This window comes from Salinarimonas ramus, from assembly GCF_014645695.1.
Lineage (GTDB): Bacteria > Pseudomonadota > Alphaproteobacteria > Rhizobiales > Beijerinckiaceae > Salinarimonas > Salinarimonas ramus.
This window is the reverse complement of sequence record NZ_BMMF01000011.1, coordinates 1-55,039: the sequence shown is the minus strand read 5'-3', so window position 1 is coordinate 55,039 and position 55,039 is coordinate 1. Positions and strand designations below refer to the sequence as shown.

Here is a 55,039-nt window from a genome sequence, read left to right as displayed (position 1 = left end):
GAGCGCGTCCGTGGCCGGCAGATTGTAGACGAGCATCATCGTGCGCGCCCCGTCGCCGCCGACATCGAAGCCGAGCGACGGACCCTGCCAGAAGACCGAGCGCTGGCCGGCATTGCGGGTGTAGAGCACGCCTTCGCCGTAGCGCAGCCCGCCGAAGAAGGCGCCGGACGCCTCCTGTCCGAGGATGTAGCCGTTCGGCTGGCCCCAGCGCGCCGCCGCCTGCTCGATGGCGAGCGCGATGCCCCGCGAGGTCGAGCCGAAGAAGCGGTGACCGGCCTCGATCGTCTCCTGGGTCGTGTAGGTCTGCGTCTCCTGCATGATCTGCGGGTTCGTCGCCCATTGCCCGCTCTGCTGCGCGGCCGCGATGCCTGGAACGACGAGCACGAGGGCCGCGACGAGCGCCAGGATGGCGGGCAGGGCGGGCGCGGCGGGGGCCAGACGGGCGAAAATCGCGAGGCTCGAGAGAGCCTGTCGGAGGGCGCGCATGTCTTCGTCTCCCGCAATGGCGCGGATCGCTCGAATTGTCGCGATCCGCTCGACGTGATCTTCAGCCCTGATGCCCATTCTTTGCGGCCGACACGGGGCACGGGCCGGCTGCGGCTCGGGGTGACGAAGATTTCGACGAAGATGCACAACAGACCGTTAACGCTGGCGGCGATCGCGCTCGCAGCCGTGCTCGGCCTCGCCGCGGGCGCCTCGAACGAGGCCCGCGCCGCGGGCGCGAGCCGCGCCGTCGACACGGCGGCGGCGCTTGCGGCGCTGCCCGATCCGATCGGCGTCACCGAGCAGATGGTCGTGCACGGGCTCTCCGGGTTCGCGCTCGACGGGCTCGATCCGGTGAGCTTCTTCCTGCCGGAGGGTCCGCGGGCGGGGCGCGGCGCCTACGAGCTCGTCTGGAAGGGTGCCGCCTGGCGCTTCCGCACGGCCTCGAACCGGGCCGCCTTCGCCGCGGGCCCCGAGCGCTTCGCGCCGCGGCTCGGCGGCTACGACCCGATCGCGCTGGCCGAAGGGCGCCTCGCGCAAGGCCGCGCCGACCTCTTCGCCGTGGTGGACGGACGGCTCTACCTGTTCCACGACCCCCGCAACCTCGCACGCTTCTCGGGCTCGCGCGCCGTGATCGAGAACGCCGAGGCCGTCTGGCCGCGCCTCGCGGCGGGCCTCGTCGCGCCCGCCGAGGGGAGCTGAGCCGCCGCGACCTTTGCAACGGGGCGCCCAGCGGTTACGAAGGGTGACGGCGCGCTCGCGCCCGAATCGCATTCGCGCGTCGGCGCGCCCGCCCCGCGGGTGTCGCCACGCGACGCTCAAGGCCCCGCGGAGGTCTCCATGGCCACGGTTTCCCTCGACTCCCTCGACCTCGCCGCGCTGCTCTGCTCGCGCGTGTGCCACGACGTGATCAGCCCTGTGGGCGCCATCGTCAACGGCCTCGAGGTGATGGAGGAGGAAGGCGGCGACGAGGAGATGAAGACCTTCGCGCTCGACCTCATCCGCAAGAGCGCGCGACAGGCCTCCGCCCGTCTCCAGTTCGCCCGCATCGCCTTCGGTGCGGCCGGCTCCGCCGGCGCCGCCATCGATCTCGGCGACGCGGAGGCGGTGGCGAAGGGCTTCTTCACGGACGACCGCACGCAGCTCACCTGGACGGCACGGCGCATGCTGCTGCCGAAGAACCGCGTCAAGCTGCTCCTCAACCTCGTCGTCATCGCCGCCCAGGGCATTCCCCGCGGCGGCACGATCGACGTCGCCGTGGGCGGCGACGAGGCGGCCTCGACCTTCGTGATCAAGGCCCAGGGGCGCAACGCCCGCATCCCCACGCACGCGCCCGCGCTCGTGCGCGGCGAGGCGGAGGACGGCACGGTCGACGCGCACGCGATCCAGACCTACTATACCGGCCTCGTCGCCCGCGCCGCACAGATGAGCATCGACTTCGCCATCGACGGCGAGACGCTGACGATCACCTCGGCCCCCGCGTGATCCCGCGGGGGCGGAGGTGATCGCGCCGCCGCGAGGAGAGAGATGATCGGCGCCGCCGTCAGCCTCGTCGTCCTGCAGGTCCTGGTGCCGCTCGCTCTCGTCGTGTGGATCGGCCTCGCGCCGCCGGGGGACGCCGCCTCGCTCGTCGCGACGATCGGCTTCGGGGGCGCCTATCTCCTCGTCGTGTCGAGCGTGGGAAACTGGGCGCTCGTGCCCCGCCCGGTGCTCGTCGTCCTCGTCGTCGCCTTCTGGATCGCGGCGCTCCTCGCGGTGATCGACGCCTGGCCCGCGGGGCGCATCTGGCCGGACGGCCTCGCGGAGCGGGCGGCGACCGCGTTCGTCGCGCTCCTCGCCGTCGCGCTCGGGTGGCTCGTCCTCTCCCTCGCCGATGCGCGCCGCGCGCCGGAGGGGCCGGTCGCGCAGATCGCCTTTCCGCTGGCCGGCGGGCGCTTCATCGTCGGCTCGGGCGGCCATCACGACCTCCTCAACCCGCACCGGAAGGTGCTCGAGCCGGAACGCGCGCATCTGCGCGGGCAGGCCCACGCCATCGATTTCCTGGGGCTCGACGGCCTGGGGCTGCGCGCGCGCGGGCTCCACCCCGCCGATCCCACCGCCTACGCGATCTTCGGGAAGCCCGTCCTCGCGCCCTGCGCCGGGCGCGTCGTCGAGGCGCGCGACGGCCTGCCGGACCTCCCGCCGCCGCATCGCGATGCCGAAAACCTCGCCGGCAATCACGTGCTGATCGCGTGCGAAGGCTTCGACGTTCTGCTCGCGCATCTCCAGCACGGCAGCCTGCGCGTGCAGGTCGGGGACGCGGTATCGACCGGAGATGTGATCGGGCGCGTCGGAAACAGCGGAAACACGACAGAGCCTCATCTCCACGTTCACGCGCAACGCGGCTCGCGGCGGCGCCATCTCCTCGATGCGGACCCGATCCCCATGACGATCCATGGGCGTCATCTGGTCCGCAACGACGTCATCGAAACGGATTAGTTCCATTTCGGCGAGCATTCGCCGTCGTCGCCCCCCTGTCGAGGAAACGGAACTTAAACGACTTCGCGGGCACTCTCGCTCAGACCCGGCCCAGCCCTCTGGTGGATCGAGAGATATCCATGGATGAACTGCTTCGCGAATTTTTGACCGAGACGAGCGAGCACCTCGACACGGTCGACGTCGAGCTCGTTCGCTTCGAGCAGGACCCCAACAACGAGAAGATCCTCTCGAACATCTTCCGGTTGGTCCACACGATCAAGGGGACCTGCGGCTTCCTCGGCCTGCCGCGTCTCGAGAGCCTCGCCCATGCCGCCGAGACCCTGATGGGTCGGTTCCGCGACGGGCTGCCGGTGACCTCGAACGCGGTGACGCTCATTCTCGCCACCCTCGATCGGATCAAGGAGATCCTGGCCGAGCTGGAGCGGACCGCCGCCGAGCCCGAGGGCGAGGACGTCGACCTGATCGGCGAGCTGGAGCGCATGGCGAGCGCCGACGAGACGACGCTCTTGGCCGAGGCCGCCGCCGCGCCCGCCCCGGAGCCGGAGCCCGTCGAGGCCGAGGAGCCCCCGCTCGACGTCCCGCCGCTCGCGCGCGAGCTCAAGCCCGGCGAGGTGACCCTCGACGATCTGGAGCGCGCCTTCCTGGAAGCGCCGGGCCCGGACGAGGACTTCACCGCCCCCGCCCCGATGCCGGCCGCGATCGTGGCCGAGCCCGCGCCCGTCGCTGAGGCTCCCAAGGCGCAAGCGCCCAAGGTCGACCCCGCGAAGCCCGAGCCCGCGAAGGCCGAAGCTCCCAAGGCGGAAGCTCCGAAGGCCGAGGCGGCCAAGCCCGCTGCGCGCGCGCAGGCCAAGGACAACCCGAGCCAGGAGAACGCGGCCGCCGGCGGCGAGAACGTCTCCAAGGTGCAGACGATCCGCGTCAACGTGGACACGCTCGAGCACCTGATGACGATGGTCTCGGAGCTGGTGCTCACCCGCAACCAGCTCCTCGAGATCGCGCGTCGCCACGAAGACAACGGCTTCAAGGTGCCGCTCCAGCGGCTCTCCCACGTCACGGCCGAGCTGCAGGAAGGCGTCATGAAGACGCGCATGCAGCCCATCGGCACGGCCTGGCAGAAGCTGCCGCGCATCATCCGCGACCTGTCGTCCGAGCTCGACAAGAAGATCGAGCTCGTGATGCAGGGCGCCGACACCGAGCTCGACCGCCAGGTGCTCGAGGTCATCAAGGACCCGCTCACCCACATGATCCGCAACTCCGCGGATCACGGCATCGAGGCGCCCGCCGAGCGGCGCGCCGCCGGCAAGCCCGAGCGCGGCAACATCCGCCTCAACGCCTATCACGAAGGCGGCACGATCACGATCGAGATCTCGGACGACGGCAAGGGCCTCAACTTCGACGCCATCCGCAAGAAGGCGGTGGATCGCGGGCTCGGCACCGAGGCCGAGATCGAGCGCATGAGCGAGGCGCAGATCGCCAAGTTCATCTTCCATCCGGGCTTCTCGACGGCCAAGGCGGTCACGGCGGTCTCCGGCCGCGGCGTGGGCATGGACGTCGTCAAGACCAACATCGAGCTCATCGGCGGCACGGTCGAGATCAAGTCCGAGCAGGGCAAGGGCTCGACCTTCACGATCAAGATCCCGCTCACGCTCGCCATCGTCGCCGCCCTCATCGTCGCCGCGCGCGACCAGCGCTACGCCATCCCGCAGGTGGCGGTGCTCGAGCTCGTGCGCGTCAAGAAGGGCTCCGACCACCAGGTCGAGCGCATCAACGGCACGCCGGTGCTGCGCCTGCGCGACCGGCTCCTGCCGATCGTGCCCGCGGCCAAGGTGCTGGGCCTCGACGGCGCGGACGCGGATGCGGGCGACGAGGGCTTCGTCGTCGTCTCGCAGGTGGGCCGCCAGCGCTTCGGCATTCTCGTCGACGGCGTCTTCCACACGGAAGAGATCGTCGTGAAGCCGATGTCGACGAAGCTGCGCCACATCCCGCTCTTCTCCGGCAACACCATCCTCGGCGACGGCGCCGTCGTGCTCATCATCGACCCCAACGGCGTCGCGAAGATGGTCGACAGCGGCAAGGCCGAGCAGAGCTACGGCTTCGAGGAGCCTGCCGAGACCGAGGCGACGGAGGAGGTCGAGACCGTGACGCTGCTCGTCTTCCGCGGCGGCGGCGAGAGCCTCAAGGCCGTGCCGCTCTCCCTCGTCACGCGTCTCGAAGAGATCGACGCCACGAAGATCGAGTGGGTCGGCGGGCGTCCGCTCGTGCAGTATCGCGGCAAGCTCATGCCGCTCGTCCCGGCCGATCCGACGATCCACATCAAGAGCGAGGGCACCCAGGCGCTCGTCGTCTTCTCCGACGGCGACCGCACCATGGGCCTCGCCGTGGACGAGATCGTCGACATCGTCGACGACGTGCTCGACATCGAGCTCGCCACCGACCGCTCCGACCTCGTCGGCTCGGCCGTGGTGCGCGGGCGCGCCACCGAGATCGTCAACGTCGCGCACTACCTGCCGCTGGCGCACGAGGACTGGACCCGCGGCGGCCCGCCGCGCATCGCCAACCTCTCGCGCACGCTGCTGCTCGTCGACGACAGCCCGTTCTTCCGCGACATGCTCACTCCGGTGCTCAAGGCCGCGGGCTTCAAGGTGATCGCCACGGGCTCGACGGAGGAGGCGCTGCAGGTGCTCGCCGCCGACAAGCGCATCGACGTCATCGTCACCGACATCGAGATGCCCGGCCGCGACGGCTTCGCCCTCGTCGAGGCGGTGCGCGCCCAGGCGCGGCTGCACGACGTGCCGGTGATCGCGCTCTCCTCCGGCGTGACCCCCGAGGCGATCGAGCGCGCGCGCCGCCTGCGCATCTCCGAGTTCGTCGCCAAGTTCGACCGTTCCGGCCTCGTCGCGGCGCTCGCCGAGACGCAGCCCGATGTCCGCACCTCCCTCGGAGAAGCCGCATGATCGCCGCCAACCAGAACGACACCGCCCGCGACGGGCGCCTGTCGGGCGACCTCGAGGAATTCGTGACCGTGATGGTCGCCGACCAGATGTTCGGCCTGCCCATCGACCGGGTGCACGACGTCTTCATCGCCTCCTCGCTCACCACCGTGCCGCTCTCGCCGCCCGAGATCGCGGGGCTCCTGAACCTGCGCGGGCGCGTCGTCACCGCGGTGGACCTGCGCCGGCGCCTCGGCCTGACCGATCGTCCGACAGCGGGCGACGTCATGGCGGTGGGCCTCGAGCACAAGGGCGAGAGCTACGGTCTGCTCGTCGATTCCGTCGGCGAGGTGATGAAGCTCTCCGGCGAGACCCACGAGCCGAGCCCGGTCCACATGGATCCGCGTTGGGTGAAGCTGTCCCACGGCGTGCATCGCCTGGAGGGCCGCCTGCTCATCATCCTCGACGTCGACGCGGTCCTCGCCTTCGACGCGGAAGCCCGCGCGGCCTGACCGCGAACGTCTCTAGGAGGCCGCCATGAAGCACTGCCTCGTCGTCGACGACTCGGCCGTCATCCGCAAGGTCGCACGCCGCATCCTCGAGGGGCTGTCCTTCCGGATCAGCGAAGCCGAGGACGGCGAGCAGGCGCTCGTCGCCTGCCGCGCGCAGATGCCGGACGCCGTGCTGCTCGACTGGAACATGCCCGTGATGGACGGCTACGACTTCCTGCGGGCGCTGCGCTCGCTGCCGGGCGGCCTTCACCCGAAGGTCGTCTTCTGCACCACGGAGAACGACGTCGCCAACATCGCCCGCGCCCTGCGGGCCGGCGCCGACGAGTACATCATGAAGCCTTTCGACAAGGAGATCATGACCGCCAAGATGCAGGAGGTGGGGCTCGTCTGAGCCGCCTCCCGGTTCGTCAGCCCCCGCGAAGCGGCCGCACGCCGGCCGCCCCGCGCTACCACGAGCACGCGTCATGTCGTCCGCCCTCGCCTCCACCTCGCACAATGCGCCGCCGCAGGCCGCGCGCGTGATGATCGTCGACGATTCCGTCGTCGTGCGCGGCCTCACCTCGCGCTGGCTGGAGGAGGCGGGCTTCGTCGTCGCCGCCACCTGCTCCAACGGCAAGGTCGCCGTCGACCAGGTGGAGCGCGCGCGCCCCGACATCATCGTGCTCGACATCGAGATGCCGGAGATGGACGGGCTCGAGGCGCTGCCGCTGCTGCTCGCCAAGGCGCCCAAGGCGACGATCATCGTCATCTCGACGCTCACCCAGCGCAATGCGCAGGTCTCGCTCAAGTGCCTCTCCATGGGCGCGACGGACTACCTCCCCAAGCCCGAGAGCCATCGTGGCGTCACCACCTCGACGACGTTCCGCGCCGAGCTCATCGCCAAGGTCCAGGGCCTCGCCGCCCGCCACCGCCGCGGACCCGCCGCGCCGGCGCCCGGCCCGACGCTGCGCTCGGCGCCCGCCGCCGCGCCGTCGGCGCCGACCTATGCGCGCGCACCCGTCGTCGGCCAGATCCGCCCCGCGCCCGAGGCTGCGCAGGCGCGCATGCAGACGACCCGCGTCGTCGTGCGCCCGCGCATGGGCCTCGTCCATCCCAAGGCGCTCTTGGTGGGCGCCTCCACCGGCGGCCCGCGCGCCGTGGGCGAGATGCTCGCGGCGCTCGCGCCCTCGCTGAAGTCCGTGCCGGTCCTCATCGTGCAGCACATGCCGCCGATCTTCACCGCGGTCTTCGCCGAGCATCTGGGCGCACAGACCAAGATGCCGGCCGCCGAAGGCCGCGACGGCGAGAAGCTCGAGCCCGGCCGCATCTACGTGGCGCCGGGCGGCAAGCACATGGGGCTGCGCAAGGACGCCACCGGCGCCGTCCACGTGCGCATCGACGACGGCCCGCCGGAGAATTTCTGCAAGCCGGCGGTGGACGTCCTCTTCCGCGACGCCGCCGCCGTCTACGGCTCCTCCGCCCTCTCGGTCGTGCTCACGGGCATGGGCTCGGACGGCACGATCGGCGCCAAGGCGCTCGTCGGCGCCGGCGGGCTCGTCTACGCCCAGGACGAGGCGACCAGCACCGTGTGGGGCATGCCCGGCTCCATCGCCAAGGCCGGGCTCGCCCACGAGATCCTGCCGCTCCCGGCGCTCGCGCCGGCCCTCAAGTCGATCATCACCGGAGGCGCGGCATGACGGACGCCGACTTCGAATACCTGCGCGCGCTCCTCAAGTCCCGCTCGGGCCTCGCGCTCGCGCCCGAGAAGCGCTACCTCGTCGAGAGCCGGCTCGGGCCGGTGTGCCGCAAGCACCAGATCCCGGGCCTTCCTCAGCTCGTCCAGGTGCTGCGCGGCGGGCGCAACTCGTCGATCGAGATCGAGGTCGTCGAGGCGATGACGACCAACGAGACCTTCTTCTTCCGCGACAAGACGCCCTTCGACATCTTCCGCGACGGCCTGCTCCCCAAGCTCGCCGCCGCGCGGGCGACGCAGAAGCGCGTGCGCATCTGGTGCGCCGCCGCCTCGACCGGTCAGGAGCCCTACTCGCTCGCCATGATCATCGACGAGCTGCGCCCGCGGCTGGGCGGCGTGCAGGTCGAGATCCTCGCCACCGACCTCGCCGACGAGGTGCTGGCCAAGGCCAAGGCGGGCGTCTACTCGCAGTTCGAGGTGCAGCGCGGCCTGCCGATCCAGATGCTGCTCAAGCACTTCAAGCAGCAGGGCGAGCAGTGGCACATCTCGCCCGCGATCAAGGGCATGGTCCAGTTCCGGCCGCTCAACCTGATCCGCGACTTCTCGGCGCTCGGCCAGTTCGACCTCGTCTTCTGCCGCAACGTGCTGATCTACTTCGACCAGCCCACCAAGGCCGACGTCCTGCGCCGGATCTCCAACAGCCTCGCCCCCGACGGCGCCCTCTTCCTGGGCGCGGCCGAGACCGTCATCGGCCTCACCGACGCCTTCCTCCCCCACCCCGAGCACCGCGGCGTCTACGTCCCCAACCGCGGCCAGCAGGCGACCGCGACACCACGGTTGGCCGCGAGCGCGTGAGGGGGAGAGGTGGCCGACAGGCTTTTTCTTGTTGACCGGTGACATCGGCACTAGACAAACAGAACGGGAACAGTTGAAGTGGTGACATGAAAACCGCTTCGCTCTTCACGGGTATCGGAGGCCTCGAGCTCGGGCTGGCTAGGGCCGGGCACGGTGCGCTCCTGACGTGTGAAGTCTGGGAGCCCGCGCGCGCCGTACTCCGCACGCGCTTCGCCGATGTGCCGAGCCACGACGACGTGACGACGCTCGAGCACCTGCCGGACGACACCGAGCTGCTGACGGCCGGTTTCCCGTGCCAGGACCTGTCGCAGGCGGGGAGAACCCTCGGCATCGGTGGGTCCCGCTCGGGGCTGGTCGGGCACGTCTTCCGCCTGCTCGATCGAAGACCGGTACCGGTCGTCGTGCTCGAAAACGTCTCCTTCATGCTGTCGCTGGATCAGGGCGCGGCGATGAACCACCTCGCCCGCGCCTTCGAGGAGCGCGGCTACAGGTGGGCCTACCGCACGCTCAATTCTCAGGCGTTCTTGCATCAGCGACGTGAGCGGGTCTTCTTCGTCGCGACGAGGAACGACCTCGACCCTGCCGACGTCCTGTTCGACGGCGACACGCCGATGCCGGAGCTGAAGACGAACCTGCGTTCGCACGCACACGGATTCTACTGGACGGAGGGTACCCGCGGTCTCGGCTGGGCACCCGACGCGGTGCCCACGCTGAAGAACGGCTCGACCGTGGGCATCCCCTCCCCACCCGCCATCCTGAAGACCGACGGTACGATCGTGAAGCCGGACCTTCGCGATGCCGAACGCTTGCAGGGCTTTCCGGCGGACTGGACGAAACCGGCCGAGGAGGTCGGGCGGTCGTCTCTGCGCTGGTCGCTCGTCGGCAACGCCGTCTCGGTTCCGGTCGCGGGGTGGCTCGGTGAGCGTCTCGCGACGCCGCACCCGCACGACCCCGCTCGTGATCTCGCGTGGCCGAGCGGCAGGAAGTCGTGGCCTCGCGCAGCCCGTTTCGACGGGACCGAGCGATACGCCGTCGACATCGGCGCTCTGCCCGTGTTCCTGGAGCGCGAGCCTCTCGAGCAGTTCCTGCGGTACCCCGGGACCCCTCTCTCGGTCCGCGGGACGGCGGGATTCCTGTCGCGTGCCGAAGCCTCGTCTCTGCGTTTCGCACCGGGCTTCCTCGATGCGGTCCGACGGCATCTCTCACTCCAGCGGGGCGACGCGGGTCCGGCGCTGGCGGCGTAGATGGAGACGGACGAGCAGCGACGCGCGCTCATGCAGCGCGTGCGGCAGCGAAAGACCGCGCCCGAGGAAGCCGTGGCCGCGCTTCTCCGATCATTGGGAATTACCTATCGCCGTAACGTTCGTTCGCTGCCCGGATCACCGGACTTCGCCAACAAGTCGCGCGGATGGGCGATCTTCGTCAACGGCTGCTTCTGGCATCATCACACGGCCTGCGGTCGGGCGACCCTTCCGAAGAACAACGCCGACTTCTGGCGCGCGAAATTCGCCGCCAACCGCAGTCGTGACGCACGCAAGATCTCCGAGCTGAGGCGCACGGGAATGCGTGTCGTGGTCGTCTGGGAATGCGAGCTCGAGGATAGTGAACGCCTGAAGCGTCGCCTCTCAGACTTGCGAGAAGCGAACCGCATATAGGCCGGAAACTCGATCGATCATCGAAGCGTAGTGGTAGTCGTCTCCACGGGCGGGTGCCGGCGGCTTCTCGACCAGGTGGACCCGAGAGCCGTCGTTCGGGCAATCGACGACGACGATGGCGAAGCCGTCGTATCCTTCCTCCGCGGTGCTCGAGCGACGGGGTAGCTCGCGCGCCTTGGCGACGACGAGCTCGGTCGCCCGCGGCTGCCCATGCGGGGTCACGACGGCATCGTCTCCGCTGCGGCCGACATTCCGGCCGGGAGAGACGAACGTATCGGCCGCGTTGATCATCAGGAAGCCACACGCGAGAGCGCCGGCATGCGCACCGTGGACGGTGAGATGGCTCGAGTTGAGCTCGTCGTAGAGCCGTGGCAACGCCTTCTGATGCTCCGTCATGCAGGCCTTCGCTTCCAGCGCCAGGAGGACACCGCCGACCGGCGCCTCCTTGAGAGGAGGCAATGCGTCGAGCGCCGCCTTCTCCTCGGGCTCGAGCACGACGCCTTCGCGCTCGAAGAGCGACGCGAGTGAACGCCCGGTGTCTTTCGATCCCGAAGACGGCGTATGGACGACCAAGTCGAGCTTCTTCGATCGCCGATTGCGAAAGTCGCTCATGCTGTGATTGACGCCGAACGCGATCCTGCCGCTCTCCGCATGGCGCTGCATCAGACCGCACGTCCGCATGAGGTCGAGCACGATACCGAGGCAAGCGACCTTGGAGTGATGATCGCTCCGGGAGTGATAGTTGCGCAGGAAACCGGTTCGATCGGCGCGGGGACGCGACATCGTCCTGGCTAGCAACGTTGGGCCGTACACGTCCTGATCCCCCGGCTGGCCGCATTCGAATCGGTCAGCCGAGCATTGCACGACGGACGCGCGGTCGACCAGTCTCGGCGCCCGTTACGCCGACGAAACCGCCTCACTCCTCCCCCACCCGCAGCCGCGTCGCCTCCAGCTCACCCTCCACCGCGACGAGGCCGATCTCCAGCGTGATCGGGCCCGTGCTCGCCGGGAGGCGGGCGAGGTCGAGGGGGAAGCGGCGGGTGACGCCTTCGCGGGGCGGCGGGAAGAAGGAGAGGGAGGCGATCTCGCGGCGGGTGCCGTCGGCCGCCTCGGCGACGACGGAGACGAGAAAGGCCTCGCCCGCGGCGACCTCGGTGGGCGTCAGCGCGAGGCTGAACGTGCCCGCCCCCTCCGCGGCCGCGCGCGGGGCGGCGTCGAGGACGATGCGGGCCGGCTCGTTCGGGGAGGCGACGGCGCGCTCGGCCATGGAATCCTCCTCGGCGGCGAGCGCTCCCGCTCCGAGCGCGAAAAGCGCGCCAGCGAGGCCGGCGCGCAGGAGACGAGCCGAGAGACGGGCCGAGAGACTTGCCAAAAGTCTTCCAACGTGTGTCGCGGGCTTCACGTAACGCATCATGGCGGGGATGATCGCGACGGCGCGCGGCGAAACGATGGCGCCCCGCCGCGTGCCGCATGGGCTCCGATCTCCGGCTCCGGGCGTCAGGTGCGGAAGATCTCCACGCCCTCGAAGGAGAACCCGGAATCCGCCGTCTGGCCGCTCGTGGGGATCGGCACGACCTGGAGTGTCAGCGCATCGTCGGTGAGCCGGCCGAGCCGCGCCAGCGAGAGGACCGCGTCCGTGATGTCCACGGGGTAGGTGCTGCCGCCGGCCATGCCGCCGCCCGTTCCGCCGTGGCCGGAATGGTCCATGACTCCGGCCATGAAGAAGCCGAAGGAGCCGGCGAAATGCGGGTCGGTGACGGGCGTCTCCGGGCCCGCCTCCGGCAGGTTCACGAAGACGTTGACGACGAGCCCGCGGGCCTCGGCCGGCACGGTGACGCCGGTGAGGCGCGCCAGGATGCGACCCGGCTCCGTGCCGATCCGCGGCTCGCCGGAGGCGCCGAGCAGGCGGAACGAGCGCGGCGAGAACAGCGCCTGGCCGAGGCCGCGCGTATCCACCGAGACGGCCGTCGTCTGGTTCGCGGCGGCGCGGAAGCCGCCCGCCGCGGCGCCGAGCGGCTGCGAGCCCGTCGCCGGGGCCGCGAACAGCGACATCGCCACCGCGCTCGACGCCGGCCCGGTGATGATGCCGGTGGGCGTCTCGTAGGCGTAGCCGAGGGCGGAGATGTCCAGCGCGGTCGCCGAGGACGCCGGCGCCGGCTGGCCCTCGCCGTTCACGAACTGACCGGAGAAGTCGTAATCGAGCGGCGGCATCGTGTTGCCCGCCGCCTGCCATTGCGCGGCCAGGCGATCGACGTTGCAATGATGCAGCCAGAAGATCGGGTCGAGCGGGGACATGCCGTCGCCCATGTGCCCCTGCGAGCCGCCGACGATGACGTGGGCGTTGTTGTGCGGCGAGGTCTCGAGCAGATGGGTGAAGTTGGTGAAATCCGTCTGCGCCAGGATGGAGTTGATGTTCTGGTCCGTGAAGGCGCCGCCGCGCGGCCCCTGCTGCACGCCCGAGCCCTCGGCGAGGGCGCGCACGCCCGTCGTCACCACCTCCTCGGGTCCCCAATTGTCCGACTGCGCGTCGGAGGGGTCGTTCCAGAAGACCACGTTCAGACGGTCGACGTCGTAGAACGGGTTCGGCACCTGGCCGATTTCGGCCTGCCAGTTCCAGTAGGGCAGCGCGAAATCGCTCTTGCCGATGAGGACGCCGCAGATCTCCTCGTAATAGCGGATGTACCACCGGTGCCAGTGGACGAAGTCCATGGCGACGTCCGGATAGGGCGGCGCGCCCGAATGCGGGCAATGGTTCAGGTGGATCAGCGCCTGGGCGCGCCAGTTGCGCCCGTCGCTCGGGCTCGACGTCTGCAGCTCGTGCATGGCCGCGACGGCGTCCGCGTAATCCGAGAAGAACGGGTCGTCCGCGGACATGGCCATCACGTCCCTGCGGATCAGCGGCGTCTGCCCCAGCGCCGCACGACGCATGACGAACGGCGCGGCCACCAGCGTCCCTGCGCCGACCACGAATTGCCTACGATCGATCATGAGCATTCCCCCTCGCAGCCGCGAATCGTTGCGTGCGGCGAGGTGACGCTATCATGGATGAAAGCTATGACAAGTAAGGATTGTTATGCTGGCTTAATGGTTCCTCAAGCCCACAATTCCGCCCGCGTCCAAGGCTCCGGCGCGACGAGCGTCCCCCGCGGCTCCGCGCCATCCGCGAGCGAAAGCCCCTGCCATGCCGGGCGCCAAGCGTCGGGGATCTCGTGCGGGGGCGCGATGCCGGTCTCCTCCCGGAAGCCGAAGCGGCCGTAATAGCCGGGATCGCCGAGGACGAGGGCGTGGGCGGCGCCGCGCGCCCTCATGCGGGCGAGGCCCTCGCGCACGAGGGCGCTGCCGATGCGGCTGCGCTGCCGCGCGGGGTCGACGGCGAGCGGCGCGAGGAGCGCCACAGTCGCGGCCTCGCTCCCCGGACCGTCGACGCCGCACAGCGTGAAGGCGACATGGCCCAGGATCTCGCCGGGAATGTCGCCCTCCCCCGTCGCGACGAGCCCGAGCACGTCCGCGCGGGGGCCGGTGAGCGCCCGCACCACGGGCACGAGATCCTCCTGCGGGAAGGCGTCGCGGTAGAGCCGCTCGAGCGCGGGAAGGTCGTCGGGACGGCTCTTACGGATCGTGACGGGATCGGGTGTCGGGACGGGCATCGGAGCGGCTTCCCTCGAGTGGCGCGGCTCGGGCGTGGTCGGGGCGACCGAGGACGACGTCGAGCGGCACCCGCCTCTTGTGAGACGACGCCCGTTCTTTTCAGGCACGCCCGATGCCCGTACCATATCGGCGTTGTCGTACGATGGGGAACTCCCATGCATGCTCCATCCGTGTTCGATGCGTTCCGTGCGACCAAGCCCGGCTGCAAGGTACTCCCGGACGGGGCATTCAATTGCGAGCCCGAGCTCGCACGGCTCGACGCGCCGCTGACGCCCCTCGACGCGTTCTTCGTGCGCAACAACGGCGACGTGCCCGTCGACGCCGATCCGAAGGACTGGACGCTGGACGTCGACGGCGTCGTGGACGAGCCGGCACGGTTCACCCTCGACGACCTGCGGACCCGCTTCGAAGCGGTGAGCGTCACGGCGGTGCTCGAATGCGCAGGCAACAACCGCCGTGCCTTCGACCCGCCGACGGACGGGCTGCCCTGGGGTCGCGGCGCGGTGGGCTGCGCGCGCTGGACGGGCGTTCGGCTCGCGGACGTGCTGCGGTGCTGCGGGCTTCGCCGCGAGGCGCTCTACATCGGCCACCATCCGCCCGATCGCGCCGTCGACGGGCGAGGTCCCGCGCTGTCGCGCGGCCTGCCGCTCGCCAAGGCGCTCGCACCCGACACGCTCGTCGCTTTCTCGATGAACGACGCGCCTCTCGGCCGGTTGCACGGCGCCCCGCTGCGCATCGTGGCGCCGGGCTTTCCCGGCTCCGCCTGGCAGAAATGGCTCTCGCGCATCGAGGTCCGCGACCGGCTCCACGACGGAGTCAAGATGAACGGGACGGACTATCGTCTGCCCCGGCGCGGTTACGAACCGGGCGAGCCGCTCGATCCGGCCGACTTCGACGTCATCGAGAGCATGCCGGTCAACGCGATGATCACCACGCCGGTCGACGCCGTCCACGTCCGCGCCGGAGACCGGGTCGTCGTGGCGGGCTACGCCTGGAGCGGCCGCGCGCCGGTGACGGGCGTCGAGATCCTGCTCGATGGGTCGACGCCGCTCGTCGCCGAGATGGAAAGCGCAGCGGAACGCTGGGGATGGAGGCGGTTCAGAGCGGAGATCGTGGTTCCGGACGGCGATCGCGTCGCCGTGACCGCGCGCGCGAGCGACGCGACCGGGGAGCGGCAACCTCTCGGGACCGCGCCGTGGAACCCGCGCGGCTATTGCAACAACACGGCCCACGAGATCACGCTCTCGATCGCACGATAGCCGACGAAGCAGGCGATCCCGTCGTCCAGCGATACCTCGCGCCGCGCTCGTCGTTCGAGCCGCGGCGACGGCTCTACACTCGGCCTTAACCGGGTGCGCGCACGGTCCTCGACGAGCAGCCGCGCCGCACCGTGCGGACCCGCTGCTGCGCCAAGGTGGCACTCCATGCGGCTCCTCGTCGGCATCATCGTCGTGTTCGCCTGCGTCATGGGCGGCTATGCGGCGATGGGTGGCAAGCTCTACGTCCTCTGGCAGCCGTTCGAGTTCGTCATCATCCTGGGGGCGGCGATCGGCGCGTTCATCATCGGCAATACCGGGCCGGTGCTCAAGGCGGTGCCCTCCGTCTTCGCCACGCTGCTCCGGGGGCCGAAATACAAGCAGGCCGCCTACGTCGAGCTGCTGGCGATGCAGTTCGCCCTCTACCGGCTGGTGCAGCAGAAGGGCGTCCTCGCCATCGAGCAGCACATCGAGGACCCGGCGAGCTCGAAGCTGTTCAACGCCTTCCCGACCTTCGCGTCGAACCACCACGCCGTCGAGTTCGTGTGCGACTACATGCGCATGGTGTCGCTGGGCGTCGACAACGTCCACGAGATCGACAACCTCATGGACGAGGAGCTGGAGACGCATCACCAGGAGCAGGAGCGCGTCGTCTCGGCCGTGCAGTCGATCGCCGACGCGACGCCGGCGCTGGGCATCGTCGCCGCGGTGCTCGGCGTGATCAAGACGATGGGGGCGATCAGCGAGCCACCGGAGGTGCTGGGACACCTGATCGGCGGCGCGCTGGTCGGCACCTTCTTCGGCGTCTTCGTGGCGTACGGCTTCTTCGGGCCCATGGCCCAGTCGCTCAGGCTCATCTTCGAGGCGGAATCGAAGTATTACCAATCGCTCAAGGCGGGCCTGCTCGCGCACATCGCCGGCCAGCCTCCCGTGATGGCGGTGGAGTTCGCCCGCAAGGCGCTGATGAGCGAGGTGCGCCCCACCTTCAACGAGGTCGACGCGGCGACCTCGAACCTCCCCGCCATGACCTGACCCGATCCGCGCGGCGACTCCGATGGCCAAGCCGAACCAGCCGATCATCGTCAAGAAGGTGAAGAAGGCCGCGCATGCACACCATGGCGGGGCCTGGAAGATCGCCTATGCGGACTTCGTCACCGCGATGATGGCCTTCTTCCTGCTCATGTGGCTGATCAACATGACGACGCAGGAGCAGAAGGTCGGGCTCGCCGACTATTTCGCGCCGGAGGCTATCAGCCCCAGCACCAGCGGCGCCGGCGGCGTGCTCGGCGGCACCGCCATGGACGATGCCGGCAGCAAGTCGTCGGGTGCCGAGGCCGAGCCGATCCGGCGCGCCCTCTCCTCGCCCGGCGACGCGGCGATGGGGACGACGGGGCAGGAGGACGGAAGCCAGGACCACGCCGGCGAGGCGCGGCTCGACCGCCGGGCCGCCGACGTTCAGGCCCAGCACAGCGCCGCCGCCAGCATCCGCCAGGCGCTGCAGGACATGCCGGAGATCGCCGAGCTGTCGCGCAACCTCGTCATCGAGCCGACGCCCGAGGGGCTCGACATCTCGCTGGTGGACGAGGACGGGCGCGCCATGTTCCCGGAGGATTCGATCTACCCCTACGAGCGCACCCGCCTCGTGCTCGAGGCGATCGCGCCGACGATCCGGCAGATGCCGAACCGCATCGCGGTGCGCGGCCACACCTCCGCGGCGCGCCCGGGCGAGCCGGTCGCCGTCGATCCCTGGAGCCTCACCGCGGGTCGGGCGCTCGCCGTGCGTGAGGTTCTCGCCTCGGCGGGGCTCTCCGAGGATCGCTTCGTGTCGGTGATCGGCCGCGCCGACACCGAGCCGGCCTTCCCCGACAATCCCTACATCGCCCCCAATCGACGCGTGACGATAACCCTGCTCGACGAGGAGCCGCCGCTGCCGCCGAGCTTCTCGCCCTGACGGGGACGGGACGCAGACGCCCTTCTACCCGGCATCTCGAATCGGAAGGGTCGCGATCCGGAGAGCCTAAAAGAAGCGGGCCCCGCCTCGCGGCAGGGCCCGTCTTCGTTCGGATGGCCGTCCTGGACCGCCGGCCCGGGGCTCGGCGCGACGGCCGCGGGACGAGCCCGCGGTCTCGTCCTCACCCCGCCATGCGGTCCTCGGCGGTCTCGGGCTCGCGCAGCACGTAGCCGCGCCCCCACACCGTCTCGATGTAGTTCTTACCCTGGCTCGCGTTGGCGAGCTTCTTGCGCAGCTTGCAGATGAAGACGTCGATGATCTTCAGCTCGGGCTCGTCCATGCCGCCGTAGAGATGGTTGAGGAACATCTCCTTGGTCAGCGTGGTGCCCTTGCGCAGGGAGAGGAGCTCCAGCATCTGGTACTCCTTGCCCGTGAGGTGCACCCGGGCGCTCGCCACCTCGACGGTCTTGGTGTCGAGGTTCACCACGAGATCGCCCGTGGTGATGACGGACTGCGCATGCCCCTTCGAGCGGCGCACGATCGCGTGAATGCGCGCGACGAGCTCGTCCTTGTGGAAGGGCTTCGTCAGGTAGTCGTCCGCCCCGAAGCCGAGGCCCCGGACCTTGTCCTCGATGCCGGCGAGGCCGGACAGGATGAGGATCGGGGTCTTCACCTTGGCCACGCGGAGCGTCCGCAGGACCTCGTAGCCGGACATGTCCGGCAGGTTCAGGTCGAGGAGGATGATGTCGTAATCGTACAACTTGCCGAGATCGACGCCCTCCTCCCCGAGATCCGTCGTATAGACGTTGAAGTTCTCGGACTTGAGCATCAGCTCGATGCTCTGCGCCGTCGCGCTGTCGTCCTCGATGAGAAGTACGCGCATCCTTCCATCCCCAGCCTGGTCGTGGAGCCCGACGGGGGTTCCCGTCTCCCCCGGATGCCCGGGGGTGCTCCCACCATTTGCGACTCGCGACGCTACGCCCCAATGGTTAACGAACTGATTCTCCGGCGCAAGGGCCTGGACGCACTATCTTCACGAATCGGTCCAAATCCTTGCAACTACGGTCGATTCAGCTCTCCATCCAGCTCACGTCACATGTGAAGAAACTCGGTTAAGCGACTCTCGCGACTCGCACTGGCGCGACATCGCCCGGTAGGCTTAATCTCGCCGAACCCCAGTCTTAACGAAGCGGGTAAACAGAAGGTTGACGTTCGTGAGAGAACCGTCGGATCGCCCCTCACGCCTCGATTCGGCCTTGAAGGCGCTCGAATCCGTGGAGCCGCTGCAGCTCTACGGACGGGTCGCGGCGGTGCGCGGGCTGCTCATCGAGATCGCCGGCCCCGTCGCCGCTATGACTCTGGGCGGGCGCCTGGAGATCGAGATCGCGGAAGGCAGCCGCGTTCCGTGCGAGGTCATCGGCTTCGCCGGCGAGCGGGCGCTCGCCATGCCCTTCGGCGTGCTGGAAGGCGTGCGCCGGGGCTGCCCGGCCTACGTGATGGCGAGCGCGGGGGGCGTGCGGCCCTCCTCCGCCTGGCTCGGACGCGTGGTCGACGCGCTGGGCCGGCCCATCGACGGTCGAGGCCCGCTGCCGGAGGGCGACCTCTTTCGCCCCTTCCGCGCCGATCCGCCGCCGGCCCATGCGCGCCGGCGGGTGGGCACGCCGCTCGATCTCGGGGTGCGTGCGCTCAACACCTTCCTCACCTGCTGCGAAGGCCAGCGCATGGGCATCTTCGCGGGCTCGGGCGTGGGCAAGTCCGTCCTCCTCTCCATGCTCGCGCGCAATGCCGGCTCGGACGTGGCGGTGATCGGCCTCGTCGGCGAGCGCGGGCGCGAGGTGCAGGAATTCCTCCAGGACGACCTCGGCGAGGAGGGCCTCGCGCGCTCCGTCGTCGTGGTCGCGACCTCCGACGAGCCCGCGCTCATGCGCCGCAACGCGGCCTACCTGACGCTCGCGCTCGCCGAGCACTTCCGCGACGCGGGCCAGTCGGTCCTGTGCATGATCGATTCGATCACGCGCTTCGCCATGGCCCAGCGCGACATAGGCCTCGCCGCCGGCGAGCCGCCCACCGCCAAGGGCTATACGCCCACCGTCTTCTCCGAGCTGCCGCGCCTGCTCGAGCGCGCGGGCCCGGGAACCGGCGAGGGCACGATCACGGGGCTGTTCACGGTGCTGGTGGAGGGCGACGACCACAACGAGCCCGTCGCCGACGCCGTGCGGGGCATCCTCGACGGGCACATCGTCATGGAGCGCGCCATCGCCGAGCGCGGGCGCTATCCGGCGATCAACGTCTTGAAGAGCGTGTCGCGCACGATGCCGCGCTCCTGCGATCCCGCCTTCTACCCCCACGTGCAGCGCGCCCGGCAGGTGATGGCCACCTACGCCGACATGGAGGAGCTGATCCGGCTCGGCGCCTATCGCCCCGGCTCCTCGCCGGAGGTGGACGAGGCGATCGCATTCAACCCCGATCTGGAGGGGTTTCTGCGTCAAGGTAAGGAAGAGTCAACCTCCATCGGCGATGGTTACCGCCGTCTCGCGCAGCTTCTCGACGCTCCGCGAGGGTAGTCGTCCCCTGGAGATGAAACTGCGATGAAGTCGCGTGAGACGCTCATCCGCCTGAAGCGCTTTCAGCTCGACGAGAAGCGCCGCAAGGTCGCGCAGATCGAGGCCATGATGGCCGACTTCGAGCGGATGGCCGCCGATCTCGAGCGCGAGATCGCAACGGAGGAGCAGAAGGCCGGCATCTCCGATCCCGCGCACTTCGCCTATCCGACCTACGCCAAGGCCGCGGCCCAGCGCCGCGACAACCTGCGCTCTTCCGCCGACGACCTGAAGGTGCAGCTCGACGATGCGCAGGCGCAACTGGCGGAGGCGTTCGAGGAGCTCAAGAAGGTCGAGATACTCGACGACCGCGAGCGCGGCACCGAGCGCGCCGCCGCCAATTCCCGCGAGCAGGCGACGATGGACGCCATCGCGCTCCAGCGAGGCGCTCGGGCGTTCTGAGCGAGCGCCCGCCTCACTCCCGCCCGGCGCCCGCGACCCTCATCATCACCATCGTCACCGCGAGCGACGCCACGAGCGCCGCCGCGAAAGCCCATCCCGCGCCGATCGGCTCGGCGAGGAGCGCCAGCGTCGTCGCGAAGGCGGCGAGGCTCGTCGTGCCGAGCGTCACGGCCGACAGCGTCGCGATGACGAGCGCGGCGCCGCCGCGCCGATGGATCGTCGCGGCGATGACCGTCGTGCCCACGGGATAGGCCATCAAGAGCCCCGCCAGGGCCGGCCCGAGCCGGGCGGACGCCGCCGTCACCGCGCCGACGAGGAGCCCCGCCAGCGCCCCGCGCAGCAGGAGCAGCGCGCGGCCTTCGCGCGCACGCACGGCGCTCACCGGCAGGACGAGGCGGCCATGCGCGGCGCGCGAGAGCAGCGTCGCCGACCCGAAGGCGAGGAGCGCGGGCGCGACGCCGACCGTCTCGACCCGGCCGAAGACGACCGCGCAGGCCGCCCATGCGACGATCGCCGCCGCGACCGCGCTCGCGACGCCGGCGCCGAGCCGCGCCGCCGCGGAATAGGCGAGCATGAAGGCCTGCGTCGCCGTGAGCGACAGGAGCGCGTAGCCGGCCGCGTCGGTGACGTAGGGCGCCGGCTCCACGAGGGCGAGGACCGCGAAGCCCGGCCCCAGCACGATGGGCAGGCCGGCCAGCATCCCGCCCCGGCGCGCGCCCAGGCGCTCGACGGCCAGCGTGATGCCGATCACGATCCCCGCCGTCGCGAGCGCCCGGACGAGGAAGGCGCCGACCTCGAGCGCGCTCACCCCTCAGGCCACGACGGGCAGGACCCGCGTCGCGTATTCGTGCGCGAGGCGCGCCTCGCCGTCGCCGATCTCGAGGCGCATGGCGCGGGCGGGGCGCACGCCCCCGGCGAGGACGGGGAGCGTCCCGCAGAGCATCGCGGTATTCGGCGGCAGGCGCCCGTCGATCGCCACGGGCGATCCGGCGATCAGCTCCGCCAGCGGGCGGATCGTGGCGAGCGTGCCCGCCTGGTAGGCGACGAAGGGGCCGCCCTCCTCCTCCTGCACCGAGGAGGCGAGGGTGAGCGCGTCGAGCCGCTCCATCAGCGACGCCAGCGGCCATGCGGCGCGCGCGAGCGGCTTCGCGCAGATCTGCTTCGACAGCGCCACCGACGTCGCCTCGAGTGCGCGGTCGGTATGGTCGGAGCCCACGGTGAGCCAGGGTCGGCCCTGGGAATCGGAGATCACCACCGGCTCGGCCTCGCCGGAGGTCCCCTCCCCCACCACCTCGATCGTCTCGTCCTGGGTGAGGAGCGACGCCGCGACCCGATAGTAGAGCGGCACCGTGGAGGGTGCCGGCACGCCGATGGCGGCGAGCTCCTCGATGTGGTGATCGACGGCGGCGCGGTCGCGCGCGGTCCAGCCCGCGACGATGGCGGTCTCGACGCGCACGTGCAGCATGCCGCCGTCGGGCGTGGCGAAGGCGAGCGTAGCGCTCATGGCAATGGCCTCACAGGTTGGGAAGGAAGAGGGCGATCGCGGGGAAGAGGATCAGCACGCCCACCATCGCCAGCATGGCGAGGACGTAGGGGACGGCGCCGATCATCACGTCCGAGAAGCGCCCGCCCGGATTGGCGCCGTGGACGACGTAGAGGTTGAGCCCCACCGGCGGCGTGATCAGCGCCATCTCGACGAGCACGATGAGCAGGATGCCGAACCAGATCTTGGCGTCGTCCGGCGCCATGCCGAAATCGAGCCCGGCGACGATGGGCACGACGATGGGGATCGTCGCGATCATCAGCGCCATCGTCTCGATGAAGAAGCCGAGCACGATGTAGAGGGCCACGATGACGAGCAGCGTGCCGTAGGGCCCGAGCCCGAGATTCTCCAGCATCGCGGTGAGCTCGCGCCCCAGCCCCGCGGCGCCGAGCGTGTAGTTGAGGAAGTAGGCGCCCACGATGACGAACATCACCATGGCGGTGATCTTCACCGTGCCGAGCAGCGCCGCCACGAGGACGGGGATGGTCAGCGTGCGGTTGCCCGCGGCGATGGCGAGCGCCATGGCGACGCCGATGGCGGCGCTCTCGGTGGGCGTCGCCCAGCCGGCGTAGATCGAGCCGATGACGACCGCGAACAACGCGAGCAGCGGCACGAGGTGGCGAAGCCCGCGGACGCGCTCGCCCCAGGTCGCCGAGCGGCTCGGCCCGCCGAGCTCCGGGCGCAGCCGGCACAGGAGCGCGGTGATGGCCATGAAGGCCACCGCCATGGCGAGGCCCGGCAGGAGGCCCGCGAGGAAGAGCTTGGGGATCGAGCTCTCCGTGAGGAAGCCGTAGACGATCAGGTTGATCGAGGGCGGGATCATGATGCCGAGCGTGCCGCCCGCCGCGATGGCGCCGGCGAAGAGGCGCTGGTCGTAGCCGAGCGCGCGCGCCTGCGGCATCGCCACCGTCGCCACCGTCGCGGCGGTCGCCACCGACGAGCCGGAGGTCGACGAGAACATGGTCGCCGTGCCGATGTTGGCGTGGATCAGCCCGCCGGGCAGCCAGGAAAACCAGGCATCGAGCGCCTTGTAGGTCCGCTCGGCGATGCCGGCGCGCACCAGGATCTCGCCGAGCAGGACGAAGAAGGGGATCGCGATGAGCAGGAAGGAATCGGAGGCGGAATAGACCACCTGCCCGAGCCCGCGCATCAGCGGGAAGGCGGAGAAGAACCAGTCCACCCCGAAACCGAGGAGGAAGAGCACGACGCCCACGGGGAGCGAAAGCGCGAGAAGGCCGAGGAGGGCGGAGGCGACGGAGACGATCACGGCGTCTCTCCCCCGGCTTCGGCGGCGATGCCGGCGGTCTCCTGCGCCTCGCGCCAGCGCCCGGCGGCGACGAGCGCGGCGGTGGCGAGGGTGAGGAGCGCGGCGACCAGGGTCAGCCAGGCCCAGCCCGAGAGCCAGATGGATTGGGGGATCCACAAGGGCGTCTCCAGCGGCGTGTTGGCACGCGAGCCCCGCGCGAGCGTCGTCTCCAGCACGCGCCAGCCATAGGCGGTGACGGTGCCCGCCACGGCCGTCAGCGCGGCGAGCGCCAAAAGGTCGAAGATCGCCCGGCCCGGCGCGGGCAGGCGCCCCGTGAGCACGTCGATGCGCACGTGGGCGCGCTCGACGAGCGCGTAGGAGAAGCCCCAGGCGGCGATGCCCGCCATGACGTAACCGGAGATCTCGTCCGCCCCGCCGATGCCGTGCCCGGCGGTCTGCCGCAACAGGATCTCGGCGAGGATGAGCAGCATCGCCCCGAGCAGCACCACGCCGCAGACGATGGCGATGGCCCGGTTCAGCCGCGCGAGGAGCGCGACGAGGCGCAAGGGCCAGAATGTCGATGCCGGCATGGTCGCGAGGTCTCCATTGGCGGAACGCCGATACTACTCCTTCCCGGTAGGGGAAGGTGGCTCGGCGAAGCCGAGACGGATGGGGCGCGCGGCACGCGCGTTCGGCGAAGCCGAAATCGTCGCGCAAGGTGGGACACCGAGGTTTCCGCTGCGCGGAACACGCCTGTCGGCGTGCCCCATCCGTCACGCCGCTGCGCGGCACGCCACCTTCCCCTACAGGGAAGGAGGGAAACCTCGGCGCCCCCCGTCCCCGCCTCAGTTCAGCGGGATCTCGACGTCGGTGGCTGCGCCGACGCTCTCGTTCCAGCGCTGGGCCCAGTCGGTGCCGGCACGCTCGGCCCAGTCGGGGAGCACCGTCTCCTGGAGCGCGGCCATGGCGGTGGCGCGGTCCTCGTCGGAGGCCTCGACCAGCGTCATCGACGCCTCGGTGTCGGTGGCGCATTCGCCGCCCGTGAGGCAGGCGACGTCGCGCTCCAGCGCACCCTGCGCGTCGGCCCAGGCCGGCGCCTCGAAATGTTCGGTGATCTGCGCCTGCAGGAAGTCCTGCGTCGCCGGCGAGAGGCTCTCCCAGCGGTCGAGGTTCATCGCGGTGACCACCGGGTCCCAGCCGCCGAGCGGCAGCGTGAGGAGGTAGTTCGCGCTCTCCCACCAGCCGGCGTTCAGGCCCGAGCCCGCGCCCGTGATGGCGCAATCGACGATACCGCGCTCGAGCGCGCCGGGCACCTCGGAGAAGGCCAGGTTGATGCCCTCGGCGCCGAGCGCCTGGAGGAATTGCGTCGTCATGCGGCCCGAGCCGCGCACCTTGCGCCCCTCGAGATCGGACAAGGAGGCGATCTCGTCGCGGCAGAACACGACCTGCGGCGGATAGGGCGCGATGGCGAGGAGCTTCGAGTTGAAGCGATCGCGCATGATGTCCTCGACCATCGGGCGCGCGGCGTCCACCGCCTCGCGGGCGGTCGAGGCGTCGGTGGCGATGAGCGGCACGTCGAGGCCCTCGAGCTCCGGCGCGTCGGCGACCGTGTAGTCCGCCACCGTCATGCCCACGTCGAAGACGCCGTCGGCGAGGAGGCGGTAGACGTCCGAGCCCGAGGAGCCGAGCTGGTTGAAGGTCGTCATCTCGACGGTGATGCGCCCGTCGGAGGCCTGCGGCAGGTGCTCGGTCCAGAACGGCTCCTCGAACTGCTGGTAGAGCGGCAGGCTCGACCAGGAGCCGACGACGGAGAGCGTCACCTCGTCGATCTCCTGCGCCCCGGCGGCGCCGGCGGCGACGAGGAGGCTCGCTCCGGCGAGCAGGCTCGTCTTCAGGATCTTCGTCATGGCTGTTCCTTTCCCTCTGGTTGGCGCCCGTCCGGGCGCATGAAGCGACGCCGGCTGGCGCCCGTCACGGGCCGATGCTCGCTCCTTCCGCGGGCTTGTCCGTGACGAGCATGTGCCCGGGCTCGTGGGTGACGGCGAGGTCCGGCCGCGCCTCGCGGATGGCGACCTGGGGCGTCACCCCGCAGGCCCAGAAGACCGGGACGTCGCCGGGCTCCAGGACCGGCGCATCGCCGAAATCGGGGTTCGCCAGGTCGGGTATGCCGATCTGCGCGGGATCGCCGATATGGACCGGCGCGCCGTGGGCGAGCGGCTGGCGCTCGGAGAGCACGATGGCGCGGATCGCGTCCGCCGGCGAGAAGGCCCGCATGGAGACCACCATCGGCCCGCCGAAGGGGCCGGCGCGGCGGGTCTCCAGGTTCGTCACGTACATGGGCACGTTTCGCCCCGCCGCGATGTGGCGCACGGGGATGCGGGCGCGCTGGAGGCTCTCCTCGAAGGAGAACGAGCAGCCGATGACGAAGCCGACGAGATCGTCGCGCCACACGCCCGCGAGATCGGCCACGCGCTCGTAGGTCGGCCCGCCGCGGAAGACGCGGTAGGCGCCGACATCCGTGCGCAGGTCGAGATCGGCGCCCAGCGACGGCACGCGCGGATCGCCGGGCTCGGACACGCCGATCAAGGGGCAGGGCTTGGGGTTCGCGACGCAGAAGGCGAGAAAGTCCTGCGCGTGAGTGCGGGGCAGGATCGCGAGATTGCCCTGCAGGTAGCCGGGCGCCCGCCCCGTCGTCGGGCCGCGGACGCTGCCGGCGCGGATGGCGCGGCGCAGGTCCGCCGGGCTCTCGTCCACGACACGCGCGATGGGCTGCATGCGCTCCCCTCTCGGCTGCGAAATACCGTAAGGGAAGTGTTCCACCCCGATCAAATCGGGTCAATCGATCAAATATTGATCATCATGATCTCTCAGAACGATCATGCACGAAGTCGGCGATGGCCGCTCGCGCCGCGGCGAGGAGCGCCTGCATGACGCTCTCGCTGCGGCGCGGCATGTGGGCGAAGGCGAAGGCGAGGTCCGACATCCGCGCCTCGCCCGTGGTCTCGACCCGCCGCAGCGTGCCCCGCGCGAGATCGGCGGCGGCCATGGGTGCCGGCAGGAGGCCGATGCCGAAGCCGTCGCGGGCGAGGTGGAGCGTCGTCGACAGGGAGGCGCAGGCGTGGAGCAGCGGCGGCGCGAGGCCATCGCCCGGCAGGCGCCGCTCGAGCTCGGCATAGGGGATCGTGCCGCGCGCGAAGGTGACGATGGGCTGCGCGGCGAGAGCCGACGTGTCGAGGGGCTCCGCCGGCAGCGCGAGCGCGGGGGCGGCGAACCAGTCGAGCCGGCAGGTGTAGAGCGGCGTCGCGACGGCGCCCTCGGGAGCGAGGGGCTCCATCAGGACGGCGACGTCGATCGCGTCCTCGCCGAGCTGGCGCGCCAGGATCGGCGAGGTCTCGACCGAGAGCTCGATGCGGATGCGCGGCAGCGCATCCCGGACGCGGGTGAGCATGCCCGCGAGCCAGGTGTGGACGATCGTCTCCGCGACGCCGATGCGCAGCGTGCCGACGAAGCCGGCGTCGGGGGCGAAGCTCTCGGCGATGGCGTCGCGGAGGGTGACGAGCCGCCCCGCCTGCTCCAGGAAGGCCCTCCCCTGCGGCGTCAGCCGCGCGCCGCGGCGCTTGCGGTCGAAGATCGTGATGGAGAGCCGCTCCTCCAGCGCGGAGACCCGCGCGGAGATCGCCGATTGCGTCAGGTTGAGCCGCGTCGCCGCCGCGCGAAAGCCCCCGCAGCGCACCACCTCTCGCACCACCTCGGCGTCGCGGATGTCGAACATGGGATCAGGGCTCGATCACCGGCCAGACGTCCGCCCCCGCCTCTCGGGGCAGGACGCCCGACAGGCGCGGGTCGTCGTGGATCTCGACGGCGCGCTTGTAGGGCCGGAAGCCGGAGCGCACGTAGAAGCCCACCGCACCCGGGTGGTCGAAGGTGCAGGTATGGACGACGAGGCGGCGGATCGGGCGCGCGAAGGCCTGGGCGAGGATCGCCTCCATCAGCCAGCGCCCCGCCCCGCCGCCGATCGCCTCCGGCACGAGCCCGAAATAGCACAGCTCGGCCTCCTCGGGGCTCGCGAACAGGATTTCCGCGAGCCCGATCGCCTCGCCCTCGCGGATCAGCGTGCGCGAGACGAGCCGCTCGTCGGCGAGCGTGCGCGCGAGCGTGGCGTCCGAGAGGACGAGCCGGCCCATCCACAGCCAGCGCTCGCCGATGCGCCGGTAGAGCGCGCGATAGGCGTCGAGATCCGTGTCGGTGGGGACGAGCGCGAGGTCCGGCCGCGCCGCCGCACCGGGCGGCGGGGGGCGGGTCATCTCCAGGTAGGTGACGAGGTTCGCGAGCTTGCCGGGCGGCAGGTCCGTGTAACCGTCGATACGGCAGATGAGATGACCGGGCGCGTCGGGCGCGTGCATGGGAAAGCTCCGCGGGGGATGACGACAGCCGTCCTAGCAGAGCGCACCGCGCGGCGCATCTCAGCCCGACAATTCCCCCGCGCGCCGCTTGGCGGCGGCGACCGTCTCGCGGACGAGGTCCGGGAGACCGTTCTCGGCGCGCTGGAGCACGGCGAGGCCCGCCGCCGTGGTGCCGCCGGGCGAGGTGACGTTGGCCCGCAGCGTCGCGGCGGGTAGATCGCTCTGGGCGAGGAGCGCGCCGGCGCCGACAACCGTCTGGCGCGCGAGGCGCATGGCGAGATCCTCGGCCAGCCCCGCGGCGACGCCCGCCTGCGCCAGCGCCTCGACCAGCGCGAAGACGTAGGCCGGGCCCGAGCCCGAGACGCCGGTGACGGCGTCGATCAGCGCCTCGTCCTCGACCCATTCGACGAGGCCCGACGCGCGAAGAAGCGTGTCGGCGATCTCGCGCTGCTCTGCGCTCGTGCCCGCATTGGCGTAGGCGCCCGTCGCGCCGGCGCCGATGGAGGCCGGGAGGTTGGGCATGGCGCGCACGATGGCGCGCGCGGCGGGGAGCGCCGCCTCGAGGTTCGCCACCGTCTTGCCGGCGAGCACCGAGACGACGAGCGTCTCACCCGAGACGAGCGGCTGCAGCGCCGGCGCGGCGGCATCGAGCATCTGCGGCTTGATGGCGAGAACCAGCACCTCCGCCGAGCCGGCGGCGCCGGGCTGCGGGTTCACCGCGACGCCCTTCTCGGCGCACAGGCGCGCCATCGCCTCGGAGGGCTGCGGATCGTGGATCGAGACCGCCGCGCCAGGAAGGCCCGCGGCGAGCCAGCCCTCGAGCATGGCGCCGCCCATCTTGCCCGCGCCCACGAGGGCGAGGCTGCGGGGAAGTCGCGTGTCGGTCATGGTCTCGGGCTCCGGCGCGGGCTCGATCGGGCGAGGGCTCGCCCGATCAGGCCTCACCTTCCGTCTCGAAGAGCACGCTGTCGAGCGCCTCGCGCGCCGACTTGCCGGCCCAGATGATGAACTGGAAGGCCTGATAGTGCCGCTCGCAGGCCTCGACGGCGGCCTGCATCAGCATCTCGCACTGGCCCTTGCGCGGCTCGGCGCCGCCGGTGAGGAGCAGCGCATGGCGGAACATCACCACGCCCTCGTTCGACCACAGGTCGAAATGCCCGACCCAGAGCTGCTCGTTGATCATGGAGACGAGCTGCAGGATCTCCCCGCGGCGGCGCTCGGGCACCCGAAGGTCGAAGGCGCAGGCGACGTGGAGCGCCTCGACGTCCTCGATCCAGGTGAAGGCGATCTGGTAGTCCGCGTGCGCGCCGCGCACGGAGACCGACATCTCGTCCGTCTCGGCCCGGTCGAAGACCCAGTCGCACATGGCGGCCACGCGCTCCACCACGTCGAGGGGGTGCTCGGTGCGATCGTCGTCGGGGAGGAGGAGGAGGTCGGTCATAGCGTTCCGATTGGCGTCGCGAGACGCGAGAGAGGGTCGAACCACGTCGATTTAGACGAGGGACGGCGGGCGAATACGCTGCCCCGGACCGCGATCGGCGGATGAATCGCATCCCGGCCCGGATCTTTCCGGGACGAGAGGCGCGAATCACCTCGCTTTCGACTTTAGCCCGCCCGACTCCCGTCTTGCAAAGTGGTTCGACCGTCGAAGATTCGAGGCGTCGCGACAAGCGCGCCGCGGCGTCTTGTCCACATGGAAGCGGCGTGGTTCCTGCGACCGTTCGACTCGGGGACGCGCCACCCTCGCGGGCTCCGGCGACGACCTATTCCGCCGCCTCGCCCGCGGTGTAGGAGCCCAGATTGTCGAGGCTCAGCCGGATCTCCTCGGCGAGCGCGGCCGACAGCGGCGTGGCCGCGGAGCGGTTGCGCAGGATCGCGATCTTGCAGGTGGCGAGCGCCGGGAAGCCGTCGGAGGGTCCGAGCACGCGCATCCCGGAGCGCACCGCGCTCTCGGGCAGGACGGAGACGGCGAGCCCGGCCTGCACGGCGGCGCCCACCGCGCTCGAGTTCCAGCTCGCGTAGAGAATGCGGAAGGCGCGCCCCATCGCCTCGAGCTTGGCGGTGGCGTCCTGGCGCCAGTCGCAGGTGGGGCGCCCGAGCGCCAGCGGCAGCGGCGTCTCCTCGTGGACCGTGTGGCGCGCCGAGGCGACCCAGAGCAGCCGCTCGATGCGCACCACCTCGGCGGGATAGCCGCGGCTCGCCACGTGGGTGACGATGGCGAGGTCGAGATCCTCGCCACGGAGGCGATCCATCAGCATCGGCGATGGCTCGCACACCACGGTCACCTCCGCCTGCGGATGCGTCTGCGAGAACCGCGCGAGGATCTCCGGCAGGTAGCGCTCGGCGTAATCGTCGGGCACGCCGAGCCGGACGCGCCCGGTGAGGGCCGCCTCCTCGAAGGAGGCCAGGCATTCGGAATTGAGCCGCAGGATGCGCCTCGCATAGCCGAGCAGCCGCTCCCCGTCCTCGGTGAGGCGCACGCCGCGCCCGTCACGGGCGAAGAGCGGGCGTCCGACGCGCTCCTCCAGGCGCTTCATCTGCATGGAGACGGCCGATTGCGTCTTGTGCACGACCTCCCCGGCGCGGGTGAAGGAGCGATGATCGGCGATGGCCACGAAGGTCCGCAATTGCTCGATGTCGATCATGTGCATGGCGATCGCATCCCGGCTCATGAAGGCTGCTTATCATTCCTATCAGGAACATTCGTTTCCGTCATCAGCCGTCGGCTGGCATAAGACCGGGGCAGCCTTCCCAGAGATCCTGGACTGCCGGGCCCGCCACGCGGCGCCCGCCCGTTTTCGTTCGCGTCCGCTCCCGGGCGCCCATCTCTCGAAAGGAGAGCCGACCATGACCGGCAAGATCCTCCCCCCGACCTCTTCGTCGAAGGGCGAGATCCTCGCCCGCTTCCTCATCGTCTCGCTCGCGGCGACGTTCGGCGCGATCTGGAAGGCCATGGTCAACCGCCGCGCCGTGATGCGGCTCTCCGATCTCGACGATCGGCTCCTCGAGGACATCGGGGTGACGCGCTCGGACGTGCACTGCGCCCTCGCGGAGCCCTATCGGGTGGACCCTTCGCACCGCCTCGCGCTTCGACGCCTGGAGCGCAAGCACACGCGGCAGCCCACGCTCACGGTGGTGAGCGGCGGCCGCGACGATCCCGAGGCGGCGCAACGAGCCAGGGTCGAGGCCACGCGCCAGGCGGCGTGACCGACGATCCCGGGTGAGCGCACCCGACGCATGACGACGAAGACGCGAACGCCCCCGAGGATGACCTCGGGGGCGTTCTTGGTCGTGACGAGCGGGGTGCGCAGGTTTCAGGCTGCGGTCTCGAGCACGTCCACCAGGTGACCGGCGCAGACTGACGGATGCGCGCTGCACGGGCGCTATCGAAGCACGTTCCTGCAGCCGCGCGATGCTCCGCGCGAACGCCTCCCGAACGGAAAGTCTAAACGCGCCCGCCAAGGCAGTCTAAACGAGGACCCTGCACAATGGCTAAGCCCTTGAAAAACATGGTGCCGGCTGTCGGACTCGAACCGACGACCTACCGCTTACAAGGCGGTTGCTCTACCAGCTGAGCTAAGCCGGCGTCGCCCGGCGGGCGGGGCGCGCCGGGACGGGGAACGGGTAGCAGCAGGGGGCATCGGGCGCAAGCACGCGGGCGGCGCCCGAAGCGAAACGCCCGGCCACGGAGCGGCGGACCACGAAAGCGCGAAAAACCCCGGCCGCGGGGCGGCCGGGGCGCGCACGCGAGACTGGAGCCGCGTGCGAAGCGATCTGCACGGGCGCGAGCCCGAAGGAGGCAGCCGGGCCGACGAGGCCCGCGCGCTCGCTTCGAGCGATCGGCTCGAGCGCTCGGCTTCGAGCGCTCACTTGCGGCCGAAATTCATCCCGGCGAAGCGGTTGTTGAAGCGCGACACGCGGCCGCCGCGATCGAGCAGCGCCTGCGAGGCACCGGTCCAGGCCGGATGCGTCTTGGGGTCGATGTCGAGCGGGAGGGTGTCGCCCTCCTTGCCGTAGGTCGAGCGCGTCTGGTACGTCGTCCCGTCCGTCATCTGGACGGTGATGAAGTGATAATCCGGATGGTTGGTGGCGGCCTTGGGCATAGATTGAACTCCTCGCGCCGTCGCTAGCGCGTCCCGCGTGACGACGACGGCTTGCGACGTTATGTCGAGCCTGTGACTGGGGTCGCGGCGCTATACCCCAGGGGCGAGACGAGTTCAAGCGAGGCGGCGCGTCGCGGCGAAACGATGACGGGGACGGCATGACGGACCGGAAGAACGCGGACCGGAAGGCGCACGAGAACGGGCGGACGCTAGCCGAGGGCGAGAGCGGGTCGCGCGGGCGCGCCAATCTCGGCGCGCTGAGGCCCCTCGTCGGCTTCGCCATGCGCTACAAGGGCCGCATCGCGGCGGCGCTGGCGGCCCTCGTCGTCGCCTCGATCGCGACGCTCGCCGTCCCGCTCGCCGTGCGGCGCGTCATCGACCACGGCTTCTCCGACGCGCAGGGCGACCTGATCAGCGCCTATTTCGCGATGCTGATCGTGGTCGTGCTCTTCCTCGCCGCCGGATCGGCGCTGCGCTACTATTTCGTCATCACGCTCGGCGAGCGGGTCGTCGCGGACGTGCGCGGCGCGGTCTTCGAGCGGCTCACCATGCTCGACCCCGCCTTCTTCGACGCGAGCCGGGCGGGCGAGCTGGTCTCGCGGCTCACCGCCGACACGACGCAGGTGAAGGCCGCCTTCGGCGCCTCGATCTCGATCGCGCTGCGCAACGTCGTCCTGCTCGTGGGCGCGATCGCGCTCATGATCTGGACGAGCCCCAAGCTCTCGGCGCTGGTCCTCGTGGCGCTGCCTCTCATCGTGGTGCCCATCATCGTCTCGGGCCGGCGCGTGCGCCGCCGCTCGCGCGTCGCGCAGGACAAGCTCGCCGACGCCTCCGCCTTCGCCGCGGAAGCGGTGGGAGCCGTGCGCACCATGCAGGCCTTCGGCATGGAGCGCGCCACCGCCGCGCGCTTCGCCGATGCCGCAGAGCAGGCCTACGACGCCGCCCGTATCTCGGTGCGCGCGCGCGCGATCCTGACGGGGGCGGCGATCTTCCTCGTCTCGGCGAGCGTGGTGGGCGTGCTCTGGTACGGCGCGCAATCCGTGCTCGCGGGCACGATGACCGGCGGGACGCTCGGCCAGTTCGTGCTCTACGCGGTCTTCGCGGCCTCGGCCATGGGGCAGCTCTCGGAGGTCTACGGCGAGCTCGCCCAGGCCGCGGGCTCCGCCGAGCGCCTCGGCGAGATCCTCGAGGCCATGCCTGCCGTCAAGGCGCCGGAGAACCCGCGGGCGCTGCCGGAGCCCGCGACGGGCTCCCTCGCCTTCGAGGACGTGCGCTTCCACTATCCGACGCGGCTCGAGGCGCCAGCGCTGGAAGGCGTCTCGTTCGCCGTGCGGCCGGGGGAGCGCGTCGCCCTCGTCGGCCCCTCCGGGTCCGGCAAGTCCACCGTGCTGCAGCTGATCCTGCGCTTCTACGATCCGGAGGCGGGGCGCGTGATCGTCGACGGCGTGCCCGTGCCGGAGGCCGATCCCGTGGCGCTGCGCCGCCGCCTCGCCCTCGTGCCGCAGGAGCCGACGATCTTCGGCGTCAGCGTCCTCGACAACATCCGCTACGGCCGTCCCGACGCCGGCGAGGAGGAGGTGCGCCGCGCCGCCGAGCTGGCCAGCGCGGACGCCTTCATCCGCACGCTGCCGGAGGGCTACGCCACCCTCGTCGGCGAGCGCGGCGTGACATTGTCGGGCGGCCAGCGCCAGCGCATCGCCATCGCCCGCGCGATCCTCAAGGACGCGCCGATCCTGCTGCTCGACGAGGCGACGAGCGCCCTCGACGCGGAGAGCGAGCATGCGGTGCAGGAAGCGCTCGACCGGCTGATGGAGGGGCGCACCACCCTCGTCATCGCCCACCGCCTCGCCACCGTGCGCTCCGCCGACCGCATCCTCGTCATGGAGAACGGACGCATCGTCGAGGAGGGCGACCACGACGGCCTCGTCGCCAAGGGCGGGCTCTACGCGCGCCTCGCACGGCTGCAGTTCACCGACGCCGAGGGCGCGCGCTCGCAGGCCGCGGAATAGCGCGCGGGCGCTTGCCGCGCCGTTCGGTCCTCCCGGAACGACGAAGGCGGCGGACCCGGGGTCCGCCGCCTTCGTGCAGGTCCACCAACGCGGCGCCCAGGGCGCCGGATCGGCTCACTTCATGGTGCCGTCGGCGTTGAACTGATCGAGATAGGCGATCAGGTCGGCGATCTGCTGGTCGTTGCGCAGGCCGGCATAGACCATCTTCGTGCCGGGCGTCACGCCGCGCGGATCCCTGATGTAGACGGCGAAGTTCTCGTGGTCCCAGGTCTTCTCGAGAGCCTGATAGGCTTGCGAATAGTTGTAGCCTTCCACCGAACCCGCCTCGCGGCCGAAGAGGCCGTTGAGCTGCGGGCCCACCAGGTTGCGGGCGTTCTCGCCGATCTGGTGGCAGGCGCGGCACTGGTTGAAGACGCGCTGACCCGCGGTGGCGTCCTGGGCCTGGGCGGCGCCGATGCCGCCGGCCATGACGAGCGAGGCGGCGGCGAGGGCGATCGTACGCATGGGCATAGTTCCTCTCTTGCGGCGTGTTGGTCGAGCTTGGAGCCTTTCCAGCTAGACCGTTATAGCGCGCTTCATCCTGAAACCCAGATGAACGCGTCGTTACGCCTTTCGGCGAATCCGAACCCCGGGAACGGCAGGTGGAAGCCGACGAGGCCGATCCGGTCGGTGGCGAGCCGGTCGAGGAGGGAGAGGCGCGTCGCGATCGCCAGCTCCCGGTCGAGGTCCGTGCCCAGCGGCCAATCCGGCTTCTGGAACGAGACGAGCGCGTTCGTCAGCGCGTCGCCCCCGATCATCAGCTGGTCGGCGCCGCTCGAGACCAGCACGGACATGTGCCCCGGCGTGTGGCCCGGGGTCGGGACGTAACGCAGCCCCGGCGCGATCTCTTCGTCCTCGCCCGCGGTCTCGAGCACGTCGCCGAGCGTGCCGATGACGCGTGCCGCACCCAGCGCCAGCCCCTTCAACCAATCGGGCGCCGTCTCCGGCGTCGCGGGATCGGTCCAGTAGGCGTGCTCGGTGGCGCCCATGACGTGGCGGGCGTTCGGGAAGCGCGGGCCTTCCTCGAAATCGTCCACCGCGCCCCAGAGATGATCCGCGTGGCCATGGGTGAAGACGACGTCGGTGACGTCCTCGGGCGCGACGTCGATCTCGAGGAGCGCGTCGGTGAGCCGTCCGGCGGTCGCCTGGAAGGTCGGGCCGGAACCCGTGTCGACGAGGATGCGGCGATCTCCGCTCTCGATGAGCACCACGTTGGTCTGGTTCACGAATTCCCGCGGCGGCTCCTCGCCGTTCTCGCGAAACAGCGCGTCGAGATCGGCGGCACCTGTCTGGGGCAGGGTGAAGGAGACGGGCAGCGCCACCGTCCCGTCCGAGACGACGCGCACCCGGATGTCGCCGATGCTCAGCGTCTCGCTCGCGCGGGCGCGGGCGAGACGGATCGAGGGCGGCGCGCCGAGCGCGAGCGCCGCGCCCGCGAGCGGCGCCACCGCGAGGATGCGCCGGCGGGTGACCCCGCCGGCGGCCGGCTCCGGGCTCGCGTCACGGCGGCTCATGCGAAGATGTCCGCGACGATGCCCTCGTACCAGCCGATGTTCTCCTCCTGCGTCTGCCGGCGCAGCGCCTCGTCCTCCTCGAGCTGGGAGACGAAGGTCTCGGTCGCCGTGATCTTGCCGTCCGCCGGGGCGTAGCTGCCGCCGACCTTCACGGCGTCGTCGGTGGCGATGAGGCTCCAGCAGGTGTTGGCGTAGCGCGCCGGGAACTGGCGCGAGCCCGTCAGCGCCGCGCGGATGGCGTTGGCGGCGACCTTGGCCTGCGAATTGGCGGAGAAGCCGGATTTCGGCATGTCGCCGGCGATGGAGGCGTCGCCCAGCACCGTGACGTTCTCGTCGATGGCCGAGCGCATGCTCTCGGGCAGGATGGGGCAATAGCCGGTCTCGTTCGTCAGCCCAGCCGAGACGGCGATGGCGCCGGCACGCTGCGCCGGGATGACGTTGATGAGATCCGCCTCGTAGGGCCCGAAGCCGGTCTCCACGCTCATGGACGCGGCGTCCACCGCACCGATGCCGCCGTGGATGCTCGGATCCTGCCACTCGACCATGCCGGTATAGTGCCGCTGCCAGCCCTGCATGAACAGGGCCTGCTTCGAGAAGCGGTCCTTCTGGTCGAGGATCAGGATGCGCGAGCGGGTGTGCCCCTTCGCCTTGAGCACGTGCGCCATCATGGAGACGCGCTCGTAGGGGCCGGGCGGGCAGCGATAGGGGTTGGGCGGGGCGATCATGACGATCTGCGCGCCGTCCTCCAGCGCATCGAGCTGCGCCTTGAGGAGCTGCGTCTGCGGGCCCGCCTGCCAGGCGTGGGGCAGCCGCTCGGCCACGTCCTCGGAATAGCCCTCAACCGAATCGTAGATCAGGTCGATGCCCGGCGCGACGACGAGGTGATCGTAGGCGATGTCCGAGCCGTCGCCCAGGCGCACGCTCTTCGCCTCGCGGTCGATGGCCTGCGCCGTCTGGCGCACGTGCTTGATGCCGTAGCCCTCGGTCAGCTGCTCGTAGCCGTGCTCGATCTCGTCGAAGCCCTTGAAGTCGCCGAGATAGAGGTTCGAGTGGAAGCAGGTGGCGAAGCGCTCCTTGGGCTCCACCAGGGTGACGTCCACCGCGCCCTGCGAATCGCGCGCGACGTATTTCGCGAGCGTCGCCCCGCCCGGCCCGCCGCCGATGACGACGAGGCGGGGGCGCGCGCCCTGCGCGATCGCGGGGCCGACGAAGCCGGCGGGCAGCAGCCCGGCCGCGGCGGCGACCGCACCGGCCTTGATGACGTGACGACGCGTGAACGACATGACCGATCCTCCCATCGCGGCCCGCCTCGGCGGCGCGCCAAATTCACAGAAATCTGCGTGTTTGACACGCATTGTGCATATTAACGTGTGTTTTCGATCGCGCCAGGGCCGAGCGTGGCGAAATATGCGGCGAGGGCCGCGAGCTCCTCGTCCGAGTACCGCCCGGCGATGGTGCGCATGACGGGGTTCTCGCGCGTGCCGTCCTGGTACTGGCGCATCACCAGGACGAAGCTCTCCACGGGCCAGCCGACGATCGGCGGGATGCCGTCGAAATCGCCGCTCTCCTGATGGCAGGTGACGCACTCGCCGGCGAGGAAGGCGCCGTATTCGGGATCGCCGACGAGGCTGTCCGCCGCGGCGGGCGAGGCCGGGAAGAAGGACACGACGAGTGCGGCCGCGGCGAGGGCCGCGACCGGTGCGTGTCGACGACGGAGCGGGGAGACGGGGGAGATCTCGCGCATCAATCCACGGTCGGTCCCTGGCCGGGCTCGGGGGTGACGTCGAGCGCGCGGGCGCGCATAGTGATCTCGGCTGTGCCGGGCAGGCAGCTCTCCATGCAGGGCTCCCTCCAGAAATGCGCTTCCGCGGCCTCGCGATCGTCGGGAAAGAAGTTCGCCTCGTTCTCCAATCTGATATCCGCATAATTCTCGTGACTCAACTCGAAATCCTCATCGAGGATCACGTCGTTGAGGTAGAGGACGTAGGCGGAGACGGCGTAGAGCTCGTTTGCCGAGAGCGACTGCGCGTTGCCGTAGGGCATCGCGCGGTAGATGTAATCGATCAACGTGGAGGCGTAGGGCCAGTACGATCCTACGGTCTTCACCGGGTCGTGGCTGTCGAGCGTGCCCGAGCCGCCCGCCAGCATGGGCCAGCGCCCGGCGCTCTCGCCGAAATCGCCGTGGCACACGGCGCATTGCATCACGTAGATCTCCTCGCCCTCGAGCACGCTGCCGCGCCCTTCGGGCAGGCCGATCCCGTCGGGGCGCACGTCGATGTCCCAGCCGGCGATCTCCTCTGGCGCGGCCGCGCGCCCGAGGCCGAGCCCGGTCGGCAGATCGGGATGGGCGCCGTCCGTCGTCGCGGCGGTCCGGATCGCGCCGGTCGCTTCCGTCGCCCGGCCGGACGTCGGCAGCAGAGCGCCGGCGGCGACGATCGCGCCGGCGGCGAGCGCCGCGAGAATGAGCGGGCGCGCGGATGCGGGCGCCTCACGAGACTTCGACATTCTCGACCTCCCCTGCGGCCGTCACGTGCCAGGTCTGGATACCGTTGTTGTGGTAGATCGAATTGAGCCCGCGCACGGCGCGCAGCTCGTTCTTCGTCGGCTGGACGTAGCCGGTCTCGTCGCGCGCACGCGATTGCAGCAGGAGCGGCGAGCCGTCCCAGTCGAGCTCGTAGTAGAAGCGCGTGAGCGCCTTGCCCCAGACCGGACCGTCGAGCCGCGCCGGACGCCAGTTGCGCCCGCCGTCCAGCGAGACGTCGACGCCCGAGATCGCACCGCGCCCGGACCAGGCGAGGCCGGAGATCACCGTGAAGCCGCGGCCGTGGTTGATCGGCGCCTGCGGGCTCGGGCTCGTGATCACGGACTTGGCGTCCATGACGAAGGTGAACTTGCGTGCCGTGCCGTTCTCGAGGAGGTCGGTATATTTCGACGTCTCCTCGCGGTGGTACCAGGGCTCGTCGCCCACCTCGATGCGGCGCAGCCACTTCACCCACATGTTCGCCTCCCAGCCGGGAACGACCATGCGCACGGGATAGCCGTTCTCGGGGCGCAGCATCTCGCCGTTCATGCGGTAGGCGACGAGGCAATCGTCGAGCGCCTTCTCCATGGGGAGCGAGCGCGTCATTCCCGACGCGTCGGCGCCTTCCAGCAGCAGCCATTTCGCCGTCGGCTTGACGCCCGCCTCCGCCAGCAGCACCCGCAGCGGCACGCCGGTATACATCACGCAATGGATCATCCCGTGGGTGAACTGGCAGCCGTTGAGCTGCGCGCCGCGCCATTCCATGCCGGAATTCGCCGCGCATTCGGCGAAATGCGCGCGGTTCACCCGTGGCATGCGCTTGATGTCGTCGAGGGTGAAGACGAGCTCGCGGTCCACGAGCCCGTGCAGGACGAGGCGATAATCCTGCGGGTTCAGCTCCGCGATTCCGCCGTGATGGCGCTCGAAGCACAGGCCGTTGGGCGTGATCGGCCCGTCGAGCTCGTGCAGCGGCGTGAAGCTCACGGAACTCTCGCGCGAGGCGGTGAGCCATTCGACGTCGCGGCGGATCACGTGGCTCTCGTGCTCGGAGGGCCGGCCGTAGGCGCGCACGGCGACGCCCTCGCCGAGATAGCGCGACCAGTCGGCGACGTTGGGCGGGAGGTTCGCGGGATCGCCCGCCGCCGTCTGCGCCACCGCCTTGCCGCCCAGCAGCGCCGCGCCGCCGGCCGCGAGGCCCGCGCGCAGGAAGCCCCGGCGCGAGGCGCCCTCCCGTGCTCCCGTCTCGGCTTCGTCCTTGGACATCGCTCTCGTTCCCTCGGTCTTCTTCGTTGGTGTCGTTTCCGCCCGCTCAGGCGCCGGTCACCCGCACCGTCTCGGTCTCCTGCGGCGCGATGGTGCCCCGCGCGCGGATGTGCGCGGCGACGACGTCCCAAATCGGCGGGCCCTCGGTGCCCTCGTTCACGCTCGCCCAGCCGGCGATCGTGTATTCCCGCTCGGCCTCGAGCGGCTCGCCGGTGCGCAACGAGGTGAGCGCGGAGATGCGCGAGCCCATGGGCGCGGAGACGTCGATCGCATAGGAGACCCCGCCGACGCGCACCATGTCGCCGCCCTGCTGGTAGTAGGGATCGGGGTTGAAGAGGTTGTCGGCGACGTCCTCCAGCACCTCCTTGAGCCGCGCGCCCGTCATCGTCGTGCGATAGGTCGCGGGATAGGTCATGGCGGTGGCGTTGGTGACGTCCTCCATCGTGATCTCGGCGCCGGGCAGGATCGAGGCACCCCAGCGGAAGCCCGGCGAGAGCGCGATCTCGGCGTCGCGCTGCTCGAGCATCGCCTCGCAGATCACGTCGTCGAGGGTGCCGTTGAAATTGCCGCGCCGATAGAGCAGCCCCTCCGTGCGGCCGAGCACCTCGGCGAGCGTCGCCTCGTGGGGCGCGCGGATCTCCGCGATCTTCGCCGCCATCGTGGGATCGGGCGCGATCACGTCGGAGAAGACGGGGATGAGCCGGTAGCCGAAATCCCGCACCTCCCCGCCGGAGACGTCGAGGTCGAGGCGCGAGACGAACTTGCCGTGCGAGCCCGAGGCGATCACCAGCGTCTTGCCGACCACCACCGGCTCGGGCAGCGCGTCGTGAGTGTGCGCGGTGAGCACGACGTCGATGCCGGGCACGCGCGAGGCGAGCTTGCGATCGACGTCGAAGCCGTTGTGCGACAGGAGGACGACCACGTCGGCACCCTGGGCGCGCGCCGCCTCGACGTTGGCCGCCACCTCCTCCTCCCGGATGCCGAAGGACCAGGAGGGCATCATCCAGCGCGGGTTGGCGATGGGCGTGTAGGGGAAGGCCTGGCCGATCACCGCGACCTGCACGCCCGCGCGCTCGACCATGGTCATGGCGTCGAAGACGGGCTCGTCCCAATCGGTGTCGCGGATGTTGCCGGCGAGGAACGGGAAGCCGAGCCGGGAGACGAGCTCGTTCACCCGCTCCTCGCCGAGCGTGAACTCCCAGTGGCCGACCATGGCGTCGGGCGCGAGCAGCGCCATGCACTCGACCATGTCCTCGCCCCGGGTCTGGAGCGAGGTCCAGGAGTTCTGCCAGGTGTCGCCGCCGTCGAGGAGGAGCGTGTTGGCCTCCCCGCGCTCGGCGCGAATGGCGTTCACCACGGTGGCGACCCGATCGAGCCCGCCCATCCGGCCGTAGGCCCGCGCCAGCGTCGCGAAATCCTCGTGGGTCAGCGCGTGCGCCATCGCCGAGCCCGGCGCGATGTCGTACGTGTCGAGGAGCGCGCGGCCCGTGACGTGCGGCACGAGCCCCTTCACCTCCCCCACCCCGAGATTGACCGAGGGCTCGCGGAAGTGGATCGGCACGAGCTGGGCGTGGATGTCCGTGACGTGCAGGATCGACAGGCGCCCCACCGGCTCCATGGCGAGCAGGCCGTCCTGCGTCAGGCTCTGCTGCGCGAAGGCGCGCGACCAGTGCGCGGCCGGCAGGAGCGCCGCGGTGGCGGCGGCAATCTGCAGGAAGTCGCGTCTCGTGGGCATGGGAAGGACCTCCGCCGGAGCGTTTCCTCGAGGCGCACGTCACCGTTCGCGCGCCGGGGTCCCGGCGGGCGGCGATCGTCGCGCTTTACCGGGAGAGGCGGGCGTGCCGCCTTCTCCCGCTCTCGTTCAGGGTCGGGTCAGTTGACGACGACGTCCTCGGTCGCCGTGATCTCGGTCCCGTCGTCGTCGATCCAGGTGAAGGTCAGCGTGCCCGAGCGGGGCGGCTTGACCATGAACTGGAAGTACGGGTTCGCCGAGACGGCCGGCTCGATGTCGCAGGAGAACACCGTCTGGCCCTCGAACTCGCACTTGAACGTGTTGATGATCTTGCGCGGGATGACGTTGCCGTCGCCGTCGCGGCGCTGGCCGGATTCCATGATGTGCGAGACGAGGGTCTTCACCTCGATGGTCTCGCCGGCGGCGATCTCGTTGCGGTCGAGACGGATGCGGGGACGCGGGGTGGCCATGGCCTGATATCCTCGTGTGCGGGTGCGTGAAGGCGGTGGGATCGGGCGCGGGCGTCAGCCGCCGCAGCCGCCGATCGTGACCTTCACCTCCTTGCGGTCCATGAACACCGAGCCGTCGCTCATCTTGGCGACGGCGATGACGTTCTGCGTGCCCGCGAGGCGGATGCGCGTGTTCGCCTGGGCGACGCCGGACATCGGCGAGAAGTGGAACGTGGCCACGCCCGCGCGCGGGTTCCCGTCGGCGACGATGAGCACGTCGGTGACGTGGTCCTCGTCCGTCATCGGGCTCTCGACGAAGACGTCCATGGGCACCGTGTTGCCGTTCTCGGCGATCTCCGGCACGTCCAGCGTCACGCGGCCCATCGCCGGCTCGGCGCCGCCGGTGAACTCCATGATGAGCGCGTTCGCGTCCTCGGTGGCCGCGACGGCCGGCCGCGCGCCGGCGCCGAGCCCGCTCGCCACGGCGACCGCGCCGACGCCCGCCAGGAGCGCCTGTCGACGGGTCAGTTCGAGCTTCATCGTCATCTCTTTCTCCTCGCGCATCGACCGTGCGGGCCGATGCGGTTCGCATCGTCACTTCCCACGCAGGGATACGCAGGATACAATCGAAGCAGGAGATCGAAAAGCGCCGCGTCCCGTCACGAGACCGCGACCATTCTCGGCTCCCTCCCATGGTTCGCCTTCGCGGGAGAACACATTCATTTTTTGCGATGCTGACGGACCCTCGCCGGGTCGTCAATCGGAATCTTTCCGCCTCGGCGCTTCCCATCGCATTTTTTGCATGTAACATCCTGCGACAGGATCGGAACGGCCCGGAACCGATCCACGAAACAAGAGATCGGGTACGAGGCTCGGGAGGAAACGGCCTTGCAAAAGCTCATGACTCGAAAAATCTCGACCGTCGCGCTTGCGGGAGCGCTGGCGGCCGGGCTCGCGCTCGCGGCGGCCGCGCCGCCGGCGGGCGCACAGACCGACGAGGAGACCCAGCGCGGCCTCGAGCGCTTCCGCCAGATGCTGCGCGAGGATCCGTGGGCGAACCCCGCCCTCCTCGACGCCGATCGCGGCGAGCTCCTGTGGACGACCGCCGCCGGCCCGAAGAACGCGACGCTGGAGGATTGCGACCTCGGGCTGGGGCCCGGCGTCGTCGACGGCGCCTTCGCGCAGCTGCCGCGCTATTTCGAGGATGCGGGGCGCGTCATGGACGTGGAGACGCGCATCCTGTGGTGCATGCAGGAGCTGCAGGGGGTCGACGTCGCCGCCTACGTGAAGCGCCCGCATCCGTCGGGCGGCCAGCCGGTGAAGGACGTCGGCGCCATCGCCACCTGGGTCGCCAACCGTTCCGAGGGCGAGCCCTTCGCCCCGGTCCTCGACGACGCGGCCGGGCGCGCGACCGTGGCCATGGGCGAGGCGCTGTTCAACCGCCGCTCCGGCCCGTTCGACTTCTCCTGCGCCACCTGCCACTCGGCGAGCGGCCAGCGCATCCGCCTGCAGGAATTGCCCCATCTCTCGCAGCCGGAGGAGGCGCAGGTCGCAATCGCGGAGTGGCCGGCCTATCGGGTGTCCTCCACCCACGTGATGACGATGCAGCACCGCATGTACGACTGCTATTGGCAGATGCGCATGCCGCAGCTCGAGATGGGGTCGGAGGCCTCGGTCGCGCTGATCGCCTATCTCGTCGACAAGGCCGCCGGCGGCGAGATCGCCGCGCCCGGCATCAAGCGCTGAGGAGGACGTCATGCGCACGATCGCTTTCGCTGTCGCCCTCGCGCTCGCCGCCGGGCTCCCCGCCGCCGCTTTCGCGCAGGACGAGGGCCCCTCCACGGCCGAGGTCGACGCCGTGATCGAGGCCGCCTTCCCCGGCCTCGACGAGGAATGGGCCGCACGTCTCGCCCCCGACGAGACGATGGAGCAGTGCAACGCCTCCGCCAACGTGCCCTCCGACGCCGTCTTCGAGGAGATCCGCGCCCGCGCCGCGGGCACGATCGTCTATCCCGACGACGGCGTCCTCGTGGGCTCCTGGGAGAACGGCGAGAAGCTCGCCCAGTCCGGCTACGGCATGCGCTTCTCCGACTATCCGCCGCGGCGGGAGAACGGCGGCAATTGCTACGCCTGTCACCAGCTGACACCGCAGGAAGTGTCCTACGGCACGCTCGGCCCGAGCCTGATGGGCTACGGCAAGCTGCGCGACTATTCGGAGGAGGCGGTGAAGGCCGCCTACGAGAAGGTCTACAACCCGCACATGGCCTTCCCCTGCTCGATGATGCCGCGTTTCGGCACCAACGGCGTCCTCACGATCGACCAGATCAAGGACATCGTGGCGCTGCTCATGGACCCGGCCTCGCCGGTCAACCGATAGCCGAGGGGACGGCGGCGCCGACATGCGCCGCCGTCCTCCCGCGGCTCGCGGACGCGCTCGCGGGCGGCTCGCGCTTGACGCCCGGCCCCCGGCGTGGTTTGCCCTCGCGCATCCTTGCGACGCGTACCGGCGTTGACCGCCGTCGAGACCGCCTCCGATCCCGGGAGGCGCTGGAGCCGCCATGATCCGCACACCCCTCATGACCGTGATGGTCGACGCCGTGATGAAGGCCGCGCGCTCCTTGAAGCGCGACTTCGGCGAGGTCGAGAACCTGCAGGTCTCCCGCAAGGGTCCGAGCGACTTCGTCTCGGCCGCCGACCGCAAGGCCGAGCAGGTCCTGCGCGAGGCGCTCGCCAAGGCGCGGCCCGGCTACGGCTTCGTGCTCGAGGAGGGCGGCCGGATCGAGGGCGGCGACACGCAGAACGTCTGGTACGTCGATCCCCTCGACGGCACGACGAACTTCCTGCACGGCATTCCCCAGTTCGCCATCTCGGTGGGGCTGGAGCGCGACGGCAAGATGTATGCCGGCGTGATCTACGATCCCATCAAGGACGAGCTCTACGTGGCCGAGAAGGGCCAGGGCGCCTTCCTCAACAATCGCCGCCTGCGCGTGTCGGCGCGCACCGACCTCGCCGATTGCGTCGTCGCCTGCGGCATCCCCTTCCTCGGCCACGGCAACCATCCCGAATTCCTGCGCGAGCTCGGCACGATCATGGCCAAGGTCGCCGGCGTGCGCCGCATGGGCTCGGCCGCCCTCGACCTCGCCGCCGTGGCGGCGGGGCGCTGCGACGGCTACTGGGAGCGCAACGTCCAGACCTACGACATCGCGGCGGGGCTCATCCTGGTGCGCGAGGCCGGCGGCTTCGTCGCCGACGCGGACGGCGGCGAGCAGATGATGCAGAAGGGCTCGGTGGTCGCCGGCAACGAGGTGGTGCAGCGCGAGCTCCTGCGGATCGTCCGCACCGCGTCGAAAGCCGGCTGAGCACCCGCCTTTCGCGTGAGAGAGCGTCCCGATCGGCGCGCGCGAGGGTGCCATTCGGCTTGACGGCGCGTTCGCACGTGGTCACCTATGCCGGGAAGCGGGGCGAGTGGGAGCACGATGGCGGTCGCGTCCAACAACCAGACGAGCAAGAGGCCCATGAGCGCGCCGCGGATCTACCTGATCCGCATGGGCGTCTTCCTGGTGCTGGCGGGTTTCCTCGCCTTCATCCTCTACGAGCCGATCTGGGAGGCGTTCCTCGCCAATCCCGGGCTCAACGGCATCATCGTCGGCGTGCTCTTCATCGGCATCCTCCTCGCGCTCAGGCAGGTGGTGCGCCTCTTCCGCGAGACGCGATGGGTCAATTCCGTCGATCTCGAGACCGGCGAGAGCGTGGCGACGAAGCACCCGGTCCTGCTCGCGCCGGTGGCGCAGGTGGTCAACCCGCGCGCCAACGGCGGCGGGCCGATCGGCATCCCCGTCGCGACGCTTCGCTCGCTCCTCGATTCGGTGGCCTCGCGCCTCGACGAGAGCCGCGAGATCGTGCGCTATCTGGCGGGCCTCCTCATCCTGCTCGGCCTGCTCGGCACCTTCTGGGGCCTGATCGAGACCGTCGGCGCGGTGGGCGCCAACATCGCCGCCCTGCGCTCGGGGGGCGACGCGGCCGTCCTGTTCGACGAGCTCAAGGCGAGCCTCGCCGCGCCGCTGACGGGCATCGGCATCGCCTTCTCGTCCTCGCTCTTCGGGCTGGGCTCCTCCCTCGTCGTCGGCTTCCTCGACCTGCAGGCGGGCCAGGCGCAGAACCGCTTCTTCACCGAGCTGGAGGACCACCTGTCCGCCCACGCCATCGAGGAGGCGCCGCCGATCAGCCTCGCCAAGCCGGGGGCCGCCGGCGTCCCGCCGGAGCTCGCGGCGGCGATCGCGCGGCTGACCCAGGTGGTGGAGAGCGGCGGCGGCGGGCGCGCCACCTCCCAGGCCATGGCCAACCTCGCCGAGGGCATCCAGGGCCTCGTCCAGCACATGCGCGCCGAGCAGCAGATGATCCGCGACTGGGTCGAGGCGCAGGCCCAGCGCGAGAAGGAGCTGAAGCAGGTGCTCGAGCGGATCGCCGCGGAGAGGGCCTGACATGGCGCTCGCCACGCGACGCACGCGGCGCGATCGCGGCCTGAACTACTGGCCGAGCTACGTCGACGCGCTCTCGACGCTGCTCCTCGTCATCGTCTTCCTGCTGTCGATCTTCGTGCTCGGGCAGTTCTTCCTCACCCAGGAGATCGCCGGGCGCGACACCGCGCTCGACCGCCTCAACCGCCAGATCGCCGAGCTGACCGATCTCCTCGCCCTCGAGCGCGCCCAGCGCCGGGAGAGCGAGGACGAGCTCTCCGCCCTCCAGTCCACCCTCAACGCCACGGAGGTGGAGCAGGCGCGCCTCGAGCAGATGCTCGCCGCCGGCATCGGCGCCGACGAGCGCGCCACCGCCCTGACGGAGCAGATCGACGCGGAGCGCCAGGAGACCGCGCGCGCCCTCGACCAGGTGGCGATCCTCAACCAGCAGCTCGCGGCTCTGCGCCGTCAGATCGGCGCGCTGGAGGCGGCGCTCGAGGCCTCCGAGCAGCGCGACCGGGAGAGCCAGGCGCGCATCGCCGATCTCGGCTCGCGCCTCAACGTGGCGCTCGCCCAGCGCGTCCAGGAGCTCGCGCGCTTCCGCTCGGACTTCTTCGGGCGCCTGCGCCAGATCATCGGCACGCGCCCGGACATCCGCATCGTCGGCGACCGCTTCGTCTTCCAGTCCGAGGTGCTGTTCCCGCCCGGCCAATCGGCGCTGCGCGCGGGGCCGCAGCCCGAGCTCGATTCGATGGCGAGCGCCATCCTCGAGCTCGCGGACGAGATCCCGCCCGACATCGAATGGGTCGTGCGCGTGGACGGGCACACGGACGTGCGCCCCATCAACACCGCGCAATTCCCCTCGAACTGGTATCTCTCCTCCGCCCGCGCCATCGCAGTGGTGAACTACCTGATCGAGGCGGGCGTGCCGCCGACGCGCCTCCTGGCCGCCGGCTTCGGCGAGTTCCAGCCGATCGACGCGGGCGAGACGGAAGAGGCCTTCGCCCGCAACCGCCGCATCGAGTTCAAGCTGACCGAGCGCTGAGAGCCTCGTGCGGTCGGGACCGACGCGCGGGCGGGCCCGGCCGGAACGCCGGCTCAGCGTTCGACGAGGATCCACAGCCCCAGCCGCGCGCCGGCGAAGATCGCCGCCAGCGCCAGGAACGAGCCGATCGAGAGCGTCGCCACGCCGGAGACGCCCTGCCCGATCGTGCAGCCCAAAGCCGCGACGCCGCCCGTGCCCATCAGGAAGGCGCCCAGCACGTGGCGCTTCACCTCGCGTGCGTCGTCCGGCGCCTCCCAGAAGAACTCGCCGGCCGTGCGCGCCGCGAGGACGGCGCCCGCCAGCACGCCGAGCGTCGCCCCGACGGGAAAGTCGATCGCGATCCCGGTGGCGAGCGCCGCCCACAGCAGCGTCTCGCCCAGCGGCGCGACGAAGGTGAAGCTCTCCACCCTGCGATCGTCGAAGGGATCGACCCCGAGAACGCCCGTCACCGCGAAGCCCGCCGTCACCAGGAGCCCGATGGCGAGCCCCGTCGCGAGGAGCTTGCGCGAGGTCCGCGTCGCCTCGTGGGCGAGGGCGAGGGAGGCGAAGCCGCCCGCCACGGCGAGCGCGAGCGCCGTCGCCGCGCCGGGGGCGAGGCCGAGGAGGACCGGCAGCGTCTGCGACGGCAAGGGGGAGAGATCGACGGCGAGCGGATCGAGCAGCGCGATCCGGGCGAGGCCGGTGAGCCCGCGCATGGCCATGAGCGCGGAGAGCCCCAGGACGAGGAAGCCGAGGAGCGCCTTCAGGTCCCCGCCGCCCAGCCGCAGCAGCATGCCGAAGCCGCAGGTCCCCACGAGCGCCATGCCGACCCCGAACAGGAGCCCGCCGACGAGCGCCCCCGCCCAGTCGAGCCGCGGGCCCACGTAGATCGTGCGCGACAGGTCGAGATCCGTCCCCGCCGAGAGCGCGATCACGCCCGCCGTCGCGACGCCGATCGCCAGCGCCCAGGCGCGAAGCCGGCGGGTGTCGCGGGCGTACACCGCGTCCTCGATGGCGCCGAGCGTGCAGAAGCGCCCCCGCCGCGCGGCGAAGCCCAGCGCCGCCCCGGCCAGGAAGCCGAGGAGCGCGCGCAGGAGGTTCGCCGCCAGGAGGTCGATCATCGGGACGATCCGGTCGGGACGGGGGCCGGCTGCCATTCACCGCCTCGCATATGTTCGTCTCGCGCGGAGGCGAGATCAAGGCGTCGATGATCGCCTCGCCCCGCCCTGCGCACACGCGCGAGGCGCGGATGCCCGATCTTTGGGCAAGAACGGCGCGAGCGTGGCCTTGCCGGCGGCCCGAACGGGCGCGACGATGGCGGCTCGTACCGAGACGCGTTTCATGCTGATGACCCGCCCAGAGCTCGACCACGCCCCGCCGCGCTGGATCCGCGCCGCGGGCGGCGTGCGCGTGGAGATCGGGGCGACGGCGCGCGGCTCCGCCCCGATCCGCGTCGCCGAGCGGGGCGGCTACCGCGTGCGCTTCGTGGGTGGCGCGCGCCGCGGCGAGCCGCTTTGCGAAGGCGTCTACCTCAACACCGGGGGGGGCCTCGCCGGGGGCGACAGCCTCGGCCTCGACGTCGTTCTCGCCGCGGGCACCCGCGCGACGCTGACGACGCAGGCGGCCGAGAAGATCTACCGCGCCCAGGGCGACGACACGACGATCCGCGTCGACCTCGAGCTCGGAGCGGGCGCGGCGCTCGACTGGCTGCCGCAGGAGCAGATCCTCTTCGACGGCGCCCGGCTCGCGCGCACGATCGACGTCTCCCTCGCCGCCGATTCGCGCCTCCTCCTCGTGGAGGGCTGCGTCTTCGGGCGTCTCGCCATGGGCGAGACCATGCGCGAGGGCATGCTCCGGGATCGCTGGCGCGTGCGTCGCGCCGGGCGGCTCGTGTTCGCCGAGGACGTGCGGCTCGAGGGCGCCGTTTCCGAGGCGCTGGCGCGCCCCGCCTGCGGCGCCGGCGCGCGCGCGCTCGCCACCGTCCTCCTCGTCTCTCCCGATGCGGAGGGGCGCGTCGAGGAGGCGCGCGCGGCGCTCCGCGACGCCGGCGCCGAATGCGCGGCGGGCGGCGTCGACGGCATGCTCCTCGCCCGCTTCGTCGCCGGCGATCCGCAGCGCCTACGCGCCGATCTCGCGCGCTTCCTCGAACGGCTCTCCGGCCGTCCCCTCCCCCGTTCCTGGTCCACCTGAGGTGCCCCGATGAAGCTCTCCCCCCGCGAGAAGGACAAGCTCCTCGTCGCCATGGCGGCGATGGTGGCGCGCCGGCGGCTCGAGCGCGGCGTCAAGCTCAACTACCCGGAAGCGATCGCGCTCATCAGCGATTTCGTCGTCGAGGGCGCACGCGACGGGCGCACCGTGGCCGACCTGATGGAGGCGGGCGCGCACGTGCTCACCGCCGACCAGGTGATGGACGGCGTCGCCGAGATGATCCACGACGTGCAGGTCGAGGCCACCTTCCCGGACGGGACGAAGCTCGTCACCGTGCACGAGCCGATCCGAGGCGCCTCGCACGCCCTCGTCCCCGGCGAGGTGAACGTGGCGGAGGGCGACATCGTCCTCAACGAGGGCCGCGAGACGCTGACGCTCGACGTCGCCAATACAGGCGACCGCCCGATCCAGGTGGGCTCCCACTACCATTTCGCCGAGACCAACGGCGCGCTCGCCTTCGACCGCGACAAGGCGCGGGGCATGCGCCTCGACATCCCCGCGGGCACGGCCGTGCGCTTCGAGCCCGGCCAGACGCGCGAGGTGACGCTCGTGCCGTTCTCCGGCGAGCGCAAGGTCTACGGCTTCCAGGGCAAGGTGATGGGCGCGTTGTGAGGGAGGGCGGATCTTGGACCCGACGCCGATCAGCGCCATAGTAAGGCGACTGGGCGAAACGTAAGGAAGGCCGGAATGGGCGCTGTCGTCACATCGAAGGGCCAGATCACCCTGCCGGCAGACGTCCGGCGCGAGTTCGGCATCAACCAGGGAGACGAGATCGTCTTCTTCAAGAAGCTCGACGGATCGATGGGCGTGCGGGTCCGCCGGCCGCGCCCCGGCGCCGGGCGAGGGATGTTCAAGATCGACCGGTCCCTGACGAACGAGGAGATCGACGAGGCGATCGGCCAGGAGGTGGAGGCGAGGTACGGGCGGACGCTCGCCCAGCCCGCCGACACGGAAGCGGACTCCTCGTCGTGATCGCCCTCGATACCAACGTCCTCGTGCGCTACTTTTTCGACCATGGCGATCCGCAGCACGCGTCGTCCGCGGCCATCATCGACCAGCGCTGCTCACCGTCGTCGCCCGGGTTCGTCAGCCATGTGATCCTCGCGGAATTCTCCTGGGTGGCGCGACGCTCCTTCAAGATCACGCGCAGCGAGCTCGCCGCCGCTCTCGCGGCTATTCTCGACCACGAGCACATGGCTGTCGAGGAAGCGAAGCTGGTCGAGGCGGCGCTCGGCGACTTCGCGACGGGACGCGCCGACTTCAGCGATTACCTGGCGGCCACGATCGGACGCGAACGGGATGCATCGCCTTTCGTCACTTTCGACCAGATCGCCGCTCGCGAACCAGGCTTCGAATCCGCCCTCTAGCCCCACCCCAGAAAGGCCCGCCCATGCCCTACCGCATCTCCCGCGCCGCCTACGCCGACATGTTCGGGCCCACCGTGGGCGATCTCGTGCGCCTCGCCGACACCGAGCTCGTCATCCGTGTCGAGCGCGATCTGACGGTCTACGGCGAGGAGGTGAAGTTCGGCGGCGGCAAGGTGATCCGCGACGGGATGGGGCAGAGCCAGTTCACCAACGCGCAAGGCGCCGTCGACACGGTGATCACGAACGCGCTCATCGTCGATCACTGGGGGATCGTGAAGGCCGATGTCGGGCTCGTGGGCGGGCGCATCGTCAAGATCGGCAAGGCGGGCAATCCGGACGTCCAGCCCGGCGTCGACATCGTGGTGGGGCCCGGCACCGAAGCGATCGCCGGCGAGGGCAAGATCCTCACCGCCGGCGGCTTCGACAGCCACATCCACTTCATCTGCCCCCAGCAGGTGGAGGACGCGCTCATGTCGGGCGTCACCACCATGCTCGGCGGCGGCACCGGCCCCGCGGACGGCACCAACGCCACCACCTGCACGCCCGGCCCCTTCCACGTCTCGCGCATGCTCCAGGCGATGGACGGCCTGCCCGTGAACCTCGCGCTCTCGGGCAAGGGCAACGCCGCACTTCCCGGCGCCCTCGTCGAGATGATCGAGGCCGGCGTCTGCGCGCTGAAGCTCCACGAGGATTGGGGGACGACGCCCCAGGCGATCGACACCTGCCTTTCGGTGGCGGACGAATACGACATCCAGGTGATGATCCACACCGACACGCTGAACGAATCGGGCTTCGTCGAGAACACCATCGCCGCCTTCAAGGGCCGCACCATCCACGCCTTCCACACCGAGGGCGCGGGCGGCGGGCACGCGCCCGACATCATCAAGGTGGCGGGGCTTTCCAACGTGCTGCCCTCCTCCACCAACCCGACGCGGCCCTTCACGGTGAACACGATCGACGAGCATCTCGACATGCTCATGGTCTGCCATCACCTCGACCCCGCGATCCCCGAGGACCTCGCCTTCGCCGAGAGCCGCATCCGCAAGGAGACCATCGCCGCCGAGGACATCCTCCACGATCTCGGCGCGCTCTCGATGATGGCGTCGGACAGCCAGGCCATGGGCCGCGTCGGCGAGGTGATCACCCGCACCTGGCAGACCGCCCACAAGATGAAGACCCAGCGTGGCGCCCTCCCGGAGGACCGGGGCTCGGGCGCCGACAATTTCCGGGTCAAGCGCTACATTGCCAAGTACACGATCAACCCGGCGATCGCGCACGGCATCTCCGCCCATATCGGCTCGGTCGAGGAGGGCAAGATGGCCGACCTCGTCCTGTGGGACCCGGCCTTCTTCGGCACCAAGCCGCACCTCGTCATCAAGGGCGGCGCCATCGTCGCGGCCGCGATGGGCGATCCGAACGCCTCGATCCCGACGCCCCAGCCGGTGCACTACCGCCCGATGTTCGCCGCCTTCGGGCGTGCGCTGACGACGACCTCCGTCACCTTCGTCTCGAAGGCGGCGATCGCGCGCGACGTGCGCGGGCGCCTCGGCCTCCAGAAGGAGCTCTTGCCCGTGGAGAACGTGCGCTCGGGCATCTCCAAGGCGGACATGATCCACAATTCCGCCTGCCCCGCCATCACGGTGGATCCCGAGACCTACGCCGTCACCGCCGACGGCGAGCTCCTCGTCTGCGAGCCGGCGACGAGCCTGCCGCTGGCGCAGCGGTATTTCCTGTTCTGAGGATCGTCGGCGGGCCCGCGCCCGGCGCGGAGGCGCATGCGCGGGCCCCGTGTTGCGCCCGGCGCTCGCGGGCGTATACAGACCCCGACCTGTCGAGGAGAGGGGGCGCGTGTGACGAAGAGCATTTCCGAGGACCTGAAATCCGGTGCCCTCGTCTACCACCGCTATCCGCGTCCCGGTAAGCTCGAGATCCAGCCGACGAAGCCGCTCGGCAACCAGCGCGACCTGGCGCTGGCCTATTCGCCCGGCGTCGCCGCCGCATGCGAGGCCATCGTCGAGGATCCGGGCGAGGCGGCGACGCTGACCTCGCGCCAGAATCTCGTCGCCGTGGTCTCGAACGGCACCGCCGTGCTCGGCCTCGGCAATATCGGGCCCCTCGCCTCCAAGCCCGTGATGGAGGGCAAGGCGGTCCTCTTCAAGAAGTTCGCCGGCATCGACGTCTTCGACATCGAGGTGGCGCAGACCGACGTCGACGCCCTCGTCGAGACGGTGGCGGCGCTCGAGCCGACCTTCGGCGGCATCAATCTCGAGGACATCAAGGCGCCCGAGTGCTTCGAGGTGGAGGAGCGGCTCAAGGCGCGCATGGGCATTCCCGTCTTCCACGACGACCAGCACGGCACCGCCATCATCGTCGGCGCGGCGGTCACGAACGCGCTCGCGCTCTCGGGCAAGAAGATCGAGGAGATCCGCATCGTCGCGTCCGGCGCCGGCGCCGCCGCGCTGGCCTGCCTCAACCTGCTGGTCTCGCTGGGCGCGAAGCGCGAGAACATCTTCGTCACCGATATCGAGGGCGTCGTCTACGAGGGGCGCGAGGCGCTCATGGACCGCTGGAAGGCGGTCTACGCCCAGAAGACGCAGGCGCGCACCCTCGCCGAGGTGATCGAGGGCGCGGACGTCTTCCTCGGCCTCTCCGCCGGCGGCGTTCTCAAGCCCGAATACCTCGAGCGCATGGCGCGCCTGCCCCTCGTCCTCGCGCTGGCCAATCCCAACCCGGAGATCATGCCGGACGTGGCCCAGGCGGTGCGGCCCGACGCCATGATCTGCACCGGGCGCTCGGACTTCCCCAACCAGGTCAACAACGTCCTGTGCTTCCCCTACATCTTCCGCGGCGCGCTCGATGTGGGCGCGACGACCATCAACGAGGAGATGAAGGCCGCCGCCGTGAAGGCCATCGCGGCGCTGGCGCGGGAGGCGCCCTCCGAGGTGGTGGCGCGGGCCTATGGCGGCGAGGCGCGGCCCTTCGGCAAGGAATCGCTGATCCCGAGCCCCTTCGATCCGCGGCTGATCCTGCGCATCGCGCCCGCCGTGGCCAAGGCCGCCATGGACACGGGCGTCGCCGCCCGCCCGCTCGTAGACCTCAAGGCCTACGAGGATTCGCTGGGCGGCTTCGTCTTCCGTTCCGGCTTCATCATGAAGCCCCTCTTCGCCGCAGCGAAGGCCGCGCCCAAGCGCGTCATCTACGCCGAGGGCGAGGACGAGCGCGTGCTGCGCGCCGCCCAGGTCGTCATCGAGGAGGGCATCGCCCGCCCCATCCTGATCGGGCGCCCCGCAGTCGTTCAGACGCGCCTCGAGCGCTTCGGCCTCTCCCTGGAGATCGGCCGCGACGTCGACCTGATCAATCCCGAGGACGATCCCCGCTACCGCGACTACGTCGCGACCTACCTCGAGATCGCCGGGCGCCAGGGCATCACGCCGGACGCCGCCCGCACGCTGGTGCGCACCAACGCCACCGTCATCGCGGCACTCGCCGTGCAGCGGGGCGACGCGGACGCGCTGATCTGCGGGCTGGAGGGGCGGTTCCAATCGAACCTCCGGCATCTGCGCACGATCATCGGGATGGCTCCCGGCGCGCGCGATTTCGCGGCGCTCTCCCTCATGATCACCCGTCGGGGCGCGTATTTCCTCGCCGACACGCATGTGCGGCCGGATCCGACGGCGGAGGAGATCGCCGACGTCGCCTGCGCCTGCGCGAGTCACGTCGCGCGCTTCGGCCTCGACCCGAAGATCGCCCTCGTCTCGCATTCCGATTTCGGCTCGATCGATTCGCCCTCCGCGCGAAAGATGCGCGACGCGCTCCACCTCATCCGCGAGCGGGCGCCGAACCTCGAGGTCGACGGCGAGATGCAGGCCGACACCGCCCTCCTCCAGGCGACCCGCGACCGCGTGCTGCCGCATTCGCGGCTCACCGGCGAGGCGAACGTCCTCATAATGCCCAACCTCGATGCGGCCAATATCGCCTACCAGCTCACCAAGGTGCTCGCGGACGCCCTCCCCGTCGGGCCGATCCTGATCGGGCCGGCGAAGCCGGCGCACGTCGTGACGCCCTCCGTGACGGCCCGTGGCATCGTCAACATGACGGCGGTGGCCGTGGTGGAGGCGCAGGCGGGTCTCTGAGGGCGGGCGCTTCAGCCGCCGGGCGAATGCCCGGGCGAGCGCGCGAGGGATCGCGCGCATCATCCTCCGCATCTGCGTTCTACCCGTCGCCATGACCGCCCTCCGGTTTCGGATGCGACCCTGCCGCACTGCGTGCCCCAGGAACAAATCGGGTACAGTACGCATGTCGTAGCGGCAATTGAGCGGGGACCGGCATGGTCTCGGCCCCCCGTCCCGGCCGCGGCTCGAAGCTTCAACGCTTCATTCGCCTCGGTTCTGCACGTCTCCACGCATCGCCGCGATCATGGCGGAGCCGACATCGTTCAGGGCATCGGCGCTCGAGCCTGCCGCATGGACATGCGTATTGTTCCGCATTTGTTCGTCAGAAACGAACGATCCTAGTCTCCTCACGACGACATTGGAGACACGCCATGCGAAGCAGCCTGAGCCAGGTACGAGCCGCCCCGCCCGCCACGATCGCGCTCGCCCGGGAGCGACGGCGGGGGTCGTGTCCCCGATGGTGGTGTAGCTCGACGGGAGCGGAGCCGTCCGGCCGCGCGCCCTCCATAGCGCCGTAGCGGACGGACGGCTTCGCGGGTGGTCATCG

The 55,039-nt window shown here is 70.5% G+C and carries 56 protein-coding genes and 1 tRNA gene (1 of these 57 cut by a window edge); 28 read left to right on the top strand and 29 right to left on the bottom strand.

All coding sequences use genetic code 11. The annotated features are described in order from the left end of the window. Nucleotides 1–486: the 5' portion of a DUF1134 domain-containing protein gene (locus IEX89_RS17530; RefSeq protein ID WP_188914552.1), read on the bottom strand. Its footprint begins 177 nt before the window's first position; 486 of the gene's 663 nt are visible here — the first part of the coding sequence; it begins with the start codon at nt 484–486; its stop codon lies beyond the left edge, outside the window. A gap of 141 nt (nt 487–627) precedes the next feature. On the opposite strand from IEX89_RS17530, the gene IEX89_RS17525 reads away from it, so the two are divergent. The 10 genes from IEX89_RS17525 (at nt 628) to IEX89_RS17480 (ending at nt 10,585) form a co-directional block, all read left to right on the top strand. Beyond that, nucleotides 628–1,185, top strand: a complete 558-nt coding sequence (locus tag IEX89_RS17525; RefSeq protein WP_244645557.1) for a YHS domain-containing (seleno)protein — start codon at nt 628–630, stop codon at nt 1,183–1,185. A gap of 138 nt (nt 1,186–1,323) precedes the next feature. Next, a complete protein-coding gene (chpT, locus tag IEX89_RS17520; RefSeq protein ID WP_188914551.1) occupies nt 1,324–1,968 on the top strand; it encodes a histidine phosphotransferase ChpT in 645 nt (214 codons plus the stop codon). A 42-nt stretch (nt 1,969–2,010) separates the two neighbouring features. Continuing rightward, the gene (locus IEX89_RS17515; protein ID WP_188914550.1) at nt 2,011–2,961 is read left to right on the top strand and encodes a M23 family metallopeptidase; all 951 of its coding nucleotides are present in this window, start codon (nt 2,011–2,013) and stop codon (nt 2,959–2,961) included. A gap of 119 nt (nt 2,962–3,080) precedes the next feature. After that, on the top strand, nt 3,081–5,915 hold the full coding sequence (locus tag IEX89_RS17510) for a hybrid sensor histidine kinase/response regulator (protein ID WP_188914549.1): 2,835 nt from the start codon (nt 3,081–3,083) through the stop codon (nt 5,913–5,915). Beyond that, entirely contained in the window at nt 5,912–6,403 is a 492-nt protein-coding gene (locus tag IEX89_RS17505; protein WP_188914548.1) for a chemotaxis protein CheW, read from the top strand. Before IEX89_RS17510 ends, IEX89_RS17505 begins: the two co-directional genes overlap by 4 nt. 25 nt (nt 6,404–6,428) lie before the next feature. Next, a complete protein-coding gene (locus tag IEX89_RS17500) occupies nt 6,429–6,794 on the top strand; it encodes a response regulator (RefSeq protein WP_188914547.1) in 366 nt (121 codons plus the stop codon). Between the two features lie 73 nt (nt 6,795–6,867). Next, nucleotides 6,868–8,079 (top strand): chemotaxis-specific protein-glutamate methyltransferase CheB, encoded by a 1,212-nt coding sequence (gene cheB, locus IEX89_RS17495; protein WP_188914546.1) that lies wholly within the window; start codon nt 6,868–6,870, stop codon nt 8,077–8,079. Continuing rightward, nucleotides 8,076–8,930, top strand: coding sequence for a CheR family methyltransferase (locus IEX89_RS17490; RefSeq protein ID WP_188914545.1), 855 nt, complete (start codon nt 8,076–8,078; stop codon nt 8,928–8,930). The genes cheB and IEX89_RS17490 overlap by 4 nt, the downstream gene beginning before the upstream one ends. An 86-nt stretch (nt 8,931–9,016) precedes the next feature. Continuing rightward, the gene (locus IEX89_RS17485; RefSeq protein ID WP_188914544.1) at nt 9,017–10,174 is read left to right on the top strand and encodes a DNA cytosine methyltransferase; all 1,158 of its coding nucleotides are present in this window, start codon (nt 9,017–9,019) and stop codon (nt 10,172–10,174) included. Beyond that, nucleotides 10,175–10,585, top strand: coding sequence for a very short patch repair endonuclease (locus tag IEX89_RS17480; RefSeq protein ID WP_188914543.1), 411 nt, complete (start codon nt 10,175–10,177; stop codon nt 10,583–10,585). It begins immediately after the preceding gene. Here IEX89_RS17480 and IEX89_RS17475 read toward each other — a convergent pair. The 4 genes from IEX89_RS17475 to IEX89_RS17460 form a co-directional block, all read right to left on the bottom strand. Next, nucleotides 10,556–11,368, bottom strand: a complete 813-nt coding sequence (locus IEX89_RS17475; RefSeq protein WP_188914542.1) for a hypothetical protein — start codon at nt 11,366–11,368, stop codon at nt 10,556–10,558. The two genes, IEX89_RS17480 and IEX89_RS17475, sit on opposite strands and share 30 nt — an antisense overlap. Nucleotides 11,369–11,501: 133 nt before the next feature. Beyond that, nucleotides 11,502–11,852, bottom strand: coding sequence for a hypothetical protein (locus IEX89_RS17470; protein ID WP_188914541.1), 351 nt, complete (start codon nt 11,850–11,852; stop codon nt 11,502–11,504). A 230-nt stretch (nt 11,853–12,082) separates the two neighbouring features. After that, nucleotides 12,083–13,579 carry a tyrosinase family protein gene (locus IEX89_RS17465; protein WP_188914540.1) on the bottom strand — a complete coding sequence of 499 codons (1,497 nt, stop codon included), beginning with the start codon at nt 13,577–13,579 and terminating at the stop codon, nt 12,083–12,085. A 98-nt stretch (nt 13,580–13,677) separates the two neighbouring features. After that, nucleotides 13,678–14,232, bottom strand: a complete 555-nt coding sequence (locus tag IEX89_RS17460) for a GNAT family N-acetyltransferase (protein WP_188914539.1) — start codon at nt 14,230–14,232, stop codon at nt 13,678–13,680. 156 nt (nt 14,233–14,388) lie between these two features. Between IEX89_RS17460 and IEX89_RS17455 the strand changes: the two genes are divergently transcribed. The 3 genes from IEX89_RS17455 (at nt 14,389) to IEX89_RS17445 (ending at nt 17,440) form a co-directional block, all read left to right on the top strand. Next, a complete protein-coding gene (locus tag IEX89_RS17455) occupies nt 14,389–15,492 on the top strand; it encodes a sulfite oxidase (RefSeq protein ID WP_188914538.1) in 1,104 nt (367 codons plus the stop codon). Between the two features lie 165 nt (nt 15,493–15,657). Then, nucleotides 15,658–16,521: a flagellar motor stator protein MotA gene (gene motA, locus IEX89_RS17450; protein ID WP_188914537.1), complete on the top strand. Its 864-nt coding sequence runs from the start codon at nt 15,658–15,660 to the stop codon at nt 16,519–16,521. A 22-nt stretch (nt 16,522–16,543) separates the two neighbouring features. After that, a complete protein-coding gene (locus tag IEX89_RS17445) occupies nt 16,544–17,440 on the top strand; it encodes a flagellar motor protein MotB (RefSeq protein ID WP_188914536.1) in 897 nt (298 codons plus the stop codon). Nucleotides 17,441–17,621: 181 nt separating this feature from the next. Here IEX89_RS17445 and ctrA read toward each other — a convergent pair whose 3' ends face one another. Beyond that, nucleotides 17,622–18,323: a response regulator transcription factor CtrA gene (gene ctrA / locus IEX89_RS17440; protein WP_188914535.1), complete on the bottom strand. Its 702-nt coding sequence runs from the start codon at nt 18,321–18,323 to the stop codon at nt 17,622–17,624. A 331-nt stretch (nt 18,324–18,654) separates the two neighbouring features. On the opposite strand from ctrA, the gene fliI reads away from it, so the two are divergent. After that, nucleotides 18,655–20,004 carry a flagellar protein export ATPase FliI gene (gene fliI / locus IEX89_RS17435; protein ID WP_188914534.1) on the top strand — a complete coding sequence of 450 codons (1,350 nt, stop codon included), beginning with the start codon at nt 18,655–18,657 and terminating at the stop codon, nt 20,002–20,004. Nucleotides 20,005–20,028: 24 nt separating this feature from the next. Continuing rightward, the gene (gene fliJ, locus IEX89_RS17430) at nt 20,029–20,442 is read left to right on the top strand and encodes a flagellar export protein FliJ (RefSeq protein WP_188914533.1); all 414 of its coding nucleotides are present in this window, start codon (nt 20,029–20,031) and stop codon (nt 20,440–20,442) included. 13 nt (nt 20,443–20,455) lie between these two features. On the opposite strand, the gene IEX89_RS17425 is transcribed toward fliJ, so the two are convergent. The 11 genes from IEX89_RS17425 to IEX89_RS17375 all read right to left on the bottom strand — a co-directional run bounded on the left by IEX89_RS17425 (nt 20,456) and on the right by IEX89_RS17375 (nt 30,306). Then, on the bottom strand, nt 20,456–21,250 hold the full coding sequence (locus IEX89_RS17425) for a hypothetical protein (protein ID WP_188914532.1): 795 nt from the start codon (nt 21,248–21,250) through the stop codon (nt 20,456–20,458). Nucleotides 21,251–21,253: 3 nt separating this feature from the next. Continuing rightward, nucleotides 21,254–21,946, bottom strand: coding sequence for a DUF2848 family protein (locus tag IEX89_RS17420; protein ID WP_210317662.1), 693 nt, complete (start codon nt 21,944–21,946; stop codon nt 21,254–21,256). 10 nt (nt 21,947–21,956) lie between these two features. Next, nucleotides 21,957–23,252: a TRAP transporter large permease gene (locus tag IEX89_RS17415; RefSeq protein WP_188914531.1), complete on the bottom strand. Its 1,296-nt coding sequence runs from the start codon at nt 23,250–23,252 to the stop codon at nt 21,957–21,959. Continuing rightward, the gene (locus IEX89_RS17410; protein WP_188914530.1) at nt 23,249–23,821 is read right to left on the bottom strand and encodes a TRAP transporter small permease subunit; all 573 of its coding nucleotides are present in this window, start codon (nt 23,819–23,821) and stop codon (nt 23,249–23,251) included. The genes IEX89_RS17415 and IEX89_RS17410 overlap by 4 nt, the downstream gene beginning before the upstream one ends. 255 nt (nt 23,822–24,076) lie before the next feature. Continuing rightward, on the bottom strand, nt 24,077–25,138 hold the full coding sequence (locus IEX89_RS17405) for a TRAP transporter substrate-binding protein (protein ID WP_188914529.1): 1,062 nt from the start codon (nt 25,136–25,138) through the stop codon (nt 24,077–24,079). A 64-nt stretch (nt 25,139–25,202) separates the two neighbouring features. Beyond that, the gene (locus IEX89_RS17400; protein WP_188914528.1) at nt 25,203–26,006 is read right to left on the bottom strand and encodes a putative hydro-lyase; all 804 of its coding nucleotides are present in this window, start codon (nt 26,004–26,006) and stop codon (nt 25,203–25,205) included. An 82-nt stretch (nt 26,007–26,088) separates the two neighbouring features. Further along, entirely contained in the window at nt 26,089–27,003 is a 915-nt protein-coding gene (locus IEX89_RS17395; RefSeq protein ID WP_188914527.1) for a LysR family transcriptional regulator, read from the bottom strand. A 4-nt stretch (nt 27,004–27,007) separates the two neighbouring features. Further along, a complete protein-coding gene (locus IEX89_RS17390) occupies nt 27,008–27,634 on the bottom strand; it encodes a GNAT family N-acetyltransferase (protein ID WP_188914526.1) in 627 nt (208 codons plus the stop codon). 60 nt (nt 27,635–27,694) lie between these two features. Then, entirely contained in the window at nt 27,695–28,522 is an 828-nt protein-coding gene (gene proC, locus IEX89_RS17385) for a pyrroline-5-carboxylate reductase (RefSeq protein WP_188914525.1), read from the bottom strand. Between the two features lie 46 nt (nt 28,523–28,568). Further along, nucleotides 28,569–29,075: a type III secretion system chaperone family protein gene (locus IEX89_RS17380; protein ID WP_188914524.1), complete on the bottom strand. Its 507-nt coding sequence runs from the start codon at nt 29,073–29,075 to the stop codon at nt 28,569–28,571. A gap of 322 nt (nt 29,076–29,397) precedes the next feature. Beyond that, complete coding sequence (locus IEX89_RS17375) at nt 29,398–30,306, bottom strand: LysR substrate-binding domain-containing protein (protein WP_244645556.1); 909 nt, start codon at nt 30,304–30,306, stop codon at nt 29,398–29,400. 175 nt (nt 30,307–30,481) lie between these two features. Here IEX89_RS17375 and IEX89_RS17370 point away from each other — a divergent pair, with 175 nt between their 5' ends. Beyond that, the gene (locus IEX89_RS17370) at nt 30,482–30,841 is read left to right on the top strand and encodes a DUF1127 domain-containing protein (RefSeq protein WP_188914523.1); all 360 of its coding nucleotides are present in this window, start codon (nt 30,482–30,484) and stop codon (nt 30,839–30,841) included. A 303-nt stretch (nt 30,842–31,144) separates the two neighbouring features. Here IEX89_RS17370 and IEX89_RS17365 read toward each other — a convergent pair. Together IEX89_RS17365 and rpmE are read right to left on the bottom strand one after the other, a co-directional pair. After that, a tRNA-Thr gene (locus tag IEX89_RS17365) sits at nt 31,145–31,220 on the bottom strand. Nucleotides 31,221–31,500: 280 nt separating this feature from the next. Further along, nucleotides 31,501–31,737 (bottom strand): 50S ribosomal protein L31, encoded by a 237-nt coding sequence (gene rpmE / locus IEX89_RS17360; protein ID WP_188914522.1) that lies wholly within the window; start codon nt 31,735–31,737, stop codon nt 31,501–31,503. Nucleotides 31,738–31,895: 158 nt separating this feature from the next. Between rpmE and IEX89_RS17355 the strand changes: the two genes are divergently transcribed. Beyond that, entirely contained in the window at nt 31,896–33,746 is a 1,851-nt protein-coding gene (locus IEX89_RS17355; RefSeq protein WP_188914521.1) for an ABC transporter transmembrane domain-containing protein, read from the top strand. A gap of 114 nt (nt 33,747–33,860) precedes the next feature. Here the strand turns inward: IEX89_RS17355 and IEX89_RS17350 are convergent, their stop codons facing one another. From IEX89_RS17350 to soxY, 9 genes are all read right to left on the bottom strand, one after another. After that, nucleotides 33,861–34,250 (bottom strand): c-type cytochrome, encoded by a 390-nt coding sequence (locus tag IEX89_RS17350; protein ID WP_188914520.1) that lies wholly within the window; start codon nt 34,248–34,250, stop codon nt 33,861–33,863. Between the two features lie 71 nt (nt 34,251–34,321). Continuing rightward, nucleotides 34,322–35,299 (bottom strand): MBL fold metallo-hydrolase, encoded by a 978-nt coding sequence (locus IEX89_RS17345; RefSeq protein ID WP_188914519.1) that lies wholly within the window; start codon nt 35,297–35,299, stop codon nt 34,322–34,324. Further along, nucleotides 35,296–36,582 carry an NAD(P)/FAD-dependent oxidoreductase gene (locus IEX89_RS17340; protein ID WP_188914518.1) on the bottom strand — a complete coding sequence of 429 codons (1,287 nt, stop codon included), beginning with the start codon at nt 36,580–36,582 and terminating at the stop codon, nt 35,296–35,298. The genes IEX89_RS17345 and IEX89_RS17340 overlap by 4 nt, the downstream gene beginning before the upstream one ends. Before the next feature lie 80 nt (nt 36,583–36,662). Continuing rightward, entirely contained in the window at nt 36,663–37,043 is a 381-nt protein-coding gene (locus tag IEX89_RS17335) for a c-type cytochrome (protein ID WP_188914517.1), read from the bottom strand. Beyond that, a complete protein-coding gene (locus IEX89_RS17330) occupies nt 37,043–37,804 on the bottom strand; it encodes a c-type cytochrome (RefSeq protein ID WP_188914516.1) in 762 nt (253 codons plus the stop codon). Before IEX89_RS17330 ends, IEX89_RS17335 begins: the two co-directional genes overlap by 1 nt. After that, a complete protein-coding gene (gene soxC, locus IEX89_RS17325) occupies nt 37,788–39,083 on the bottom strand; it encodes a sulfite dehydrogenase (protein ID WP_188914515.1) in 1,296 nt (431 codons plus the stop codon). The genes IEX89_RS17330 and soxC overlap by 17 nt, the downstream gene beginning before the upstream one ends. A 46-nt stretch (nt 39,084–39,129) precedes the next feature. Then, the gene (soxB, locus tag IEX89_RS17320; RefSeq protein WP_188914514.1) at nt 39,130–40,818 is read right to left on the bottom strand and encodes a thiosulfohydrolase SoxB; all 1,689 of its coding nucleotides are present in this window, start codon (nt 40,816–40,818) and stop codon (nt 39,130–39,132) included. 137 nt (nt 40,819–40,955) lie between these two features. Further along, a complete protein-coding gene (soxZ, locus tag IEX89_RS17315; RefSeq protein ID WP_188914513.1) occupies nt 40,956–41,285 on the bottom strand; it encodes a thiosulfate oxidation carrier complex protein SoxZ in 330 nt (109 codons plus the stop codon). A 54-nt stretch (nt 41,286–41,339) separates the two neighbouring features. Then, entirely contained in the window at nt 41,340–41,810 is a 471-nt protein-coding gene (soxY, locus tag IEX89_RS17310) for a thiosulfate oxidation carrier protein SoxY (RefSeq protein WP_188914512.1), read from the bottom strand. A 342-nt stretch (nt 41,811–42,152) separates the two neighbouring features. Between soxY and soxA the strand changes: the two genes are divergently transcribed. The 5 genes from soxA to IEX89_RS17285 all read left to right on the top strand — a co-directional run bounded on the left by soxA (nt 42,153) and on the right by IEX89_RS17285 (nt 46,766). Continuing rightward, the gene (gene soxA / locus IEX89_RS17305) at nt 42,153–43,010 is read left to right on the top strand and encodes a sulfur oxidation c-type cytochrome SoxA (protein ID WP_210317661.1); all 858 of its coding nucleotides are present in this window, start codon (nt 42,153–42,155) and stop codon (nt 43,008–43,010) included. Nucleotides 43,011–43,020: 10 nt separating this feature from the next. Next, nucleotides 43,021–43,641, top strand: coding sequence for a sulfur oxidation c-type cytochrome SoxX (gene soxX, locus IEX89_RS17300; protein WP_188914511.1), 621 nt, complete (start codon nt 43,021–43,023; stop codon nt 43,639–43,641). Between the two features lie 181 nt (nt 43,642–43,822). Beyond that, nucleotides 43,823–44,623: an inositol monophosphatase family protein gene (locus IEX89_RS17295; protein ID WP_188914510.1), complete on the top strand. Its 801-nt coding sequence runs from the start codon at nt 43,823–43,825 to the stop codon at nt 44,621–44,623. Nucleotides 44,624–44,779: 156 nt separating this feature from the next. Next, nucleotides 44,780–45,745, top strand: coding sequence for a MotA/TolQ/ExbB proton channel family protein (locus IEX89_RS17290; protein ID WP_244645555.1), 966 nt, complete (start codon nt 44,780–44,782; stop codon nt 45,743–45,745). 1 nt (nt 45,746) lies between these two features. Beyond that, nucleotides 45,747–46,766, top strand: coding sequence for a peptidoglycan -binding protein (locus IEX89_RS17285; RefSeq protein WP_188914508.1), 1,020 nt, complete (start codon nt 45,747–45,749; stop codon nt 46,764–46,766). A gap of 53 nt (nt 46,767–46,819) precedes the next feature. Here the strand turns inward: IEX89_RS17285 and IEX89_RS17280 are convergent, their stop codons facing one another. Next, complete coding sequence (locus IEX89_RS17280; RefSeq protein WP_244645551.1) at nt 46,820–47,902, bottom strand: YeeE/YedE family protein; 1,083 nt, start codon at nt 47,900–47,902, stop codon at nt 46,820–46,822. Nucleotides 47,903–48,086: 184 nt separating this feature from the next. On the opposite strand from IEX89_RS17280, the gene IEX89_RS17275 reads away from it, so the two are divergent. The 6 genes from IEX89_RS17275 to IEX89_RS17250 all read left to right on the top strand — a co-directional run bounded on the left by IEX89_RS17275 (nt 48,087) and on the right by IEX89_RS17250 (nt 54,453). Beyond that, entirely contained in the window at nt 48,087–48,935 is an 849-nt protein-coding gene (locus tag IEX89_RS17275; RefSeq protein WP_188914507.1) for an urease accessory protein UreD, read from the top strand. A gap of 9 nt (nt 48,936–48,944) precedes the next feature. Then, nucleotides 48,945–49,565, top strand: coding sequence for an urease subunit gamma (locus tag IEX89_RS17270; protein ID WP_188914506.1), 621 nt, complete (start codon nt 48,945–48,947; stop codon nt 49,563–49,565). A gap of 75 nt (nt 49,566–49,640) precedes the next feature. After that, nucleotides 49,641–49,925 (top strand): AbrB/MazE/SpoVT family DNA-binding domain-containing protein, encoded by a 285-nt coding sequence (locus tag IEX89_RS17265; RefSeq protein WP_188914505.1) that lies wholly within the window; start codon nt 49,641–49,643, stop codon nt 49,923–49,925. Next, entirely contained in the window at nt 49,922–50,320 is a 399-nt protein-coding gene (locus tag IEX89_RS17260; protein WP_188914504.1) for a type II toxin-antitoxin system VapC family toxin, read from the top strand. The genes IEX89_RS17265 and IEX89_RS17260 overlap by 4 nt, the downstream gene beginning before the upstream one ends. Before the next feature lie 23 nt (nt 50,321–50,343). Further along, nucleotides 50,344–52,059, top strand: a complete 1,716-nt coding sequence (gene ureC, locus IEX89_RS17255) for an urease subunit alpha (RefSeq protein WP_188914503.1) — start codon at nt 50,344–50,346, stop codon at nt 52,057–52,059. Between the two features lie 111 nt (nt 52,060–52,170). Further along, a complete protein-coding gene (locus tag IEX89_RS17250) occupies nt 52,171–54,453 on the top strand; it encodes an NADP-dependent malic enzyme (RefSeq protein ID WP_280513924.1) in 2,283 nt (760 codons plus the stop codon). Nucleotides 54,454–55,039: the final 586 nt, after the last annotated feature.

Excerpts from the sequence above, each read along its gene's own strand:
- IEX89_RS17335 (WP_188914517.1), bottom strand. The coding sequence starts at position 37,043 with ATGCGCGAGATCTCCCCCGTCTCCCCGCTCCGTCGTCGACACGCACCG.
- IEX89_RS17330 (WP_188914516.1), bottom strand. The coding sequence starts at position 37,804 with ATGTCGAAGTCTCGTGAGGCGCCCGCATCCGCGCGCCCGCTCATTCTC.
- soxX (WP_188914511.1), top strand. The coding sequence starts at position 43,021 with ATGCGCACGATCGCTTTCGCTGTCGCCCTCGCGCTCGCCGCCGGGCTC.
- IEX89_RS17280 (WP_244645551.1), bottom strand. The coding sequence starts at position 47,902 with ATGGCAGCCGGCCCCCGTCCCGACCGGATCGTCCCGATGATCGACCTC.
- soxC (WP_188914515.1), bottom strand. The coding sequence starts at position 39,083 with ATGTCCAAGGACGAAGCCGAGACGGGAGCACGGGAGGGCGCCTCGCGC.
- IEX89_RS17525 (WP_244645557.1), top strand. The coding sequence starts at position 628 with ATGCACAACAGACCGTTAACGCTGGCGGCGATCGCGCTCGCAGCCGTG.
- chpT (WP_188914551.1), top strand. The coding sequence starts at position 1,324 with ATGGCCACGGTTTCCCTCGACTCCCTCGACCTCGCCGCGCTGCTCTGC.
- soxB (WP_188914514.1), bottom strand. The coding sequence starts at position 40,818 with ATGCCCACGAGACGCGACTTCCTGCAGATTGCCGCCGCCACCGCGGCG.
- IEX89_RS17505 (WP_188914548.1), top strand. The coding sequence starts at position 5,912 with ATGATCGCCGCCAACCAGAACGACACCGCCCGCGACGGGCGCCTGTCG.
- IEX89_RS17455 (WP_188914538.1), top strand. The coding sequence starts at position 14,389 with ATGCATGCTCCATCCGTGTTCGATGCGTTCCGTGCGACCAAGCCCGGC.
- IEX89_RS17445 (WP_188914536.1), top strand. The coding sequence starts at position 16,544 with ATGGCCAAGCCGAACCAGCCGATCATCGTCAAGAAGGTGAAGAAGGCC.
- IEX89_RS17355 (WP_188914521.1), top strand. The coding sequence starts at position 31,896 with ATGACGGACCGGAAGAACGCGGACCGGAAGGCGCACGAGAACGGGCGG.
- IEX89_RS17475 (WP_188914542.1), bottom strand. The coding sequence starts at position 11,368 with ATGTCGCGTCCCCGCGCCGATCGAACCGGTTTCCTGCGCAACTATCAC.
- IEX89_RS17345 (WP_188914519.1), bottom strand. The coding sequence starts at position 35,299 with ATGAGCCGCCGTGACGCGAGCCCGGAGCCGGCCGCCGGCGGGGTCACC.
- soxY (WP_188914512.1), bottom strand. The coding sequence starts at position 41,810 with ATGACGATGAAGCTCGAACTGACCCGTCGACAGGCGCTCCTGGCGGGC.
- IEX89_RS17400 (WP_188914528.1), bottom strand. The coding sequence starts at position 26,006 with ATGCAGCCCATCGCGCGTGTCGTGGACGAGAGCCCGGCGGACCTGCGC.
- IEX89_RS17285 (WP_188914508.1), top strand. The coding sequence starts at position 45,747 with ATGGCGCTCGCCACGCGACGCACGCGGCGCGATCGCGGCCTGAACTAC.
- IEX89_RS17390 (WP_188914526.1), bottom strand. The coding sequence starts at position 27,634 with ATGCACGCGCCCGACGCGCCCGGTCATCTCATCTGCCGTATCGACGGT.
- IEX89_RS17275 (WP_188914507.1), top strand. The coding sequence starts at position 48,087 with ATGCTGATGACCCGCCCAGAGCTCGACCACGCCCCGCCGCGCTGGATC.
- IEX89_RS17480 (WP_188914543.1), top strand. The coding sequence starts at position 10,175 with ATGGAGACGGACGAGCAGCGACGCGCGCTCATGCAGCGCGTGCGGCAG.
- IEX89_RS17270 (WP_188914506.1), top strand. The coding sequence starts at position 48,945 with ATGAAGCTCTCCCCCCGCGAGAAGGACAAGCTCCTCGTCGCCATGGCG.
- IEX89_RS17265 (WP_188914505.1), top strand. The coding sequence starts at position 49,641 with ATGGGCGCTGTCGTCACATCGAAGGGCCAGATCACCCTGCCGGCAGAC.
- fliJ (WP_188914533.1), top strand. The coding sequence starts at position 20,029 with ATGAAGTCGCGTGAGACGCTCATCCGCCTGAAGCGCTTTCAGCTCGAC.
- IEX89_RS17460 (WP_188914539.1), bottom strand. The coding sequence starts at position 14,232 with ATGCCCGTCCCGACACCCGATCCCGTCACGATCCGTAAGAGCCGTCCC.
- IEX89_RS17370 (WP_188914523.1), top strand. The coding sequence starts at position 30,482 with ATGACCGGCAAGATCCTCCCCCCGACCTCTTCGTCGAAGGGCGAGATC.
- IEX89_RS17470 (WP_188914541.1), bottom strand. The coding sequence starts at position 11,852 with ATGGCCGAGCGCGCCGTCGCCTCCCCGAACGAGCCGGCCCGCATCGTC.
- ureC (WP_188914503.1), top strand. The coding sequence starts at position 50,344 with ATGCCCTACCGCATCTCCCGCGCCGCCTACGCCGACATGTTCGGGCCC.
- ctrA (WP_188914535.1), bottom strand. The coding sequence starts at position 18,323 with ATGCGCGTACTTCTCATCGAGGACGACAGCGCGACGGCGCAGAGCATC.
- cheB (WP_188914546.1), top strand. The coding sequence starts at position 6,868 with ATGTCGTCCGCCCTCGCCTCCACCTCGCACAATGCGCCGCCGCAGGCC.
- IEX89_RS17485 (WP_188914544.1), top strand. The coding sequence starts at position 9,017 with ATGAAAACCGCTTCGCTCTTCACGGGTATCGGAGGCCTCGAGCTCGGG.
- IEX89_RS17340 (WP_188914518.1), bottom strand. The coding sequence starts at position 36,582 with ATGTCGTTCACGCGTCGTCACGTCATCAAGGCCGGTGCGGTCGCCGCC.
- IEX89_RS17510 (WP_188914549.1), top strand. The coding sequence starts at position 3,081 with ATGGATGAACTGCTTCGCGAATTTTTGACCGAGACGAGCGAGCACCTC.
- IEX89_RS17380 (WP_188914524.1), bottom strand. The coding sequence starts at position 29,075 with ATGACCGACCTCCTCCTCCTCCCCGACGACGATCGCACCGAGCACCCC.
- IEX89_RS17290 (WP_244645555.1), top strand. The coding sequence starts at position 44,780 with ATGAGCGCGCCGCGGATCTACCTGATCCGCATGGGCGTCTTCCTGGTG.
- IEX89_RS17295 (WP_188914510.1), top strand. The coding sequence starts at position 43,823 with ATGATCCGCACACCCCTCATGACCGTGATGGTCGACGCCGTGATGAAG.
- rpmE (WP_188914522.1), bottom strand. The coding sequence starts at position 31,737 with ATGCCCAAGGCCGCCACCAACCATCCGGATTATCACTTCATCACCGTC.
- IEX89_RS17395 (WP_188914527.1), bottom strand. The coding sequence starts at position 27,003 with ATGTTCGACATCCGCGACGCCGAGGTGGTGCGAGAGGTGGTGCGCTGC.
- IEX89_RS17420 (WP_210317662.1), bottom strand. The coding sequence starts at position 21,946 with ATGAGCGCTACGCTCGCCTTCGCCACGCCCGACGGCGGCATGCTGCAC.
- IEX89_RS17465 (WP_188914540.1), bottom strand. The coding sequence starts at position 13,579 with ATGCTCATGATCGATCGTAGGCAATTCGTGGTCGGCGCAGGGACGCTG.
- IEX89_RS17375 (WP_244645556.1), bottom strand. The coding sequence starts at position 30,306 with ATGAGCCGGGATGCGATCGCCATGCACATGATCGACATCGAGCAATTG.
- IEX89_RS17490 (WP_188914545.1), top strand. The coding sequence starts at position 8,076 with ATGACGGACGCCGACTTCGAATACCTGCGCGCGCTCCTCAAGTCCCGC.
- IEX89_RS17410 (WP_188914530.1), bottom strand. The coding sequence starts at position 23,821 with ATGCCGGCATCGACATTCTGGCCCTTGCGCCTCGTCGCGCTCCTCGCG.
- IEX89_RS17350 (WP_188914520.1), bottom strand. The coding sequence starts at position 34,250 with ATGCGTACGATCGCCCTCGCCGCCGCCTCGCTCGTCATGGCCGGCGGC.
- soxZ (WP_188914513.1), bottom strand. The coding sequence starts at position 41,285 with ATGGCCACCCCGCGTCCCCGCATCCGTCTCGACCGCAACGAGATCGCC.
- IEX89_RS17500 (WP_188914547.1), top strand. The coding sequence starts at position 6,429 with ATGAAGCACTGCCTCGTCGTCGACGACTCGGCCGTCATCCGCAAGGTC.
- proC (WP_188914525.1), bottom strand. The coding sequence starts at position 28,522 with ATGACCGACACGCGACTTCCCCGCAGCCTCGCCCTCGTGGGCGCGGGC.
- IEX89_RS17515 (WP_188914550.1), top strand. The coding sequence starts at position 2,011 with ATGATCGGCGCCGCCGTCAGCCTCGTCGTCCTGCAGGTCCTGGTGCCG.
- IEX89_RS17405 (WP_188914529.1), bottom strand. The coding sequence starts at position 25,138 with ATGACGAAGATCCTGAAGACGAGCCTGCTCGCCGGAGCGAGCCTCCTC.
- motA (WP_188914537.1), top strand. The coding sequence starts at position 15,658 with ATGCGGCTCCTCGTCGGCATCATCGTCGTGTTCGCCTGCGTCATGGGC.